General features: G+C 57.7%; 39 protein-coding genes. 15 read left to right on the top strand and 24 right to left on the bottom strand.

Annotated elements, in window-relative coordinates:
* The 3 genes from ACVWZ1_RS09460 to ACVWZ1_RS09450 form a co-directional block, all read right to left on the bottom strand.
* Positions 1 to 1,211: AI-2E family transporter (locus ACVWZ1_RS09460; protein WP_457503233.1), on the bottom strand; the 1,211-nt coding region annotated here is incomplete at its 3' end.
* Between the two features lie 168 nt (positions 1,212 to 1,379).
* On the bottom strand, positions 1,380 to 2,492 hold the full coding sequence (locus ACVWZ1_RS09455) for a hypothetical protein (RefSeq protein ID WP_457503232.1): 1,113 nt from the start codon (positions 2,490 to 2,492) through the stop codon (positions 1,380 to 1,382).
* A 119-nt stretch (positions 2,493 to 2,611) separates the two neighbouring features.
* Positions 2,612 to 3,685, bottom strand: coding sequence for an OmpA family protein (locus ACVWZ1_RS09450; protein ID WP_457466905.1), 1,074 nt, complete (start codon positions 3,683 to 3,685; stop codon positions 2,612 to 2,614).
* 353 nt (positions 3,686 to 4,038) lie between these two features.
* On the opposite strand from ACVWZ1_RS09450, the gene ACVWZ1_RS09445 reads away from it, so the two are divergent.
* Positions 4,039 to 4,353, top strand: a complete 315-nt coding sequence (locus ACVWZ1_RS09445; RefSeq protein ID WP_457466906.1) for a hypothetical protein — start codon at positions 4,039 to 4,041, stop codon at positions 4,351 to 4,353.
* Positions 4,354 to 4,456: 103 nt separating this feature from the next.
* Here the strand turns inward: ACVWZ1_RS09445 and ACVWZ1_RS09440 are convergent, their stop codons facing one another.
* The 5 genes from ACVWZ1_RS09440 to ACVWZ1_RS09420 form a co-directional block, all read right to left on the bottom strand.
* Positions 4,457 to 4,660 carry a hypothetical protein gene (locus tag ACVWZ1_RS09440; RefSeq protein WP_041436260.1) on the bottom strand — a complete coding sequence of 68 codons (204 nt, stop codon included), beginning with the start codon at positions 4,658 to 4,660 and terminating at the stop codon, positions 4,457 to 4,459.
* A 178-nt stretch (positions 4,661 to 4,838) separates the two neighbouring features.
* Positions 4,839 to 6,242 (bottom strand): 1-acyl-sn-glycerol-3-phosphate acyltransferase, encoded by a 1,404-nt coding sequence (locus ACVWZ1_RS09435; RefSeq protein ID WP_457466907.1) that lies wholly within the window; start codon positions 6,240 to 6,242, stop codon positions 4,839 to 4,841.
* Positions 6,243 to 6,382: 140 nt separating this feature from the next.
* The gene (locus tag ACVWZ1_RS09430; RefSeq protein WP_011432404.1) at positions 6,383 to 6,835 is read right to left on the bottom strand and encodes an AbrB family transcriptional regulator; all 453 of its coding nucleotides are present in this window, start codon (positions 6,833 to 6,835) and stop codon (positions 6,383 to 6,385) included.
* A gap of 376 nt (positions 6,836 to 7,211) precedes the next feature.
* Entirely contained in the window at positions 7,212 to 7,406 is a 195-nt protein-coding gene (locus ACVWZ1_RS09425) for an oxidoreductase (protein ID WP_414343797.1), read from the bottom strand.
* Positions 7,407 to 7,501: 95 nt separating this feature from the next.
* A complete protein-coding gene (locus tag ACVWZ1_RS09420; protein WP_457503230.1) occupies positions 7,502 to 10,267 on the bottom strand; it encodes a cation-translocating P-type ATPase in 2,766 nt (921 codons plus the stop codon).
* A gap of 398 nt (positions 10,268 to 10,665) precedes the next feature.
* Here ACVWZ1_RS09420 and ACVWZ1_RS09415 point away from each other — a divergent pair, with 398 nt between their 5' ends.
* The 3 genes from ACVWZ1_RS09415 (at position 10,666) to ACVWZ1_RS09405 (ending at position 13,512) form a co-directional block, all read left to right on the top strand.
* Positions 10,666 to 12,003 (top strand): NAD(P)/FAD-dependent oxidoreductase, encoded by a 1,338-nt coding sequence (locus ACVWZ1_RS09415; RefSeq protein WP_457503234.1) that lies wholly within the window; start codon positions 10,666 to 10,668, stop codon positions 12,001 to 12,003.
* A gap of 389 nt (positions 12,004 to 12,392) precedes the next feature.
* Entirely contained in the window at positions 12,393 to 13,193 is an 801-nt protein-coding gene (locus tag ACVWZ1_RS09410) for a hypothetical protein (RefSeq protein ID WP_457440885.1), read from the top strand.
* Entirely contained in the window at positions 13,171 to 13,512 is a 342-nt protein-coding gene (locus ACVWZ1_RS09405) for a hypothetical protein (protein ID WP_414331053.1), read from the top strand. The genes ACVWZ1_RS09410 and ACVWZ1_RS09405 overlap by 23 nt, the downstream gene beginning before the upstream one ends.
* Positions 13,513 to 13,547: 35 nt before the next feature.
* Here the strand turns inward: ACVWZ1_RS09405 and ACVWZ1_RS09400 are convergent, their stop codons facing one another.
* The gene (locus ACVWZ1_RS09400; protein WP_457503228.1) at positions 13,548 to 15,152 is read right to left on the bottom strand and encodes a serine/threonine-protein kinase; all 1,605 of its coding nucleotides are present in this window, start codon (positions 15,150 to 15,152) and stop codon (positions 13,548 to 13,550) included.
* 66 nt (positions 15,153 to 15,218) lie between these two features.
* Positions 15,219 to 16,460: an HhoA/HhoB/HtrA family serine endopeptidase gene (locus ACVWZ1_RS09395; protein WP_457503227.1), complete on the bottom strand. Its 1,242-nt coding sequence runs from the start codon at positions 16,458 to 16,460 to the stop codon at positions 15,219 to 15,221.
* 192 nt (positions 16,461 to 16,652) lie between these two features.
* On the opposite strand from ACVWZ1_RS09395, the gene ACVWZ1_RS09390 reads away from it, so the two are divergent.
* From ACVWZ1_RS09390 to glgP, 3 genes are all read left to right on the top strand, one after another.
* The gene (locus tag ACVWZ1_RS09390; protein WP_414417605.1) at positions 16,653 to 17,186 is read left to right on the top strand and encodes a nucleoside deaminase; all 534 of its coding nucleotides are present in this window, start codon (positions 16,653 to 16,655) and stop codon (positions 17,184 to 17,186) included.
* A 273-nt stretch (positions 17,187 to 17,459) separates the two neighbouring features.
* A complete protein-coding gene (locus ACVWZ1_RS09385; RefSeq protein ID WP_457503226.1) occupies positions 17,460 to 18,644 on the top strand; it encodes a SpoIID/LytB domain-containing protein in 1,185 nt (394 codons plus the stop codon).
* A gap of 446 nt (positions 18,645 to 19,090) precedes the next feature.
* Positions 19,091 to 21,292 carry an alpha-glucan family phosphorylase gene (gene glgP, locus ACVWZ1_RS09380; RefSeq protein WP_041436239.1) on the top strand — a complete coding sequence of 734 codons (2,202 nt, stop codon included), beginning with the start codon at positions 19,091 to 19,093 and terminating at the stop codon, positions 21,290 to 21,292.
* A 103-nt stretch (positions 21,293 to 21,395) separates the two neighbouring features.
* Here glgP and ftsH read toward each other — a convergent pair whose 3' ends face one another.
* Positions 21,396 to 23,312 carry an ATP-dependent zinc metalloprotease FtsH gene (ftsH, locus tag ACVWZ1_RS09375; RefSeq protein ID WP_457503224.1) on the bottom strand — a complete coding sequence of 639 codons (1,917 nt, stop codon included), beginning with the start codon at positions 23,310 to 23,312 and terminating at the stop codon, positions 21,396 to 21,398.
* A gap of 260 nt (positions 23,313 to 23,572) precedes the next feature.
* Here ftsH and ACVWZ1_RS09370 point away from each other — a divergent pair, with 260 nt between their 5' ends.
* Positions 23,573 to 24,046 carry a globin family protein gene (locus ACVWZ1_RS09370; RefSeq protein ID WP_011432275.1) on the top strand — a complete coding sequence of 158 codons (474 nt, stop codon included), beginning with the start codon at positions 23,573 to 23,575 and terminating at the stop codon, positions 24,044 to 24,046.
* On the opposite strand, the gene ACVWZ1_RS09365 is transcribed toward ACVWZ1_RS09370, so the two are convergent.
* Positions 24,043 to 24,303 carry a ferredoxin-thioredoxin reductase variable chain gene (locus tag ACVWZ1_RS09365; RefSeq protein ID WP_457503223.1) on the bottom strand — a complete coding sequence of 87 codons (261 nt, stop codon included), beginning with the start codon at positions 24,301 to 24,303 and terminating at the stop codon, positions 24,043 to 24,045. The genes ACVWZ1_RS09370 and ACVWZ1_RS09365 overlap by 4 nt on opposite strands.
* 658 nt (positions 24,304 to 24,961) lie before the next feature.
* On the opposite strand from ACVWZ1_RS09365, the gene ACVWZ1_RS09360 reads away from it, so the two are divergent.
* The gene (locus ACVWZ1_RS09360) at positions 24,962 to 28,132 is read left to right on the top strand and encodes a PAS domain S-box protein (RefSeq protein WP_457503222.1); all 3,171 of its coding nucleotides are present in this window, start codon (positions 24,962 to 24,964) and stop codon (positions 28,130 to 28,132) included.
* Positions 28,133 to 28,274: 142 nt separating this feature from the next.
* Here ACVWZ1_RS09360 and ACVWZ1_RS09355 read toward each other — a convergent pair whose 3' ends face one another.
* From ACVWZ1_RS09355 to ACVWZ1_RS09345, 3 genes are all read right to left on the bottom strand, one after another.
* On the bottom strand, positions 28,275 to 29,684 hold the full coding sequence (locus ACVWZ1_RS09355; protein ID WP_457503221.1) for a cytochrome c biogenesis protein: 1,410 nt from the start codon (positions 29,682 to 29,684) through the stop codon (positions 28,275 to 28,277).
* A gap of 111 nt (positions 29,685 to 29,795) precedes the next feature.
* Positions 29,796 to 30,545 (bottom strand): cytochrome c biogenesis protein CcdA, encoded by a 750-nt coding sequence (locus ACVWZ1_RS09350; protein WP_457503220.1) that lies wholly within the window; start codon positions 30,543 to 30,545, stop codon positions 29,796 to 29,798.
* A gap of 83 nt (positions 30,546 to 30,628) precedes the next feature.
* Positions 30,629 to 31,519, bottom strand: coding sequence for a prephenate/arogenate dehydrogenase (locus tag ACVWZ1_RS09345; protein ID WP_457503218.1), 891 nt, complete (start codon positions 31,517 to 31,519; stop codon positions 30,629 to 30,631).
* Positions 31,520 to 32,029: 510 nt separating this feature from the next.
* Between ACVWZ1_RS09345 and ACVWZ1_RS09340 the strand changes: the two genes are divergently transcribed.
* Positions 32,030 to 32,428, top strand: a complete 399-nt coding sequence (locus ACVWZ1_RS09340; RefSeq protein WP_414357461.1) for a hypothetical protein — start codon at positions 32,030 to 32,032, stop codon at positions 32,426 to 32,428.
* On the opposite strand, the gene ACVWZ1_RS09335 is transcribed toward ACVWZ1_RS09340, so the two are convergent.
* Positions 32,425 to 34,284, bottom strand: a complete 1,860-nt coding sequence (locus tag ACVWZ1_RS09335; protein ID WP_457466914.1) for an ABC1 kinase family protein — start codon at positions 34,282 to 34,284, stop codon at positions 32,425 to 32,427. The genes ACVWZ1_RS09340 and ACVWZ1_RS09335 overlap by 4 nt on opposite strands.
* Positions 34,285 to 34,578: 294 nt before the next feature.
* On the opposite strand from ACVWZ1_RS09335, the gene ACVWZ1_RS09330 reads away from it, so the two are divergent.
* Together ACVWZ1_RS09330 and ACVWZ1_RS09325 are read left to right on the top strand one after the other, a co-directional pair.
* Entirely contained in the window at positions 34,579 to 35,457 is an 879-nt protein-coding gene (locus ACVWZ1_RS09330) for a CPBP family intramembrane glutamic endopeptidase (protein WP_457503217.1), read from the top strand.
* Between the two features lie 262 nt (positions 35,458 to 35,719).
* On the top strand, positions 35,720 to 37,894 hold the full coding sequence (locus ACVWZ1_RS09325) for a caspase family protein (protein WP_457503216.1): 2,175 nt from the start codon (positions 35,720 to 35,722) through the stop codon (positions 37,892 to 37,894).
* Here the strand turns inward: ACVWZ1_RS09325 and ACVWZ1_RS09320 are convergent.
* The 5 genes from ACVWZ1_RS09320 to ACVWZ1_RS09300 form a co-directional block, all read right to left on the bottom strand.
* A complete protein-coding gene (locus ACVWZ1_RS09320; protein WP_457503214.1) occupies positions 37,891 to 38,562 on the bottom strand; it encodes a DUF1614 domain-containing protein in 672 nt (223 codons plus the stop codon). The genes ACVWZ1_RS09325 and ACVWZ1_RS09320 overlap by 4 nt on opposite strands.
* Before the next feature lie 134 nt (positions 38,563 to 38,696).
* Entirely contained in the window at positions 38,697 to 40,121 is a 1,425-nt protein-coding gene (locus tag ACVWZ1_RS09315; protein ID WP_414374240.1) for a coiled-coil domain-containing protein, read from the bottom strand.
* 162 nt (positions 40,122 to 40,283) lie between these two features.
* A complete protein-coding gene (locus tag ACVWZ1_RS09310; RefSeq protein WP_414358445.1) occupies positions 40,284 to 41,213 on the bottom strand; it encodes an ABC transporter permease in 930 nt (309 codons plus the stop codon).
* A gap of 50 nt (positions 41,214 to 41,263) precedes the next feature.
* Positions 41,264 to 42,226, bottom strand: a complete 963-nt coding sequence (locus ACVWZ1_RS09305) for an ABC transporter permease (RefSeq protein ID WP_457503212.1) — start codon at positions 42,224 to 42,226, stop codon at positions 41,264 to 41,266.
* A gap of 146 nt (positions 42,227 to 42,372) precedes the next feature.
* A complete protein-coding gene (locus tag ACVWZ1_RS09300; protein ID WP_457503211.1) occupies positions 42,373 to 44,112 on the bottom strand; it encodes a peptide ABC transporter substrate-binding protein in 1,740 nt (579 codons plus the stop codon).
* Between the two features lie 527 nt (positions 44,113 to 44,639).
* Here ACVWZ1_RS09300 and ACVWZ1_RS09295 point away from each other — a divergent pair.
* Both ACVWZ1_RS09295 and ACVWZ1_RS09290 read left to right on the top strand, forming a co-directional pair.
* Positions 44,640 to 45,683 carry an ABC transporter ATP-binding protein gene (locus ACVWZ1_RS09295; protein ID WP_414358329.1) on the top strand — a complete coding sequence of 348 codons (1,044 nt, stop codon included), beginning with the start codon at positions 44,640 to 44,642 and terminating at the stop codon, positions 45,681 to 45,683.
* Positions 45,676 to 46,716, top strand: coding sequence for an ABC transporter ATP-binding protein (locus tag ACVWZ1_RS09290; protein ID WP_457466920.1), 1,041 nt, complete (start codon positions 45,676 to 45,678; stop codon positions 46,714 to 46,716). Before ACVWZ1_RS09295 ends, ACVWZ1_RS09290 begins: the two co-directional genes overlap by 8 nt.
* 7 nt (positions 46,717 to 46,723) lie before the next feature.
* Here ACVWZ1_RS09290 and ACVWZ1_RS09285 read toward each other — a convergent pair whose 3' ends face one another.
* Positions 46,724 to 48,118 (bottom strand): malic enzyme-like NAD(P)-binding protein, encoded by a 1,395-nt coding sequence (locus tag ACVWZ1_RS09285; protein ID WP_457503210.1) that lies wholly within the window; start codon positions 48,116 to 48,118, stop codon positions 46,724 to 46,726.
* Positions 48,119 to 48,126: 8 nt separating this feature from the next.
* On the opposite strand from ACVWZ1_RS09285, the gene ACVWZ1_RS09280 reads away from it, so the two are divergent.
* Positions 48,127 to 48,714 (top strand): chromophore lyase CpcT/CpeT, encoded by a 588-nt coding sequence (locus tag ACVWZ1_RS09280; protein ID WP_011432259.1) that lies wholly within the window; start codon positions 48,127 to 48,129, stop codon positions 48,712 to 48,714.
* Between the two features lie 4 nt (positions 48,715 to 48,718).
* Here the strand turns inward: ACVWZ1_RS09280 and ACVWZ1_RS09275 are convergent, their stop codons facing one another.
* Together ACVWZ1_RS09275 and ACVWZ1_RS09270 are read right to left on the bottom strand one after the other, a co-directional pair.
* Entirely contained in the window at positions 48,719 to 49,021 is a 303-nt protein-coding gene (locus ACVWZ1_RS09275; protein ID WP_457503208.1) for a hypothetical protein, read from the bottom strand.
* Positions 49,022 to 49,128: 107 nt separating this feature from the next.
* A complete protein-coding gene (locus ACVWZ1_RS09270) occupies positions 49,129 to 49,740 on the bottom strand; it encodes an ATP-dependent Clp protease proteolytic subunit (protein WP_011432257.1) in 612 nt (203 codons plus the stop codon).
* Positions 49,741 to 49,868: the final 128 nt, after the last annotated feature.

Genomic DNA, 49,868 nt, shown 5'->3' with positions numbered 1-49,868 from the left:
CTTTCTTTCTGTGGCAACCCTTCCGGCTCGTTTGACGAGTCATTCGGACGAGAGGAAAAAGATGGCTCTGGGCTGCTCGCGTCGGCAGGATCCATCCCCGGCAAAGCCAAAGAACCAGCAGCCTCGGTGGCCCGAGCATACAGCCTGGCTCGAACCTCTGCCTCCTGCTTGGGCTTCAGATAGAGGTTCTCCAGCAGCACCGCCATACCCGCCACCCACGGGGGGGCGATCACCGCCCCAACAATACCCAACAACTGGGTGCCCCCCAGCACCGCCAGCAACTGATACAAGGGCTTCACCCGCACCGAGGATCCCACCAACAGAGGATCCAACACATAGGTTTCCAGGTTTTGAACGGCAACGTATAGGATCAGCACCCACAAAAAAGTCCAGCCCCCCTGAACGATTGCCACCACCAAGGCGGGCAGGGATCCCAGTACCGGCCCAATGAAGGGGATAAGGTTGGTAAACCCGGCGATCACCCCCAGCGCCAGAGCAAACTCCGACAGGCCCAGAAAGCGAAGCGAGACGGTGATCATCACACCCAAAATGGCAGAGACCAGCACCCGCCCCTGGATGTAGCCCCCCATGCGCTGAGCCATCGGGTGTACCTGCTCAGCAAGCCGCTCATTCCAGGGATAGGGAAACAACTCCACCAAGCCCCACACCAAGTCAGAGCCGCTCACCAGCATGTAGCCGGAAATGAAGAGGGTCAGCACCATGGTCAGCAGACCGCCCAGCAAACCACGGGTGAAGTCGAAAGACTGCACCAGCACCCGTTGTCCCGAGCGAACCGCCCAGCTCATCAACGACTGAGGATCGAGCAACTGGTTTAGGTAGTCCAGCGCCGCCGGATCCACCCCCGCCAGATCAGCAATCCAGGTGTCCACCAGCAGTTGTAGTCGCTCCAGATAGAAGGGCAACCTCGCTAGCAACCGCTGGGTCTGAGTCGCCACCGTTGGGCCAATGAGCAGAGCCAAGCCGGCAATCCCGGCAATTAAGCTCAAATACACCAGCACAACCCCCAGCCAGCGGGGGATGCGTAATCGCTCGGCCAGATCCACCAGGGGAGCCAGCGCCGCCGCCACCACCACCGCGATCATCACCGTCAGCACCAAGCTGCGCAGTTGCCACAGCAGCAACAACAGCATCCCTGTGGCCACCACCAGGGCTACGGAGGATACGGAGATGGTCAATTGTCTTCGGCTCATCATCTGGCTGGGTTCTCTTCAGGGGGCTAGGTAACAGACGGCTCTACCATCCTGGCTTGCCCTAGCTGGACTTGCCAAACGCTCTTGGGCAAAGACCCTAGACCCAGAACTTCCCTGCCCAGTCGGCCAGACCAAAGATCCGCAGCAAAAACCCAGCCAGAATTGCAGCTACCGCAACAGTTCCATCCGTACCGCTTCTGCATATTCCAGCAGCTCCGGGGATCCCGTGCCGGAAGCCCGCCACAACATCAAAGCGCTACCCAAATCGGAAGCGGCACCAGCCCTATCCTCTCCCTGGTAAGCGCGCGCCATACCGCGGTGGTAGTAACCCTCAGCCCGCTGGGGCTGCACCTCGATAGCCCGGCTGAAATCCTGAACGGCCAAATTGAAGTCGCAGATGCTGGCCCACATCAGGCCGCGATGGACATAGGCCTCGAAAAGATCGGCAGCATCTTGATTTTGCTTGGCCAGCTCAATCGCCAGATGCGACACATCAAATGCCGATTCCAGATGGCCTTGTTCGGCCCAAATGCGGGAGCGGATCAAGTGCAATTGCGGGTTGTGATAGGCAATCCGATCCAGGGGAGACAAGGTCGCCAGAGCCTGCTCAGGTTCTTGCAAACGCTCGTGTTGGATTTTGGCCTTGAGCAAATAGGCTTCAGCCAGGTAGGGATCCAAAGCAATGGCAATATCCAGATCCCGCAGAGCAGAGCGCATCAAGCGAGCAATGGCAGAAGCATGCTCAGGCTGCGGTAAAGCAACAGGATCTTCTTGAGACTCCCGCCAGAAGTATTGCGCCCGTTGCAGATAAAGCTGCGCATTTCCCGGCTCCTGTTGGATGGACTGGGTTAGCCGCGCCAGCTCATTGGGAAGATCCGCCGGAGCAGAGGATTGAGAGAGAGTGGGATCCTGACGCCGAGGCCGTGCCGGCACGGCAAGGCTTGGGTTGGAACGGCCAACAACCCCGGCGGGCTGGGGATCTGCCTGTTGCGCAAGCCATTGATAGACCTGCTGCTGGTGAGCGAGAGAGCGCTGCTCAAGCTGTTGTACCCGTTCTTGCAGTTGGGCTTGCCGCCTGAGCCAAGATTCAGAACCTGGTTCATCTTCAAACAAGGCCTGGGATGAGGGCAGGGAGTGCTCCCAAGCTTGTAGAGAAACCTCAGTGACAGGACTCTGGCTCTTACGAGATGAGGCCAACCAGCCACATTCGCCGATCAAAAACGGCAAGGACAGCAAACCCAACAAAGCCGAGCCGGAGAACAGAAGACTGGGCCTAAGCATGGATCCCACCCCTTGAAATAGCCTAGAAATGAAGAGTTGCCTCTAAACTAGTTCGCCGCAGCCGCAGTGTCCAGAGTTTCGGCGATGCTTGCCCTGAGCCAAAACTCAGAAACTCTCCCCTAGGGGATTCTGCCACCGGCCAGATCCACCAACTCCACGCGGCGATTTTTTGCTCGGCCCTCCTCGGTGGCGTTGCTGGCAACGGGAGCCGAAAACCCCACGCCAACCGGATAAAGGCGGCGCTGCTCGATGCCAAGCTGAACCAAGCGGTTGACCACAGCTTCAGCCCGGCGCCGCGAGAGACCTAGGTTGTAGTCGAAGCTACCGGTTGCATCGGTATGACCGACCACGAGGATGCTGAGGTCGGTGCGCTCGCGCATCAGCTTGGCGATCTCGGCAAGGGTGGGCTCGGCAGCCGCTTCAATCTGATCCGAGTCATAGGCAAAGAGAATGCCGTAGAGGGCGATCCGGCCATCGCGGCTGATGGCTTGATTGATCTCGCCGCTTGTGATGCTTTCAACCAGCTCCAGGCGTTGCTGGCGGGGCTTGACATCGACGACATCCACTCGCCCCAGAGTAATCCCGGTCGGGATCGGTCCACTGCCGCGGGTGACCTCCCAGTCATCGGTATTGACCACAAAGTAGGCGCTCACGAATCGCTCATCGCCTTCGGGGGACTTGCCACGTGCGGCTAAATAGGCAGCAGTGTTTTCTCTGGCGTTCTGAAACGGCCACTGGGCCCGTTCTTCCGGCGTGCTGTAGGTGCCCTTCATATCCAGGATCTCGTCAGCAATCTGGTTGTTGTAGCCGAGGGTCTCAATCTCCTCCCCCAACCCGGAGAAGAGGATCTCAAAGCCGGACTCTTTCAGTTCGGTTTCGTAGTTGAGCAGCGCCTCAAGAGGGGCAACCCGCTCCGGCAGTCGGTAATAGGTCGTGATGCGACGCCCTTCGACAGTTTGAGACCGGTACGGCTGCACAGCTCCCATCGCGCCACTGAAGACGATTTTTTCAAGGGCCAACTTAAAGCGGTCGTAATCGGCCCGCGATTGAAACACAATGCTGGATCCTGCGAAGCGCTTAAGCCCTGGGGGATCCGCTGTCCCTGGCAGATCGGCCCGAGCTGGCCCCGCCTGGACAAGCAGCGCTGTTAGCACAGCGAAGGCAAAACGCTGTAAATCTGCGCGAAAAGACATAGCCACTCCCTAGTTTTTCCAAAATCTTTACGGGGCCAATGCCTAGAAGCTTAGCTCAGAAATGCAAAGGGATTAAGGGCAAACCTTTCTTTTAGTGTGTTAGTTTACGAACCATTGTTAGTACTTAGGATATGAAGCACTTAAAAATTAAGAGAAAATGCTAACTCGTAGTCGAGCTGAATATTCGAGACAATGCTCTGGCGCTCCCAGCTACCAAGGCGAACTCAAAAAGCGTTCATAAGCATTCATACCCTTTGTAACAGATTGCAAGCAAACCTTCACAAACAGATCACTGCACCTGAGCCAGAGTTAGATTTTCTACAGGAGCAGAACCGGGAAGTGCCACCCTTACCTTGGTTCAGTTCGACTCCCAGGATCCCTATGAAGTCATTCACCACTTCAAGCCAATTGCCGAGGTCCCTGAGCTGACCCGCGAGACCTACGTGCCGCGAGCTTCTACTCCCTTGCTGGATGCCATGGGGCGCGGCATCATCGACCTAGAAAAGAGCCTCAGCGAACTCAGCGAGGCAGATCGCCCGGCCAAGGTTGTGATGGTTGTGGTAACCGATGGGCAAGAGAATGCCAGTCGCGAGTTCCGCAAAGAGCAAATTGAGAAGATGATCAAAGAGCAAATTGAGAAGATGATCAAGGGCAAGGAAGAAAGCTAATCCCTCTGCGGATAGGGCTTTGTGGGCAGGTTGACACGGGAAGCCCCTCGGATCCAGGGAAAGGGGAAGTATCGCAATGACCTCTGGGCCAGGGGGGATCCCTTCAGCGCCGTCGTCTGGAGCAGCGACGCAGTAACCAACTGGCGGCGGCCCGGTCGCCTTCATCCCACGCCAACCGCTCCACGGCCACCATCACCATCGAGGTGATTACAGCTTCACTTAAATGGCGAGAACGCAAGTGCTGCACGGCTGAAGTGGCGGCCTCTAGGTCGCGTCTGCGGATGGCGCGGAGCAGCTCATCAGACATAGACCAAGTCAACGAGCCTCACTTCCTTTCTGCCCCCTTTCTACCCCAAGAGCCAAAAATTTCCCTTTTCCTTCACCTGCTTGTCAGATAATGCAAAAGTTCGTCTTACTCTCACGAAATATCTCACAAAATGTCTTAGGAATTGTTATACTTTTTGCCCCTGAGCCGACCAGGCATGTTAGGCAGCAGGAAGAGCCACAGGAGAGCACGGGATCCCTTTGATAAGCCGCTCCATTTCTGCTTGTAAATCTTGGGTGAGGGCTTGTACGGCTTGTCGGCGGTTGGCCTGGTAGGCGGGCCAGCGTTCGGAAACCGAGAGGGGATCCCCAATGCTGAAACGCGCCAGGCGGGGGCCCAAGCGGGGGGGAGCAGTTCCGACGGGATTTTCTCCTTTGATCCAAGCCAGCAGACTCCAGAGGCGCAGGGCGGTTTCCGCCAACTCGTCTAGACTTAGACTGGGCTGCTCGGGCATGGGGCGCACCGCAAACACCATCAAGGTTTCCGCCAAGCGCATGTGCCAGAGGTGAAAACTGGCCTCAGCAGCCACTCGATTGGCCAGCCCCCTTTCCAAAGCCGAGAGAGCAGCAATATCGGCAATATCTTCGCGGTAGATCCAGGCCCAGCCCGCCTGTTCGATGCGGTGCCGCCGCTCGATGAAGTCTCCTTGAGGCTCTAGGCCGAAATGTTGCTCGGCCACCCGCAGGGCCAGATCTGACAAGCTTTGAAGACGCGCCAACAGATCCCCCTCTTTAACTTGGGCTCTATCTGCAGCAGGAAGGGCAGGGGCATAAAAGCGCTCATAGAAGGTCTGCATGACCTGGAGCAGGTGTTCTCCCAAGCGAAGGATACGGGCCAGCAAAAAGGCTTGACCGGCGTGAGCCGAGCGCGTGGGCGGCAGCTTGCAATCGGCCTCCATGCGGCTGAGCAATCTATTCAGAGCGGCACTGGGATCCCTCAGGTAAGAATAGCGAAGGCCCACCGGCAAGATCAGCACCTGCTCTGGCCGTCCCGCCTTGTGCAGATCCTCCACCGCCCAAAAGCTCATCTGGGCTACCCCCGGCTCCAACGGGTTGAGAAGACTGCTCATGCCGTTGATCGTCCCTTCTGGAGCTACCGCCAGCGGATATTGGCCCGATACAAACTGCTCACGAGAACTTTTTAGCCCTGCCCGATCCAGACGGCCTCGCAAAATCGGGATCCCGCCCAAGCGCGGCAAGCCCCAACGGGCAACGGATCCCAGCCACAGAGGTAGGCCGCGGTCGTAGACAAACAAAACGTGGGGCCGGCCCCGAAAGCGGATCCCCTGGCGTTGGGCCACCTGCGGCAGGAGATGGGCGAACAAGTACATCAAGCAGGGGGGATCATCCAGGGTCGGGTGTCGAAACGCCACCAACAGGCGAATCTTGCCCGCCTCAAACTGCTGATAAAGCTGAGCCAAACGCTCTCCCCCCTCCACTTCAACGCGAGGGATCCCTTTGGTCCATCGCAACCAAAGGGGCAAGCCTGCTTGAGCGAAATGAACGACCCAAGGCGTCAATCGCGGCGGCAAAAACTTGAGGGGTGGCTGAACCTTCTGTTGCATAGGGATCCTTATCTAGGGTCAGCAAGATCGGTGAACCTAGGCTTTGGATCCCATCTTAAAGAGGGCAAGGCAAGAAGAAAGCCACACAGTGACAGTTCGTCAACTGGATCCCTTCTCCTCACTCCCGGCCCGGCAGCGGCTCAAGCCCCAGCAGTTTTTTTCCGGCGACCGCGAGTCGCTTTGGGGGAAGCTTCTTTGCTTGGGGTTGACTCCTCCACCACCTGGCCGTTTAGCACTTGCTTGAGGTGAATGTGCTTGTAACCCAGCTGAATCTCAAACTCATCCCCGGGTTTGAGATTCATTTTTTCGGTGTAGGCCGACCCAATGATCAACTGCCCATTTTTGTGAACGCTGACCCGAAAGGTTGGCTCACGACCGCGCTTGTCCCGGCTGGAACTTGGGCTGAGACTTAGACCTTTTGCCGCCAGCACCGCGTCATAGAACTCATTCAAGTTGACGCGAGGCTTGTTGGTCTTGGTCATGGTTACATAGCCACATCGCTTTGCCGTTTCTCGGCGTGGAAGATGCCCCAAAGCTTCGACCTTCTGCAGCAGAGCCTTCCCGGTTAAAGGTTGTGGTGGTATATCTGACATTTTTTAATGTCCTACATCCTTCCCCTAAGATCATAGCCTTATGGTGTACCCCTGCAACCGAAAGTCGGAGGCTTTTTTGAAGACAGGTTTTTCTCCTGTTCCTTGAGCCGGCAGCTCGGAAGGAAAAGCCTCTTCTCACTCAAGAGATGTTCCCGCTCTTGCCAAAAGGTGATGGGGGCAAAAAGAACTCAAGCCCTGAAGAGTGCTGGGGCTTTTGTGGAGGGAGCTGACAAAAGATTGCCGTTGGAATAGGGGTGGTGCCGTGGCGCAGATGCAATTGACCGCCTTTGAGAGGGGAAAGCAATTGAGACTTCACCCCATGGCCGAAGGCGCGCAGGGGATAGGCATTGCTTGGAGACAACCTCATCCTCACTCGTCAGGTGCCCCGAACTCTGATCACGTCTTCTGCAACTTCCGCCAGAAAACGGGCTCGATCTTCCCAAAAACCGCCATAGAGACGGGCACGGCGATTGCCATTGCCTTGCGGAAATGGGTCGAAAAGATAGCCAGAGCGGGTGTGAAGCTGGATGCCATCACACCTGGCCCGGCGGTCACTTTCCCCTCTTGGCAAAGGCCGGTCACATCTGAGTAGTGGCTGAGGGATCCCCTCTTCGGCACTTCTTCAGATGGGAGCGCAGTGAGCGCGAGTTGCCCAAAGCAAGTTATTTATTCAGGATCCACTCGATTGGCCACCGCTGAGACAACGATGAGTGGCAAGCTCACCAGCAAACAAAAGCCCCATTGCTCCCAAGACAGGGGTGCTGTGTCGAAGATAATGTTGAACAGGCTCCACTGGCTGAAGAGGATCTGCAGCAGGATGGCTGCCCCAATGCCGATGGCAATGGCCGCTGTATCCATGAGGCGCTCATGGCGCTCCAATTGGCTGGCACGTCCACGGCCCAACAGGGTAGGAATGGCCTGGCTGAGGCTGAGCAAGTAGAAGATGCGCCCGATCACCAACGCTTGGATGGCCATGGTGCGGGCCAGGTTAAGGTTGCCGGTGGTTTGTTCGATGTATTCAAAAACCCCGAAGATCAAGATCCAGTTGAACACGGACACCAGCAGGATGCGCTGCAGCAGCCTAGGAGAGAGCAAGTTGGCCTCCGGATCCCGCGGTGGGCGAGTCATCTCTCGGCCTGTGCTCGGCTCAAAGGCAAGAGGCACCGTCATGGTGATGGAGTTGATCATGTTTAGCCACAGCACTTGAATGGCCAGAATGGGGAGCTCGCGGTTGAGGAGGACGCTGAGGAGAAGGGTCATTGACTCCCCTCCGTTCACCGGCAGAATGAAGGCGATGGCCTTGAGCAGGTTGTTGTAAACGGTGCGCCCCTCCTCAACGGCTGCCTCAATGGAGGCGAAGTTGTCATCGGTCAGGATCATGTCGGCAGCAGCTTTGGCCACTTCGGTGCCGCCTCGCCCCATGGCAATCCCCACATCTGCTTGCTTTAGGGCCGGAGCGTCGTTGACGCCATCGCCGGTCATGGCCACGATCTGCCCCCGCGCTTGCAGAGCTTCCACCAGGCGCAGTTTTTGCTCTGGCACCACCCGCGCGAAGACGGATCCCCGATTGGCAGCTTCCACAAATTCCTCCGGGCTGAGCTGCTCCAGATCTCGACCGCTGTAGGCTTGCACAGGTTTTCCACCCCCCAGGCCCATCTGCTCGGCAATGGCTTGAGCCGTGAGCACGTGGTCGCCGGTGATCATCTTCACCTGGATCCCAGCCGTTTGGCAGGAATGCACTGCCGCAATGGCCTCTGGCCGCGGCGGGTCGATCATTCCTTGCAATCCCAAGAAAACCAGATCCCCTTCCAGATCGGGGTGATCCACCCGAGTTTGGCTGCTGGGGACGGTTTTTTGGGCAAAGGCCAGAACTCGCAGCCCCTGCCGTGCCAAGGCCTCCACCTGCTGGCGAATCCGCTCCTCTTCTAGAGACTGGATCTCCCCCTGGGATCCCATCTGGCTGCGGCAGCGGGGCAGCAGGGCTTCCACCGATCCCTTGACATAGATGCAGTGCTCTTCTGGCCCCAGGCGGTGCAAGGTGGCCATGTACTGAAACTCAGATTCAAAGGGAATGCTGTCCAGGCGAGGGCGGCGGCGCTGCAGATCGTCCATATCCAAACCCGCCTTTTGGCCCGCCACAATGAGGGCAGCTTCGGTGGGATCCCCTACCACCTCCCACTGGCCGTTGTCTTTGAGTTTGAGACGGGTGTCGTTGCAGAGGCAGCCGGCCAAGAGACAAGCCTGTAACGCCAGCAGCCGCTCCACTTCCACTGGATCACCCCCCTCCTGGGCCAGGATTTGTCCCTGAGGACTGTAGCCACTGCCTGTGACTCGGTAGAGCTGGGATCCGGCGTAGATGGCCTGCACCGTCATCTGGTTTTCCGTGAGGGTGCCGGTTTTGTCAGAGCAAATTACCGTAGCGCTGCCCAGGGTCTCCACCGCCGGCAGCTTGCGGATAATGGCGTGGCGTTTTGCCATGCGGGAAACCCCAATCGCCAAGGTTACAGTGACTACCGCCGGCAAGCCTTCGGGGATAGCACTCACCGCCAGCGCCACTGCCGCCTCAAAGACACTGGCCGCCCCCTGTCCCTGAGCCAATCCCACCAAAAAGGTGAGCCCGGCCAAGCTGAGGATGATCCTGAGCAGCATGAGGCTGAACTCCTCGAACTTGCGTGTTAGGGGAGTTTGCAGGGATCCCCCCTTTTCGACCAACTCCGAGATACGGCCTGTTTGAGTCTGCTTGCCAATGGCCACCACCACCCCTGCTCCTTGGCCGAAGGTAACAAAGCTGCCGGCATAGGCCATGTTCTGGCGGTCGGCTAGGGGTGTGTCTTCCGCCAGGGATCCCAGCCGTTTTTCCACCGGCACCGACTCTCCGGTCAGGGCCGATTCATCCACCTGCAAGTTGCGCACGCTCAGCAAGCGCAGGTCGGCGGGCACCTTATCTCCCGAGCTCAAGAGCACCACATCCCCCGGCACCAGCTCCCGCGAGGGCACCCGCAGTTTTTGCCCCTCCCGGATGACAGTAACCTCCGTCACCACCGACCGGGCCAGGGCGGCGATCGCTTCCTCCGCTTTGGACTCCTGGATGTAGCCGATGAGGGCGTTGATCACCACCACCGCCCAGATCACGATGGCATTGCGCCAGGATCCCAAAAACGCCTTGACCGCCCCGGCAACCATCAAGATGTAGAGCAAGGATTGGTTGAACTGCTGCAGAAACTTCACCCAGGCCGGGGTAGCCGCCTTGGCCTTTAGCTCGTTGGGGCCATATTGCTTCTGCCGCTGGATCACCTCAGCTTGAGACAGACCCCGTTCCAGAAGCGCCGCCAGAGGCAGATCCACTGCAACAATTTGGCGGGCAACATCCTCTTCGGGCAGAGCGTGCCAGGGAGCAACCGGCAATGAGCCAGCAGGGATGGATTTTGCCATCGTGATGAAGGTCTCCAGTTGAATCGCAACAGAACTTGAAGGCCAGCCGTGAACCCAGCGGCAAATCCTTCGTACAGTCCACAGCCTAGCGGATGCTGCTCATCCTCCGAGATGCCACTGCTGCCACCAGCGTCAACAAAGCCTAAGTCCCAGGCTAAGATTTGCCTCAAATTCTCGACAGCTTGAAAAAATGGCTATATTCTTATCGGGTGTTATGATTACGCTTGTTTCCCAGCTGCAGCTCCTGAAGGCTGGCAATCTGCAGAGTCTTCTACGGATTGCCAGTTCGGGGTTGTTGGCTGTCATTTAACAGGTTCTTCCGCGTTAAACTAAACAGCTTCTTAAGCTCAAGTTCAGTTCTGTTTGAGGAAACTGCTGTGTCAACGATTACTAAGCCAATGGAACTCAAAACCCAATCCCCACCCGCCTCCACCCAAACGAACGGGCGCCCTGGCGTGGAGGGATCCACCTCCAGAACTTCGCAACCTGTCATTCACCATCAAATTGTTGTAGTGGGAGGAGGGGCTGCCGGCATCAGCGCAGCGGCCCAGTTGCTGGAGCGCAAGCGTAACCTCGACATCGCGATCATCGAGCCATCCGACAAGCACTACTACCAGCCCGGCTGGACATTGGTGGGGGGAGGTATTGCCCCCCTGGCCAAGTTTATCCGGGACGAAAAAACAGTGATCCCCAAGGGAGCCACCTGGATTCAAGCGCGAGTGGCAGAGCTGGATCCAGATCACAACCGCGTGATCACGGAGAGCGGGCAGATCATCGAATATGATTACCTCATCGTTGCCCCAGGGATCCAAATCGACTGGCACTTGATCGAGGGCTTGCCGGAGGCGCTGGGCAAAGGAGGAGTAACCAGCAACTACTCCAAGGACTACGCCCCCTACACTTGGGAGACCATCCGCAACTTCAAGGGGGGAACAGCCATCTTCACGTACCCAGCTACGCCAATCAAGTGCGGCGGCGCCCCTCAAAAAATCATGTACCTGGCCGACGACGTTTTCAAGAGCAAAAGTGGGGTTGGCGTCAACACCAAGGTTCTCTTTTGCACAGCCACTCCCACTCTCTTTGCCGTGCCGGAGTACAGTGCTGCCCTGGAGAAGGTGGTAGAGCGGCGAGGGATCCAGGTGAAATTCAAGCACAACCTCAAAGCCATCCGGCCTGAGACTCAGGAAGCCATCTTTGAAGTCACCACCGACAATGGCAAAGAAGAGGTGAGCCTGCACTACGACATGATCCACGTGGCTCCGCCCATGAGCGCCCCGGACTTTGTCAAGCGCAGCCCCCTGGCTGGCCCTGGAGGATGGGTGGACGTGGATAAAGCAACGCTGCGGCACACCCGCTACCCCAACGTGTTTTCCTTAGGGGATGCCTCCTCTCTGCCAACGTCCAAGACAGCGGCTGCCGCTCGCAAGCAAGCGCCGGTACTGGCCGAAAATCTCTTGGCTGCCATGCAGTCCAAGCCCCCGGTGGCCCAGTATGATTATGATGGCTACACCTGTTGTCCCCTGATCACAGGCTATAACTCCCTAATCATGGCGGAGTTTGCCTACGGGGGGAAACTGGCTCCCTCCTTCCCGCTGGATCCGACGCGGGAGCGCTACTCGATGTATCTGGCGAAGGTGCACGTCCTGCCCTGGCTCTACTGGAACCGCATGCTCAAGGGCAAAAAGTTTGAGGCGGACATCTTGAAGCCCATCAACAAGTTGGTGCATCGCTACTAAGGCTCTTGGATCCCTCGCCCCTGACCCCTCTCCTCTGGGAGAGGGGAGTTTTTTTAGAGGCAGGCTTTTAGCCTTTTCAGCATCGGCAGCGCCGTGCGCAGGCCGCCTGAGTATTCGCGGAACAGCCCACCGGCAGGTGATTTTTGGCCCTTCCAAGCCGGCTGTAAGCTCCCCAACCCCAGCCACTCACCCTTTTTCGCAAGCAGAACCAAGTCTGACTGCCTCTAGATTGTCCTGGGAATTACTGAGGAAGATCGCGGACAAAGCTACAAAATATTTCTTAGTATCAATGTTTTTTGAGATGTAAGGCTTTGCCGCATAACTTTCCCCTAGTCTCCGTAAAGACCGAATAGGCTAAGTGTGAAAGTCTCATCTAAGGATGTTATCATATGTCCGACGAAGAAGAGCTAGGGTATCTCATCAAGAGGCGAAATGAAATTATAGAGCAGCAGAGAAATATCCAAGCCATTATTCAGGCTCCAAGGAATTGGCGAAAACGGGATATTTTGCGTCAAGCAAAAGAGTGGGGCTGGGAAATTGTTCAGCGACGTGCCAGACATAGCACGCAGGCTGTTCGGGGTGATTTAAGAATTCCTATTCCCGGACACGGCGGCGGAGATACTTTGAAAGTAGGATTAGCTCACAAAGTCTTATCCGAACTAGCAGAGCCTGTACTCAGAGAGCTGCAGCTTCAAGAGCAAGAGTACAGCGACCTACTTATTAGCTTTCCAGCGAATAGAGGTATTAGCTTTAGGGTTGAGGCGGATTTACTAACTAAGCAGATTGAGTTTCTGGAAGAGCAGAACCAAAAACTTGAATTTAAAATAGTCGAGACTGAGGAAGCAGCTCTTAGTTTGCTCACCGAGAAAGAACTTGAGAATCAGCGGCTAGCCAACAGAATGAGAGAGCTTGTGGAAGAGCAGCTTCAAGCGCAAGAAGTTCTCGGTCATGCTATCGTAGCTCTGAAGCAGCTCAAGCATCTCTTCGACCAGCTTCAGAATGCGGTAAACCAAATTCCCATCCTATGGGTTAAGAGCTTATTGCAAAGTTACCTGAACAACATCAAGTCTGTTTTTGAAACCAACTTGCTCTCTGCCGGTTCTAGAAAGTTGCTTCAGGAGAAAGAACAGGAGTCTCATCAAGGGAAGTTGCCTCAGGAGAACAACCATGGGTCTCATCGAGAGTCTTGAAACGGCAATCGCGACCTCGCGGCGCAACTATGCTGAGCTTGTTAGCTTGACAGACCAACTCATCACCGAGCAACAGCAGCAAGGTCAACGAAATTGGCTGCGGCTGAATGCCAAGCCCTGGACCGTAGCGACTCTTAAAAAAACCTTTGCTTCCTTTGCAGCAGCTCGAGCTTACTTTGGCAAATGTTATGGCTTAAAGGCAAGAGGGTGGAAAACTTTAGCAGAGCAGGTCAATACCGTTGAGACGGCATTGATTCACTTGGGTCTAGCTATTCGCGAAAACCCACAAGAAAAGAGCATCTCCCCTTTCAAGAATTGATGGCTACCCATTTTAGTCATTTCAAGCCAGGTTTTTTAGAAACAGGCTTTTAGCTTTTTCAGCACCACTCGATCCAGCGTCAGCAGCGCCGAGCGCAAGCCACCCGAGTAGCCCCAAAAAAAGCCGACAGGCAGATGTCCTGGCGGTGCATCCAGGCTGGTTTTGAGCTCGCCGTACCCCAGCCAGCGACCTTGGATCCGCCAACCCACGGCTTCCCCCATACACTCTTCGCGGGGCAAGGCGGAGAAGGATCGCAATCTGCCTATTGAGGTTCCTCCGGGGTCGCATCCTTGCCACAGTTGCTTTTGAACGCTAAAGCCAAAGCGCCCTTGGCTGGCCCGCACCCACAGTTGGTCAATCAGCCGCAGCATGGGGCAGGGGAAGGCCTGAACATCCTTGGGATCAAAAAAGCCCACTTGCGAGCGCCCAGCAAGCTTCAGCATCAGGGCTGTCGTCCAGCGATCCGCCTCCCCCCACTGCCCCGCTCGCAGCCGATCCCACAGACCTTGCAAGGCAGGGGCTGCTTCCCCCACCCACTCTGGCCAAGAGAGAGTTCCGGGCAGGGATCCCCCCTTCCCTCTCTCCTCTGGACAGACGTCAGGAAAAATCAGGGATCCGGATCCCTCTTCTCTTCCAGCTTTTTTGGCAGTGGCAGGGGTGGGAGGTGCCACCAGTTGCTCTAGCTCTTCCGCCGAGTGCCGGGACAGGAGCTGTTCCAGCTCGTCTTGGGGTTGTGGAGGCTGGGCCAAGATCTGCTCCAGCTCCCTCAGCTCTTGGGTGCGGATGGCTGGCTCAAAAGCAACCGGCTTCCTCCCTTGTTGAGAGGCTTCTGCCGGTAACAGTGCCAGCCACTCGGCCATGGTTTGCGGGCGCTCTTCTGGGTGGAGAGCCATCCCTTTGAGAATGGCAGCCTCCACAACCTCGGGAATGTTGGGGTTAAGGCTGCGAGGGGTATCCAACTGGCGGCCTGTGGCCCGCACTGGCGCACACATAGGCACCATCCCCGTCAGCGCCGTGTAGAGGGTTGCTGCCAAGGCGTAGACATCGGTGAAGGCGCCGCGGCGGCGCAAGCTGTCGTATTGCTCTAGAGGAGCATAGCCATCGGTGCCGTAGGAGGTGTGGCGTTGGATCAGACCTTGGGTGTAGCCGCGAGCTAGGCCAAAGTCGATCAAAACTGCCTGCCCCGATCCCTCCCGCACCATGATGTTGGATGGCTTCACATCCCGATGCAGGATCCCCTGTTCGTGCAAGGCCATCAGGGCGGATCCCACCTCCTGCGTCAGGCGCAGGGCTTCCGGCAGGGGCAACGGCCCTTTTTGCCGCAGAAGCTGGTGCAGAGTCTGGCCGCGGATGTACTCCATCACAATACACCAGCGCTCCTGCTCCCAGATCACCTCTTCCACCTTCACCACATGGGGGTGGCGGCAGCGGGCCAGTTGCAGCGCCTCATTCATGAAGTTCTGCTGGAAGCGGGGATATTCGGGATCCTCACGAAGGCTGTCGTTCAAAACTTTGATAACCACCTGGTCGGCGCGAACGCTATCCCAGGCCCGGTAGGTGATGCCGAAGCCCCCCTCCCCCAAAACGGCCTCGATGCGGTAGCGTCCCCCCTGTAGTCTTTCGCCGACTGCCCAAGCCATACCTGACCCCCGCCTCTAGGGCCATTGTGTCACGGGGATCAGTAAATTGACGGCACATAAAACTGCTTAGAAGTCTACGGGCAGCACTCCCGTCTTCACCTGGAAGGTGCGTGCCTGTCCATCGCGGATGACCCGCAGCGTCAGTGTATTGCCCACCCCGGCGGCTTCCACCAACTGCTGCACCTGCTCGGCATCGCGGATGGCCTGCCCATTGATTTCAGTGATCACATCCCCCTCCCGCAAGCCAATCTCCTCAGCCGGGGATCCCGGAATCACCTGCCCGATCAAGACCCCTTCTTCCACCGTCAGCGTGGTGGGGCGAGCGGGGTCGCGGTTGAGGCGGGCCACAATGTCGGGGTTGAGGGTGATCATGCGAATGCCCAAGAAAGCGTGCTCTACCCGACCATTCCGGATCAATTGCTCGGCAATTTCCATGGCGCGGTTGATGGGGATGGCAAAGCCCACACTCTGGGCCCGCTGGAAGATGGCCGTATTCACTCCAATCACACGCCCTTCCGCATCCAGCAACGGGCCACCCGAGTTGCCGGGGTTAATGGCCGCATCCGTTTGCAGGAAAGTCACCCGCTTGTTAACAGCCCCAATTTGCCCGGAGGAGCGCCCGACGGCGCTGATGATCCCGGCAGTCACGGTATTGTCCAGGCCCAGCGGGTTGCCAATGGCGATGGCCCAATCCCCCGGTCGCACCAAGTCAGAGTTGCCCAAAGTAACCGTGGGCAGATTCTCCCCCTCAATCTTGATCACCGCGATATCGGTAACCGGGTCTGAGCCCTTCACCTCCCCTTCAAAGGTGCGCCCATCCAGCAGATGAACCCTGACTCGCTCGCTGCCTTCCACCACATGGGCGTTGGTGAGGATCAGGCCACTGGCGTCGATGATAAACCCCGATCCGGTGCCTTCTTGCCGAAACTCCTGCGGCAACTGCGGTAGTTGATCCCCAAAGAAGCGGCGAAACAGGGGCTGGTTGAACAGTTCTGGGTTGACCCCCCTCGACACGGTGCGGGTGGCATCGATGCGCACCACCGCTGGGCCGACCTTTTGGGCAACGGCGGCAATAAAATTAGAAGGCCGGACGGCATCGGCGGGAGGGGCAGAATTCGCAGCCTCAGGGCGGGGCTCAGACCAGGGCAAAAGGGATCCCACTCCCTCACTGGCCCGTCGCGTCCAAGTGACCAGGGGAGTTTGCTGTAACCACTCCTGCCCCGCTCGAGACGATAGCCAGACCCCACCTGCGACGCCTCCACCAAACAGAGCCATCGCCAAAAGTGTATGCCGTAGAATCCGCGCCATGCTCCCTCCCAAAGCTAAGCCGTATCGCCAAGACTCAAAAGGCGTGAACCCGCTCCCCCGACTTACGCCATCAAGACCCAGTTCACTCCTGGTCTATTCTATCTATTCCTACTCTTTACTTTTGGATGTTCGGGGTATGTGTACTTACCCTAGCAAATCTTGCGGACAGAGGCAGTGCTCGAAACGCCCAAAATGATCGGGGATCCGAGCGAGCTCCATTCCTCCGAGCCACAAGGGCGGGATCCGTGGCAGCGCCACCGCGCCTGGATGCAGTTGGCCTTGCGAGAAGCTAAGCAAGCAGGAGAAGCTGGAGAGGTGCCGGTGGCCGCTCTGGTGGTGGGGCCAGGGGAAAAGTTGCTGGCTTTGAGCAGCAACCGGCGGGAACGGGATCGGGATCCCACGGCCCATGCGGAGATTCTGGCCCTACGGCAGGCAGGGCAGCGCTTGGGCGATTGGCAGCTGCAGGGCTGTCGGCTGTATGTGACCCTGGAGCCCTGCCCCATGTGTGCGGGGGCAATCAGCCAATCGCGGCTGGCCCAGGTAATCTACGGCGCCGATGATCCCAAGGCCGGAGCACTGCGCAGCGTGCTCAATTTGCCAGCTTCTGCCGCCAGCTTCCATTGCCCGGAGGTCATCGGCGGAGTCTGCGAGGCCGAGTGTCGCCGCCTATTGCAGCAGTGGTTTTGCCGCCGGCGCGGGATCCCCTCTGAGCCGGCTGAATCCTGACCGAGGGACTGGGGGCGGAAAATTCTGGGTTGAAGTCGTGCATCTGCAGGATGTTTTTGATACTGTCATAACGGGTTCGGCTGGCCCTTGCCCGGGATCCCGCACCAGCCTCAAAAAAGGCTTTCCGAGTGCGGGATCTCTTGAGCCCAACGGTGGCCGCTTGGGTTGTTGAGGGTGCGTCGGCCCTATGCCTGGATTCTCAAAACCCGACTTGTCTGGGATCCCTCGCTGGCTATGCCCAGCGGCGGGTAGTCTTTCACAGAGGATTGGTGTGTGACTATTGCCCTCTCCTTTTCTCCTCTCCCATCAGCTTGGCTTAGGAGTATTGCCCTCCTGGTTTGGGCTTGGCTGTGCTTAACTTTTCCGGTGCAAGCACGGGTGCTGCTGCGGGTGGCTGTTGCCGTCAACAAGCCCCAGGTCACCGTCGGCAGCTCTACTGGAGCCCGCCTGTTGAATGCCCAGGGACAACCCCTGGCAGAGGTGCAGGCCATGCAACCGCTGCAGGCCAGCCGTTCGGGTTCAGCAGTCAGTTTGGCCGGCCAACAGGGAGAACGTCTTTACCTGCAGCCCACTGTCCCCGATGGGTTGGTGTTTATTGACCAGAATTGGTACCGCGGCTGGGTGGAGCTGATCCCTGGCGAGCGCGGGGTGATTGCCATCAACCAAGTTGGCTTGGAGGACTACGTTTCCAGCGTGGTGGGCAGCGAGATGGGACACCGTTTTCCCATGGAGGCTCTTAAAGCCCAAGCCGTGGCCTCCCGCACCTATGCCCTCTACCACCGCAGTCGCCGTTCCCAGCAGCCTTTTGACTTAGGAAACGGGATTGATTGGCAGGTTTACAAGGGAGTGGCTGCCGAATCCAGCCGTACCCAAGCGGCTGCCCGTGAGACCGCCGGGCAGGTTCTCATCTACCAGGGGCAGTTGATCAATGCGGTTTTCCACTCCTCTGCGGGGGGACATACGGATGATGCAGGCAACGTCTGGTTAGAATCGCGGCCCTACTTGCAGGGGGTGCCGGATTTCGATCACCACTCACCCGTGTTTAGCTGGACGGCCACCGTTCCTGCCCAGCAGATTCAGCAGTTGGCTGCCGGGATCGGGGCTATTCGTTCTGTGGAGGTACTGCGCAGCTCCCCGTGGGGACGGGCGATCACGGTGCGCCTGACGGGATCCCAAGGAATCAAAGATCTCAGTGCTGGCGATTTTCGTCGGGCTCTAGGGTTGCGCAGCACAAAGATTGCCATTAGTCCACGCGGAGAGGCCGCCACTACAGCCAGCTTGGCTCCTGTGGCAGGGACATTCCCAGCTTTCTTTGAGATTCATGGGCGGGGCTACGGGCACGGGGTGGGCATGAGCCAGTGGGGAGCTGCCGCCCTGGCCAGCCAAAACTACTCTTACCAACAGATCCTCAGCCACTACTACCGCAACACCAGCTTGGCAGTGGTGGAAGGACGCTAAGGCTCAACTTCAGGGAGAAGCCAACAAAATAACCGATTGGTAGCAAAAGTAGCTGCAGTTTTTAAGAGCTTATGAGAAGCAGCATTTTAATTGAACCGGAGGGGTTCCCCAAGGGTTCGTTGGGGTTCTGTAGATTTTGTTAACTTTGAGTTAACTCTAACGTTGCACCATCTCTGAAGATAGACGGGCAGCTTCTGCCGGAATCGAAAGCTGGGCTGCCTGTGAGCGCTGCTTTTGAAGGCTCCGCGCTGCTATGACAAGATCGAGAGAAGCCTGGGCAAATTTGGGTTACATCCCTGAAGATTTTGTGAAGATTTTGTAGAGATCTTGAATTCCCCTCTCGGGATCCTCAGGATCGGCTCAATAATAATTGAGATACGTTTACCAGCATCGACCTCTACCTCTTCTTTTTCGAGCCCATAACTTTAACCCCAGGTATCTGTCCTATGTCCATTGCCACCTTAGCTCCTGCTTTTCCCGAACGTTGTCCGGTGCTGCCGGAAGCGCTCACGCCCCTGTGCGAGATCGCCCGTAACTATTGGTGGACTTGGAACCCGGATCACCTCACCATTTTCCGGGAAATGGATCCCGCCCTGTGGGAAAAAACCTCCCACAACCCGGTGCGCATGCTGGAGGAGGTTTCCTACTTGCGGTTGGCAGCCTTGGCCACCGATGTGAACTACCTCAACACGTTGAACCGGATGGTGCAGTCCTATCGGCAGTACATGACGGCTGAGGATACCTGGGCCAAGCGCACCATGAAAACCTACGACTGGCAGCGTCCCATCGCCTATTTCTGTGCCGAATACGGCTTGCACGAGTCTTTGCCCACCTACTCTGGCGGGCTGGGTATGTTGGCTGCCGATCACCTCAAGTCGGCCTCGGATTTGGGAGTGCCCCTGGTGGCCATCGGGTTGCTCTACCGTCAGGGCTATTTCCAGCAGCGCCTGGACAACAATGGCTGGCAGGGGGAGCTTTACGAAGACTCTGAGTTTGAGTCTCTGCCGTTGACTCTGGTGCGCCAGCCGGATGGCAGCCCTCTGTTGGTGGAAGTGGCGATGCGGCAGCGGTTGGTGAAGGCGCGGGCCTGGCGGGCGGACGTGGGCCGGGTACCTCTTTTTCTGCTGGACACCGACCTGCCGGAGAACGACCCCATCGATCGCTGGATTACCGCCCACCTCTACGGGGGCAGCACCGATACTCGCATTGCCCAAGAGTGCATCCTGGGTATCGGTGGGGTGCGCCTGCTGCGCCAGTTGGGTTTGGATCCCATGGTTTATCACATGAATGAAGGGCACGCTGCTTTCCTAACGCTGGAGTTGCTGCGGGAGGAAGTGGCGCGGGGCACCCCCTTCGAGACGGCGGAGGCCAAGGTGCGGGAAAAATGTGTGTTTACTACCCATACACCGGTGCCGGCTGGCCACGATGCCTTTAGCCCCAATGAGATGGATGCGTTCTTTGCCTCCTTCTGGCCTCAACTGGGCCTGACGCGGGAACAATTTTTGGCCTTGGGAGCTCGGCGCACTGGGGATCCCTGGGAGCGCTTTAACATGACGGTGCTGGCTTTGCGGTACGCGCGGGCAGCCAATGGCGTAAGCAAGCTCCACGGACGGGTTTCTCGCGAAATGTGGCATGTGCTCTACCCTGAGCGATCGGTGGATGAGGTGCCCATCAGCTCCATTACCAATGGGGTTCACGCCCGTACCTGGGTTTCCCCCCTCTTCTGGAATCTCTACGACCAGTACTTGGGCCCCGATTGGCCGGAGCGGGTGTCAGACCCGGAACTGTGGGCCAAGGTGGAAGAGATCCCAGATGAAGAACTGTGGCGGCGCAAAGAGGCTCTGCGGGAGCGGCTGGTGTCTTTCACCCGTCACCGAGTGTTGCGGGCCCGGCGCAATCGCGGCGAAAGCAACGAACGCATCCAAGCGGTCAACCAGTTGTTGGATCCCAAGGTCTTGACGATTGGGTTTGCCCGCCGCTTCAGCACCTACAAGCGAGGAGATTTGATCCTGCGAAATCTGGAGCGAATTACCCGCATCTTCACCAACAAAGAGTACCCTGTGCAAATTATCTTCGCCGGCAAGGCCCATCCCCGGGATGAAGGGGGCAAGCGCCTGATCCAGCGGGTGGTGGAATGGTCCAACCGGCCTGAGGTGGCCAACCGGGTCGCCTTCATCGAAAACTACGATGCCTATGTCGGTCGCAATTTGGTGCAGGGGGTCGATGTGTGGCTGAACAACCCGCGACGCCCTCTGGAAGCCTCTGGCACCTCAGGGCAAAAGGTGGGCTTCAGTGGGGGATTGAACTTGTCGGTACTGGATGGCTGGTGGCCGGAGGGTTACAACGGTCGCAATGGCTGGGCTATTGGCCAAGAAATCGAAGGTCTGGATCCCGCTGCCCAAGACGACTTGGACGCCAACTCCCTCTACGACTTGTTGGAGTATGAAGTAATCCCCATGTTCTACGACCGGGATGAGAAAGGGATCCCACGTCGTTGGATTGCCCGCATGAAGGAGGCGATCCGCACCCTCAACCCCGTTTTCAACACCGACCGCATGGTAGCGGAGTACGTGCTGAAAATCTACGAGCCTCAGCCCCTGGAAGCAGAGGCGAGCCGGACTTTGTTGGGTTCGGCTGTTGCCGGCTAGGGTGGACTCCCCCTCTCCCAGCGCAAATCATACAAAACATTGGGATCCCTCTCTCCTCAAGAGGAAAAGCAGGGATCCCAAGTTTGAGCTTGGGGACAAGAGACTAGGCGCCAGCGTTGACGGCCATAGGAAGCGTCAGCGGTTCTGGCTCCTCTTCGGGGGGCAACATCACCACCTCAGAGTTGTCGATGATGGCCTGCAGCTCTTCCCCATCGATGGTTTCGGCCTCCACCAAACGACGGGCGATCCGATCCAAGAGGGCACGGTTTTCCCGAATCAAGTAGGTGGCCCGTTGGTAGGCCTCGTTCACCAGCCGCCGCACCTCTTCGTCGATGAGGGCTGCTGTTTCCTCCGAGAAATCCCGTTCTGCGGCGATCTCCCGGCCCAGGAAAATGTTGGCGTATTGGCGGCCCAGGGCCACATTGCCCAGTCGGTCGCTCATGCCAAAGCGGGTCACCATGTTGCGGGCGATGCGGGCCACCTGCTGCAGGTCACTGGCTGCCCCCGTGGTGATCTCCGACTCTCCGTAGACCACTTCTTCGGCCACACGCCCACCCAAGGCAACGGTCATCATGTTCTTCAGATGGGCACGGGTGGTGAGCCCCATGTCGTCATCGCTGGGCATGAACCAAGTGAGACCACCCGCCTGGCCACGGGGGATGATCGTCACTTTTTGAATGGGATCGTAGTTGGGCAAGAGGGATCCCACCAGGGCATGGCCCGCCTCGTGGTAGGCCACCAATTCCTTGCGCCGCTCGCTCATCAGCCGATCCTTCTTCTCTGGGCCGGCCAACACCCGATCCACCGCGTCGTTGATCTCGTCCATGGAGATCTCGGTGAGGTTGCGGCGGGCAGCCAGAATAGCCGCTTCGTTCAGGAGGTTGGCCAAGTCGGCGCCGGTAAACCCAGGGGTACGGCGGGCCAATTTCTCCAGATCCACATCGGCAGACAGGGTTTTGCCGCGGGCATGCACCTTGAGGATTTCTAGCCGGCCCTGAAAATCGGGGCGATCCACCGTAACTTGGCGGTCGAAGCGACCGGGCCGCAGCAGCGCCGCATCCAGCACATCCGGGCGGTTGGTGGCCGCAATGACGATGATGCCGGAGTTGCCCTCAAAACCGTCCATCTCGGTGAGCAACTGGTTCAGGGTCTGCTCCCGTTCGTCGTTGCCACCCCCCAAGCCAGCTCCCCGCTGGCGACCGACCGCATCAATTTCGTCGATGAAGACGATACAGGGAGCATTTTGCTTGGCTTGCTCGAACAGGTCCCGTACCCGCGAGGCCCCCACCCCAACAAACATCTCCACAAACTCGGAGCCGGAAATGGAGAAAAAGGGCACACCCGCCTCTCCGGCTACGGCGCGGGCCAACAGGGTCTTACCGGTGCCGGGCGGGCCCACCAGCAGCACCCCGCGGGGAATCTTGGCTCCCAAAGCGGTGAAGCGCTCTGAGTTTTTCAGGAAATCCACCACCTCTGCCAGCTCCAGCTTGGCCTGATCGATGCCGGCCACATCGTTGAAGGTAATTTGGGTTTTCGGCTCCATCTGCACCCGTGCCCTGGATTTGCCGAAGTTGAGAGCTTGGCTGCCTGGGCCATTTTGAGCCCGCCGCAGCAGGAAAAAGAGCCCCAGCAAGAGCAAAACCGGCAGGAAGAAGGTGCTGAGAATGCGCCCGAGTAGCCCCTCCTCTTGAACAGGGCGTACCGCCAGCTCCACCCCGTTGGCAACCAGGGTGTTCTCAAACTCAGGGGTAAGGGGGGGCAGATTCACCTGCACTGGGGTGGCGCGGTTGTTGATTTCTGCCTCGGCAATAGCAACTTGGCGACCATCCGGGGCCGTCTCCACCAAAACTTTGCTGACCTCGCCCCGTTCAACACGGCTGATCAGGTCGGAGTAGCTGATCTCCAAACGCTCAGCCGGGCGGGTACCCAAGAAGGTGGTGGCTAAAGAGATCAAGACGATGGCCAGTAGCGCATATAACCCCGCGCTTCTCCATTTCTTGTTTTTACCTTTCTGACTCACGGAAGTGTTTCCTCCCAAAGGGTGTTTTTGAATCGAACTCGCAGATGGCGACTTGTGGGTAACAATCTGGGGTCGAGTGGGTTCTTGCAGCAACAGACTGTTAATTAATATTAACCTGACTGAGAGGGTTGCCGGGGATCCCTGCAATTCCCCTCTTCTGGCCGGGAGTTTGGGGATAGGATTGAGGGACCAAGGCTGGACCGTCAGTCAGAACAGGTGGTGTTTTTTCCATTCTCATTCCAGCTTGCCCAGGGATCCCTATGCTGACTCAACTGCGCGAACTGAGCATCGCTGCCGACGGGCGCTATCTCAGGGATGAAGAGCTGCAGTTCATGGAGACCTATCTAGCCTCCTTTGACCTACGCCTGAGCGCCTATCGCAAGATTCAGGCGGCGGAGGCCCAGATCATCCGGGATGTGGAGATGAAAATGCGCGCGCTGGATCCCTACTTGCTCATGCGAGGGGTGGAAGACTTCAGCAACAAGTGGAAGGCTGACACCGTGCGGGTTTTGCGCCTCTCGGCTTTGGCCATGCTCCTGGACGATGAGCAACGCTACAAAGATCGATTTCTCTACTGGTTCCAGACCTTAATGCGGGCCTTCCGCACCCAACGCAGTTGCGAGGCCACCTATCGCTTCCTACAAGAAGTGATAGCCAATTACCTCACCCCCGAAGAAACCAAGTTGATCAGGCCGATTCTGGAAACCAACCGCACGCTGTTGGGCCTCAACTAGGCAGCCGTCCCGGCGGGCTCTTCAGAGTTGGCCGGCTCAACCACCTCTAGCTCATCAGCTTGGAGATGCGCACGGAACTTGTTGTCAAACTGCACCTGAAAGGGAAAGTTGGCGCTGATCGGGCGGCCATTCCAATCCCGAATCACGGCCTTCAGCTCCCCTTCCATGCCTTTGAGGTCGAAAGGTCGATTGCGATGTTCCGGGTGGTGATAGACGATCACGCTGGTACGCACCCGCACCCGATCTCCAACTTTCATGTCTTACCCTCCTAACAAGGTGGCCCACCACAGGAACCGACTGGAAACACTCTAGCTCAATCTCTAAGCAAGTCTTCAAGATATGAAGAAGTATGTGGAAACTGACACAGGAGTTTTTATTTTCTTGGGGATCCCTCTGGCGCTGGACGGAGCGAGAATCTTTCCGCAAACTCCAGCCATGAGCCTAGTTCAGGGAAGCCCCACCTCAAGCAAAGGAATCCCGCCTTGTACCACAGCCAGCCTAGAAGTGCAGTCATAGCCTGGGCCGCTTCCCAAGCTCGGAGGGTTGGAAGGGATCGCCTCAGCGGCACGGGCCGATCTCAGGCAATCTGGCAGCCGCTCAAAATCTGTCAAATCTGTCTTCAATTAAACCAACCAAAGCTTAAGTCGATGACGCGAAGATACTTGAAAAACACAGCGACAGGATGGTGATTACCCTTCATTTTTAGATGAAGGGAAAAACCTCGATAAACTGTAAGAGTCGCAACTTAGATCGAGAATTTCCGTTAACAGCAAGCTAAAAGCTTAACCTGACCCCGAAGTTTCGGTATAGCTAAATTAAATAGCAAATAGATATAAAGATTTGTGTCAAAACCCAAAACTTCTTTACTCGACGTGGTACTCTGCTTAAAAGGTTCGGTTATCGTCTGCCATCGACATGGTGCGAGATTTGCGCTCTCCATCGGGATCCCTGGAACAGTTGTTTGGCCAGATGCCGCCTCTGGTCAGGCTCGACAGCTCCGTTGTCGAGGTTCTCTCCCGGCTGGCGCAAGAGAATCGCTCCTGGCCCTACGCCTTGGTGACGGACGCAGGCCGCGTGGTGGGCATTTTGACGCCTGTGGATGTGTTGCGGTGGATGGCCAGCGACCGATCTTGGCAGGGATCCACCGTCGCCGAGGCGATGACTACCCCTGTGGTGACCTTGGCCGCCGGCGACTACCGGGATCCGCTGGCCTTGCTGGAGCTGATGCGAACCCACGGGATACACCACTTGCCGGTGGTGGACGAAGCGGGATCCCTGCTAGGGGTGGTGAACCAAGACGGGCTGTGTTGGCAGCTCACGCTGGGGTCGTTGTTCTCGTTGTCTCTGGAGACCCAGCCGTCAGAAGCCACTTCGGATCCGGCGCTTTTGAGCCGAGGGCAGTTGCCAACCCCCAGACAGGACGTTCTGCCCCTGGATCTACAAGCCACCCTGAATTTGCGCGTTGCCATCGAGCGCTCTATCCCTCTGGGCATTGCCGCCGTCGATCCGCAAGGCAAGCAGATCTACGTCAACGAGACCTTTGCCGCGATGGTGGGCTGGGCCAAGGAAGAGCTAATCGGGAAAGATCCCCCTTTTGTCTATTGGCCCCCGGAAGAGCTGGAGAAAATCGCCGCCGCCCTTGCCCAGGGGCTGCCTCAGGATCGGCCTCCCCAGGGATGGGAGTTGACCTTCATGCGCCGCAACGGCGAGCGGTTTCCGGTGCGGATTTTGGATGCCCCCTGGCAAGATGCCCACGGGAATGTCATCGGCATGATCGCCAGCGTACAGGATTTAACCCAGGAAAAAGAGTTGCAGAATCAACAGCAAAAACTTCAGCACTCTCTGCAATATCAGCAAGATCTGTTTCAAAGCCTCTTCGAGCAAGCCCCGGTGGGTATAGCGGTCACGGATGCGGCGGGGCACTTGCTGAAGGTGAACCAGAGCTTTTGCCAGCTCACCGGCTACACCGAGGCTGAGCTTTTGGGCATGAATTATGCCGATCTCACCCATCCTGAGGATCTGCGGCAAGAGGCAATCTATGTCGAAGAAGCGCGAGCGGGCCGCCGCCGAGCCTACCGGATGGAAAAACGCTACATCCGCAAAAGTGGTGAGATCCTCTGGGTTGACCTCTCGTCTTTTGTGGCGGAGACCCCTGAGAAACAGATTTATGGCATCGCCTCAATTGTCGATATCACTGAGCGCAAGCAAGCCCAGGAGCAGGTTCAATTGCAACTGCATCAAGCTCGGCTGCTCAACCGTATCGCCCAAGGGATCCGGCAATCTTTGGAGGTGGATTCCATCCTCAGTTTTACCGTAGAAGAAGTTCGCCGCTTGTTGGATGTGGAGCGGGTGGTGATCTACCGCTTTTTCCCCAATTGGGTGGGCGAGATCGTCATGCAATCGGTCAGCCGGCCAGAGTTGAGCCTGCTGGGCCGCGTTATCGAAGATCATTGCTTTGTAAGCCAGTGGCACCAAGCCTATCAGCAGGGCCGCATTTCCGCCATCGAAGATATCGACACTGCCCCCATCCAGCCCTGCCACCGGGAGCTGCTGGCCAGTCTGGGGGTGCGGGCCAACTTGGTAGTGCCTATCCTGCAGGCATCCGCCCCCGGAGGGACGAGCCCGAAAGAGGGTGAGCTGGCCCGCCTCTGGGGGCTGTTGATCGCCCACCACTGCACCGCCCCTAAAAAATGGGATCCCTGGATGCCTGACTTCTTGCGACAAATTGCCGACCAACTGGGCCTGGCGCTGCAACAGGCGGAGCTGTTTCAGCAGCTTCAAGCTGCCAACGCCGAGCTACGTTACCAGGTGGAGGTGCGCAATGCCGAGCTGGCCCAGCGGGTGAGATACGAGCAACTGTTGCGGTTAATCGGCGATAAGGTGCGCTCCAGCCTGGACGAACAGGAGATCTTGGCCACGGTGGTGCGGGAGCTCACTCAGGCCTTCCAACTGGGCGCTTGCGGCGTGGCCCTCATCAATCCGGAAACCCAGACCTACACGCTGGCCCACGAGGCGGCGGGATCCCTGCCCCCCTCAGGCCAAGTCGCTCTGCCTTTGGATCCCCTGCTCTTGGGCCAACTCCGCCAGGGCCAGACTCTCCACTTCAGCACGGATCACCCGCTGCGGGGTCGCTGCACCCTCCTTGCCTGCCCTCTACTTGTGGGACAGCAAGAAGGGCAGTTTTCCTCAAACACGGGCTCGCTGCTGGGCTTTCTCAAGCTAATTCGCCTGCCCTGGGAAGGGTTTACCGAGGCGGAGATCCACTTTGCCGAGCAGGTGGCCACTCAGTGCAGCATTGCCATTCGCCAGGCCCGCCTTTACCAAGCAACCCAGGCCCAGCTCCGGCAACTGCAGCAGCTTAACGAGCTCAAAGAAGAGTTTCTCAGCATGGTCTCCCACGAGCTGCGCACCCCCCTGACCAGCACGAAAATGGCTCTGAAAATGCTGGAGGTGCACGGCCTTTCTGAGGCACAGATCCCTTATTTCAACATCCTCAAGCAGGAGTGGCAAAAAGAGCTGGACTTGGTCAACGACCTGCTGGATCTGCAGCGGCTGGAGGCCGGCAGCCGCGCTTTGGAGATTGTCCGCTTTGAGGTGCAAGGGTGGCTAGAGAAGCTGTTGCAGACCTTTATCCTTCGCTTTCAAGAGCGCCAGCTCGCCTTTGTCCCCCACATCCCCTCTGAACCCGTCTTTTTCAGCAGCGATGTGGGGCTGCTCACGCGCATCCTAAGCGAATTGCTGACCAACGCCGCCAAATACACCCCCACCGGCCAGCAGGTTTATCTGGAAGTAGCAGTCGTTCGCGCCAGCAGTGCGGAGCACTTGGCTTCTCAGCTCCACTTGCGCGTTCTCAACACCGGCGTGGAGATTCCGCCGGAGCACCTGCCGCAGATTTTCGAGAAGTTCTATCGGGTTCCGCAACTGGATTGGGCCCACCAGGGAGGCACCGGCTTGGGCTTGCCGCTGGCGAAAAAAGCGGTGAAACTGCTGCGAGGCAATCTGCGGGTGGAAAGCCGCGAGAACCGCACTCTGTTTGAGGTCAGCCTGCCCGACCTCTCGACAGATGCCAGTTTCGGCAATTGCTGAAAACGGGTGCCAACTGGCAGGTAACCTCGCGAGGATGAGCGTTTTCAACCTCACAACCAGATCTTGTAGACGAGCGGGATCCCTATTGCGCAGAAGATAGGGCTATATCGACCGGGGCTGGTTTTACCGAAAAAAGCTGCGCCTAGCCAATCTCAGCTTCTGCCGGAATCTGGGAAAGAGAGAAGGTGATCTCTTGTTGCTCCACCAGGCGGGCGAATTCTCGCTCGAAGGTGACCAAGGCGCGGTTGGTTTTACCCCCCAAGTAGAGCCCCGTCTCCGTTTGCAAAGCCCAGATTTGGCTGTAGCTGAAGTAGCTCATCACCACCCCCACCATCAACAGGCCAAATCCGAGATACACCGCAGGGATCCCTGGATCCGATTTAATTTGCAGTCCGGTAGCGCCGATCACCTCATCCAGATGCAGAGTGAGCGGGTTGGGGAAGCGTTGGGGAGCGATTTCGTCGAGGGCCAAGCTCATGCCTTGGCGCAGGGATCCCATCCATTGCCCTTCAGTGTCGTAGAGCAGGGCTGTCCCCTGCAAATCCGGCAGCAGCAGCGTGAGTCCCTGGCTCATGTCCGGCTGGGTGGGCACAAAAGCGCCCCAGAGTTTGTTGCCTGCCTCGGTACGCACCGGCACCACCGGGATTTGAAAAGTGGGGCTGTTGTTGATGCGGATGCGGATGCTGTCGATGCTCCAATCGGCTTGGTAAAGGGTCACACCCCGGTAGGAGAGAGGATGGTTGACGGAAATGGTCTGACGTTTGACCTCCTGACCCTGATCCAAGATCGAGAGGTCGGAATAAAACTGCTTGACACGGCCATCGGGAGCGTAGTCAATCCAGAAGCGATTGGCCCGAATTTGCCAGGTAGGCAAGTGAGCACGAGCCAGATCTCCCGCTCCGGTCAAGTGTTGAATGGAAGCCACGCTGCCGCTGGGAATGAGTTCTTGGGCCTTGAAGCCGCTAATGCTGCCCCAAATCGCCCCCAGCAAGATCAGCAGCATGCTGACATGCACCAAGATGGGGCCGATCCTGCCGATTAACCCTTTGCGGGCGTAGAGGTAATGGCCCTCCTGAAACACCAGATAGCCCTGTCGGCGCAACCGCTCCGGCAGACCTTGTAAAGATTGCTGAGGCAGATACGTCCGAAACGGCAGGCGCTGAAAAGACTGCGGGCGGGTGAGATAGCTCCAACGGCGAGCCACCTTCAACATCGGCCATTGGCGCGTCAGGGAACAGGCGGCAAGGCTGCTGCCGAACAGGATCAAAATGGCCAGAAACCAAGGGGTGCGGTAGACGTGATCCAATCCCAAGTTCAGGATCACCCGCCACGTGAGAAAGCCAAACAGGGCCGGATGCTCCGGATAGTGGGCTTGATAAAAAGCCGCTGTTTCCTCTTGCTCAATTACCGTGCCGGTGGCGCTCAAGACCGCAATTGCCAACAAAAGGCCAATGGCCAGGCGCAGATCCGCCAGCAGCGGCAGCAGCTCATGACGAAAGTACCGCCGCAGCGAGGAAACCCAGCGGGCAAGCGGGAGAGAGTATATGACCATGAGAAGTTTGTCGGCTCAAGATTCAGATCGCCGTTTTTGCCAGGCAAGGCGCAGTTTTCAACAGGGTGCTGTAGGTGTAGCCCCATCTTAGCCTGCAGCAGCAGGGATCCCTTAGGCCCAAGCCGACAAGATTGTTACGCTGCCGAACCCCACCAACACCACCCCACTGGCATAAGTGAGCCAGCCCGACCAGCGCCGCAGGGCCAACAGTTGCTTCACCAACCCGGTAAACACCCCCGCCAGGAGCAGAGGAAAGGCCAATCCCAGCCCGTAAGCCAGCAGCAGCCCGCCTCCTACCCAGGGTTGCCCTGTGGTGGAAACCCAGGCCAGCAAAGCCACCAAAACCGGCGTACTGCAGGGAGAGGCCACCAGGCCAAAAGTTAACCCCAGCAACACTGCCCGACCCAGCCTGGGCCATTCTCCGGGAATCTCGAGGCGGTTAAACCAATCGGGAAAACGCAGGGGGATCACCTCTAACAAGTTCAGCCCCATCAAGATGGCAATTCCCCCCGCCACAACAGGCCCGAAGGATCCGGTTTGTCCGTAAACGCGACCCAGCAAAGCTGCCGACAAACCCAGCAGGGTCAGGGTAAAAGCCACCCCAGCCGCAAAACCCAAAGATTGAGCCCAAACTTGCCGCCGCCCTTCCCCAGCCGTTTCCTCAGAAGCGGGGGTGTAGCCGCCGATGTAGCCGATGGTCACCGGCAGCATAGACAACGTGCAGGGGGAAAGACTGGTGAGCAAGCCCGCCAGACCCACCACCAACAGACTAACGGGAGAAAGGTGCTGCAGTTGAAACTGCACCAGCTCAGTTGCCCATTGTTCTAGGTGGTAAAGCCAGAGCTGAGCCGCATTCAACATAAGCTCAATCTGTCAACATAAGCCCAAGGTAGCATGAACTCCCCCGCCCCCCTGGGATCCCCAGTCTTGGGGGAGTACGTCTACTATCCATTCCCACCGCCCAGGTTGTGGAGAATTTCGCGAGGATGGTTGACGGGGAACTGCTGCCATTCTTGTTGAGTTCGTTGCAGCACCCGGAGCAATTCGTCCCACTTTTCGCCAGCGATCAACTGCTCTATCTGTCGCAGCTGAGCTTGGTAGCTGCTCAGGGCAGTCAGCAGCGCCTGTCGGTTGTGGCGGGCCATTTCCAAACCCAATTGCGGGATCCCTCCGCCAACACGGCTGGTATCGCGGAATCCGCTGCTGGCCAAAGTGCGGGCCAATTCCAGAATCGCGGGATCCCCTTCTTGGCTAACCGCTGCGATCAAACTGGCGCTGACCATAACTGGCAAATGGCTGATCCAGGCCACCGCTCGGTCATGGCGTGCGGGATCCGTGAGGACAGCTTCTGCGCCAACAGCAGCAATCAGTTCTTTCACCGCATCGAGAGCCTGAGGTTGGGTCTCGGCGATGGGAGTGAGCACGTAGGGCCGCCCCCGAAACAAGTCAGCTTCTGCCGCTTGGATCCCTTGCAGGCTTTTGCCGGCCATGGGGTGCCCCCCCACAAACCAGGGCCACAATTCGGTTGCCGGAGCAACGATGGGCTGCTTAACCGAGCCGACATCGCTCACCACGGTTTCTGCCGACAAATAAGGCAACAGGGCGGCTAGCGTGGCCAACACCTGCTCCAGAGGGGTACAGATCAGCACCATTTGCGGATCAAAGCGAGCCAACTGGGCCAACTCGGTTCCACAGCCTTGGACAGCACCCCGTTCCAGAGCCTGTTTGCAGGTGGCCGGGTTGCGGCTTATCCCCCAGACGGGATATCCCTTTTCGGTCAGTTTGAGGGCCAGGGATCCGCCAATCAACCCCAACCCGACAATGGCAATGCGCATAGTATCTCAGTAAGCCAGTGAAACTCCTTTTTGGACACCACCAACAACCGCTTCCAGGTGTAGTAGGAGGCTGCTCCCGTAGCTCAGCGATACTCGCCACCGGCGGGCAAGCCTAGTTCCTTCCGAAGCTCCCGCCGCAGCAGCTAAATTCTCGGCCAGGGACTGTCCACTTGTCCATTTTTAAGTCAATATAGGGGTAACATCCGGGCTTGCTTGCCCTGCGGATTCGTGGTAGCCAAACTGGCCTCCGACAGGAAAAACAAGGGCAGGCCTTGGATGTATTGGCAGGAGCTCGGCCCGCTGTGGACTGCTGTTGCGCCGAAGGGATCCCAGCCTTTCGTGCCGGCTCAGCGCAGTTCTTCTTCGCTTACTCAAGACCACGTGTCACTCTTCTCAGCGATTGCTCCAGAACTGTACCCATTGAGCCACTTTCACAGCGGGCTCGGCTTTTGGCCTGCGAGTTCCCGCTTTAACCCCCGTTGGGGAGCACTCTGTCGTTTAGGAGATTCTATGCCTAGTGAACCCAAAACCCGCAAGAGCCGTGAAAGCACTAACCCGCGCCCGCGCGACCGTCGTCGTGAATCGGCCAAAGGGAGCAAAGGGGCAGTTCCAGCCACCAACCTCTCCTTGCCGAAGTTAATTCAAGAGAATGCGGTGCTCCAATCTCGCAGCCAGTTGTTGTTGATGTACAGTGACTTCCAAACCGAAATGCCCAACGATGGCAAAACCGGTGTGGGCACCTGGCTACAGTCTCGACTCAAGGAGCACGGCATGCCCAGCCTGCTGCGTTTTGGCCCCCGCTCCCGCCCCCAGGTTTTCCGCCGCGATGAATTTTCCGAGTGGATTACGCTGGCTCTGGCCTCTGTTAACCCCAACAGCGATACTGCCCCCCAAGAGCACCTGAGCTAGGCCGGAAGGGGAAGTTGAGCGGTAGAAGCAGAGGTTGCTGGCCCAGGGATCCCGCCACGCCCGTTGAGGGAAGAGGGTGAACTGGGCTTTTCTGTATCCGGCAATAGCAGGTCGCGGATGAGGCGAGCTGCCGAGCGTTGCAACCAGCGGGAGGCCAATTGACGGCCCAGTTGTTGAGCTTCCGGTTTGGCAGCCACCTTGGCAACAATCGGCAGAAGCTGCAGCGGCTGAAAGCTCGGGTTGCTGCTGAGGAGTTCCCACAGACGCTGCAAATGAGCCAAGCCATCTGAGCCACCCTGGGATCCCGAGCTGGAAAAGAGCACATCCACTAGGCGCTCCCGCAGGAAAGCGCCCCGCTCAGAAAAGATAAAATCAACGGCCTTTTCCAGGGATCCCTGCAGGTCAAAATCCTCGCTGTTGACGGCGTTGCGCAGCAGGTTCTCCAGGCGGTTCCAGCGAAATTGCCCCTGGTTAAACAGCAGCTCCCGCAGAGATACGCGCAGCTCCGGGGCCGGGTCGGTGAGCAGGCGCTGAGCCACGTAGGGATAGGCCACGCTCAACACCTTAAAGTTGGGATCCAGGCCGATGGCGATCCCTTCCAGGGTGAGCAAAGAGCGGATGATCAAGGCGTAGTAGGCGGGAACTCGAAAGGGAAAGTCGTACATCACCCCCGAGAGCCGATCGGTGATGCTCTTGAAATTCAGTTCGGAGACCGATTTGCCCATCGCTTCGGCGAAGACAGCTTCCAGAGCAGGGATGATGGGAGTCAGGTCGGTATCTGGATCCAGGAACTCCAAGTCCACGTAGTCTTGGGCCAGCCCGGCAAAGTCTCGGTTTACCAAATGCACAATCGCCTTGATCAGGCCGTAGCGCTGATGGGGCGCGATGGTGCTCATCATGCCGAAATCGATATAGGCCAGCCGCCCGTCGTACATGGCCAAGAGGTTGCCCGGGTGGGGATCGGCGTGGAAAAAGCCATTTTCCAAAAGCTGCTTGAGGGAGCAATTGACACCGATCTCGATCAAGTGCCGTCCATCCAGCCCCGCAGCAGCGATTTTGTCAACCTGAGTCAGCTTGATGCCATCAATCCACTCCATCGTCAGCACCTTGGTGCGGGTGTACTCCCAGTAAATTCTGGGGGCATAGATGGAGGGGTGACGGTACAGCGCCAGGAACCGCTCGGCATTGCGGCCCTCCTGCGTGTAGTCCATTTCTTCGTAGAGGCGCCCGGCAAACTCATCGACGATGCCCACCAGGTCGCTGCGGATGCGGCGGAAAGTGCGTTTGGCCCAGGCGGCCAGGCTGCGGACAATATACATGTCGAGAGAGATGCGCCCAATCAAGTCGGGCCGCTGCACCTTGACGGCGACTTTCTCCCCGCTGTGCAAGTAGGCCTGGTACACTTGCCCCAAGCTGGCGGCGGCAATCGGCTCGGGGCTGATTTCTCGAAAGATTTTGTCTACGGGTTTGCCGATTTCCGACTCGATGAGGGCAAAAGCGATGGCATTGTCAAAGGGGGGCAGCTCATCCTGCAGTTTGGCCAGTTCCTCCAGAAACAGGGGCGAAACCAGATCGGGACGGGTGGAGAGGGCTTGGCCGATTTTGATGGCCGTCGGCCCCAATTCCGTGAGGATCTCCCGCAGCCGGGCCGCGTGTTTGGGGCGATTCTTCAGCTCTACTCCCCGCCAGCGATCCCAAAACACCCAGGCCAACAAGCCCAAAAAAGGGGTGATCAACTGAAACAGGCGCCGCACCACCAGATCCCAGCGCCCTCGATATTGCTTGGCCAACTGTTCTGGGTCATAACGCAGGCTCAACTCCGGTGCCACTCCCAGATTTGCTGGCGGGATGGTCATAACCGGAGAGTCCGCCGCTGCGGAACCCAAGTTATGCTGCCTCGCTGCTGTTGTCACTACCGGTGTTGACGGTGTTGCGCCCATAGATGCCCCAACGGATTCCGTAACACATCTTAACTTGCTGGCTCAGCCTGGCGACTCTTGGAGGCGGCCACCGGCCTGCTCGATTGGGCTTGAAAAGGCCGGCCAAACCTTCAGAAAAGGATCTTCATCCTCTCCCGGAGAAGGTGACAGCAGCCCACCTACGGGGATCCCCGCCAAACCTAGAATGGGAAAACCGCGATCTCTGCCTTTGTGTCTGGATCCCCCCCTCTGCCGCCTGCCGAGCCGAGTTCGACCGGATTTGCAGCCCTTAAGGCGCGCCACCTGCTGTTGGCCTTCTTGGTGATCAACCTGGGCGTGGGTTTGGGAGCCGTGGCTTTGGCCCAGATGTTGCATCTCCCACCGGATGATCCACTGCTGGCCTACCTGGTCTATTGCTCCACTTTTGTCCTCACCTGTATTTGGAGCTGGCGGCGGGGGCAGCAAGCCCATCTGCAGATGAGGCGGCTGTGGGGCAACTGGCGGGCTGCTATTCCCTGGGGATCCCTGCTGCGGGTGGTGCCGGCTTTGCTGGTGCTCTCCCTGGGCACAACTTTGTTGATGCTCTACCTGGTATCCCTGCCTGCGCCGGAGCTGGCGGAGTCGATGCTGCACTCACTGGGGGAAGAGGATGGAGAAATGGCCTGGCCGCAGGTGTATCAGGGGTTGCGCTGGCTCTCGATTGGGGTGGTGGCCCCCATAACGGAGGAGTGGCTGTTTCGCGGCATCTTGCTACACCGCTGGGGCCTCAAGTGGGGCCTCTCCAGAGGGCTACTGGCTTCTTCTGTGGTGTTCGGCCTGCTGCACCCCAACCCAGTCGGGTTGACGGTGTTCGGCTTGGTGATGGGCCTGTTCTACTTGCAGACTCGCTCCCTGACCTTGCCTGTCTTGGCTCATGCCTTGAACAATCTCTTGGCCTTAGCGCTGGGATCCCTGGCAGGAGGAAGCCCAGAACCAGCCGCTCCGATTGGGGTCTTTCACCTCTACTTTGGCCTGTGCTGTCTGGCGATGGCTGGGCTCATTTTGGTTCCCTTCGTCCGCTTCCATTGGCCGGAGCGTGGGGCTCACTTGCCCTATTTTCTAAACCGCTGAGTACTGACTTCACCGGGCTTCTGCTCCCACTTTCCCCGTTGTCTGATAGAAGAGCGCTGCCGTGGGATCCCCCCTGGGAAGTAGCGGGGGTTTGCTAAGGAATGCAAAGAAAACGCCAAAAACTGTCACCCGATCTCGCGAAAAAGCTGTGTGGATGGGGATATCCTGAAATAGGCAGCAACAGATTCCAGTGCAAAGTTTAGCTGTGGCTCGCTGGCCGATGGGGTAGTCGTTGGGCCGGGGGTCAGCCCAGAGGGTCAACATGGAAAGGCGGTCTTTTCTGCAAAAACTCCTCCTGGTTGCTGCCGGTCTTGGCCTATCCCCTGGCTGGTTGAGGGGCCGGGCTGAGCGATATGGGCAAGCTTTGGCGGCCGGCTCCCGCAAGCTGGCTGTTCTCATCGGTATTAACCGCTACCTTGGCGAGGGATCCGCGCTACAAGGGTGTTTGACAGATGTGGAGTTGCAGCGGGAGCTACTCCTCTATCGCTTTGGTTTTGACCCGGCAGACATTCTCACCCTTACCGATGGGGCAGCCACGCCGGCTGGGATCCAATCGGCCTTTGCAGAGCACTTGGGGGGTCAAGGTCACACGGCTGAAACGGTAGTGGTGCAGTTTAGCGGCTATGGCCAGTGGCGGCTGGGATCCGCGCCCAACTGTTGGCAGCCGGTGCTGCTGTTGTCTGGCTCTGAGGGAGTGGCAGCAATGGAGCTAGACAGCTTTTTCCGGCTTTTGGAAGGCTTGGGCACTGCCCAGATCACCACCCTTCTGGACTGTGGCTTTACCTATGTCTCGCCGTCGGTGCGAGGCAACTTGCAACTGCGTTCCCGTCCCCCAGCCGCCATCCCAGACTCCTCGGAACCCCAGCGGGTTTGGCCGTCTCCGCCCAAGGGCTTGCTGATTTCGGCCACCACTCCCCAGGACTTGGCAGCAGAAGCTGCTTGGCCGGGATTCTATGCCGGGGTACTCACCTATCTGCTGACGCAGTACCTGTGGGAAACCACGCCTGCCACCCGTCTGCTGGTGGCCTTTAACCAAGTGGTTAGCCGGCGGGAGCTGGGCCTCTTCGCCTGCCAACGCCCCACCTTGGAAGGCAAAGACACTGCTCGACACATCCACCCCTATTTTCTCATGCCCACACCGGCAGGGGTCAGCGGGGTAGTCCAAGAAGTGAAGGGGAATCGGGCTCAGGTGTGGTTGGGCGGGATCCCGTCGGCGGCCCTGTGTGGTTTGCAGCCGGGTACTCTTTTGGTTCCCATTCCCGCCGATCCTTCCGCCTCTTCGCCGACGCCGCTGCTCATGCGTTCTCGCAGTGGGCTGTTGGCTCAGGTTCAGATGGCCAGTCCGGAAGGGCAGCTTCCCCCTGTGGGCACACCTTTGCGGGAGCAGCTGCGCGGCCTCTCCAGCACGCTCAAGCTTTTGGTTGGCCTAGAGGAGAACCTGGGCCGCATTGAAAAGGTGGATCTGACCAATGCCATTGCCGGCTATAGCTGGATGGAAACGGCCAACCCCCGCGAGCGACAGGTGGACTGTTTGTTGGGCCGCATCACCCCGGAAATGGCCGCTGCTTTTAGGACTCCGTCCCGCTGGCGCGAACGGTCGGACACCCTGCTCAAGCCTCTGGAAGTGAACAGCTACAGCCTGTTCTGGCCGGGGCGAGAATTGCTCCTGAATTCTTGTGGCCCGGCAGGAGAAGCCGCAGCAATGGCCGTCCAGCGGTTAGCTCCCCGTCTTGCCCATCTGCTGGCTGCCAAACGTTTGCGCACCACCCTCAATGCGGTTTCCTCTTCCTTGGCGGTGGTGGCGGAGTTGGCCGTCAAAGGTAAAGCTGCCAATCGCGCCAGCGGGACGGAGTCCTTAGCTCCCCCGTTGGCAGCACGCCTTGTCCAGTCTGTAGCCTCTGCTCCTGCTGAGGTGGGTATGCAACGGTTTATGCGGGGGGATCCCTTGCATCTCACCCTTTGCAACAACAGCGATCAGCATCTGTTCGGCTACCTGTTGCTGATCGACCCGACCGGACAACTGCACCTGCTGGCCCCCCTGCCTCAGGACAACTTCACCACACCTCTTCGCTTGGAAGCCAAGAGCAGTTTAACTTTGCCACCCTTGCCGGAGGTCGATGGCGAGCTGCGCTCTGCTGTGAGCTCTGACTTGCTCACCTGTCATGACCAAGGGCTGACGGAGCTGTTGTTTGTGGCCAGCACCCGCCCCCTGTCCGCCAGCTTGGAAGCCCTCAAGGCTATGGCCCGCAAACTGGGGGTAGCCCGTTCGCCGATGTTGCTCAATGGGCCGCTGGAATGGACGCAAACGCTCCTCGAGGAGTTGACTCAGCGTGCCTCCGATCGCGCCAGCGGGACGGAGTCCTTAGGGGATCCCGACTTGCGTTGGCTGGATCCCGCCCAATCCATCACCCTTTCCCTTACCTATTTGCTGGTTTAGCTCAGCAGCAGGGCAAACAGGCCGCAGAGGGCAATGCCATCGAAAACCCCGGCCCCGCCAATGCTGAGAATGCCTGAGCAATTGCGCCGCAACACCTCCGGCAAGTGCAGGAGATCCGCCCCGATAAGGGTACCCAAAACCCCGCCGGCAAAGGCCACTGCTGGCGCCTGATCCCCAGCCCAGAACAAAGCGGCCAAGGCTGCTGTAGCTGGGGCAATTAGAGGATTCATCTGAATGCCGATCCCCGGCACCACGTGGGAAGCATGGTAGCTGACCAAGGTTACCAGCGCCGTCACCGCCAGGATCAGCACGCTGTCGGCCCGCCCAAATTGATATAGGGCCAAGAGCACCGGGATCAACCCCCCGCCCACGTTCAAGGCAATTACCGTCTCCTGAGGGATTTTCGCCAAAGGGATCCCCCAGAATTGCCGCATCCACAGGCTGGCTAAGTCCTCCACCAGCGTCACCTCGCATTTCACCCGATAGAGGGGAATATTGACCGAGCTGCCCACCAGGATGGCCAGCAGCAGTAACAGCGCTCCCTCCCGCGAGAACCCCAGCTTTCCCACCGCCAGCGCCACCACATCCACTGCCAGCCCCAGCCAGAGGAAAGGCAGCAGCAACACCAGCATGAAAAACAACAGCAGCGAGACCGGCAGGTAGAACATGGCAGGGATCCCTGGCGCTCGGGTGTCAGCTCCAGCCTATCAAGACTGAGTGTGATTTTTTCGGGCAAGGTCTGTAACCAGTGGGATCTCTATCCTTTGAATGAGAAATAAGTCTGCAATCGGCTTTACTCAGTCTATAGGCCGAAGATTTTGTTGCGAATATCATGAGCGATTTCAAGACCGGCACGCCAATCTCCAGCAGTCTTAGACAGGGTAATCAAATAACGTCGATCCCCATAAAAGCAAATCTTGATGTGAGGGGATTCTGAAACAAGCTCAAAACCAAAATTCTGAAGCTCTTTTTCGGCACGATTACTCCATTTTCGGTAGTCACAAAACCAGTGGTCTACAAATTCTCTAATGCTTTGGCGGCAACTGTCGCCCTCACATGCATCGTTACTCTGGATTAAGTCTTTAAGGATATGCTGAACTCGACTTTCTTGGTGCACTTGGTTAATTGCCCTGCGTAGAATTTCCAGGATAAAGCTCTTAGCCTCTTGTGGGTAAAAGTCTCTCTCATTTTCTAGCCTTAATACTATATCACATTCTGATAAGATCTGCTCTCTGTAACGTTTATCCCCTTTGCATTGGTACTGCACAGACAGAGTCTTTTGAAAACCTTCTACACTTAAATTAAGAAAATCTCTCTCCTCTTCAAGACTCTTGATCTTTTGGTTCCGGTCTTCTAGTTCTATCTCTAATTCTTGTAGTTTTTCATCTTTCTGTTGAAGCTGGCGTCGCAGATCTGAAAGCTGCCTTTCGTAACTTTGCCGCCACTGTTCTTTCTCCTCAATTTGCTGAAAGAGATCCCTGGCTCTTTGCTCTTGGAGTTGGAGCTTCTCAATCAGGCAGTTTTGCTCAGCTACCCGAGCTTCCAGGCTTGTGACTTGCTCGTTCTTCCGCTGGAGCTGAGCTTGTAGTTCAGAGAGCTGGCTTTCGTAATTGCGTAGTTGCTGCTTCCTTTCTTCTATTTGCTGAGAGAGATCCCTGATTCTCTGCTCCTGGAGCTGAAGCTTTTCAATCGAATGAGCCTGCTGAGCCAGTTGCGCTTTCAGAGCCTGGATTTGCTCATTGCTCTGCTGAAGCCGAGCTTGTAGCTGTGCAAGTTCGTCTTGCTTACTACGCAGCAGATGCTCTTTTTCCTGAACTTGCTGAGACAAATTTGTAGCGGACTGCCGCCATTTTTGCAGATCCACTAACAGTCTTTGGATCTCTTCCTCTTTTTGTGCAGCTTGATTCCCCGGTTCCAGGTTCTCTGCCTGAGCGCTTCGTAGCTGCTCTGGTGCCTGTCTCTGGGTTTCCTCATCCTTCTGTAGAAGCTGATCCTCCGTTTCCTGAAATTGCTCAAAGGAAGGACGAGGCAGCTCTAAGACAACCTGACCTCTTTGAGCCTGGGATCCTGCCAGTGATTTGTTACGCTCTACTTTCTGAGCCGCTACACTGCCAGCTCCTGCTACAAGAGCCACCGTGAGAGCTCTCCTAAAAGCTGGCTGAGGCAGAGAGGCAATGGCGGCAGCCGCGAGAGCAGTAACGATGTGGACGTTAAAGGGCTTAGCCATGACAACAGAGAGCGTTGGGCGAGAAGGAGTTGGAACTAAGGATAACCGCTGATGCCAGAACCGTGAAAGAAATACAAAAATTTTATATGGTATAATATTTTGAGGAGGAGTCCTTTGGAGCTTTGTTAAGTTTCAAAAAATCAGAAGGAAAAACAACGAACTTCACCGTTGCCGCATTTGCGGATCCAAGGCATCTCGCAATCCATCCCCGACAAAATTGATGCTCAGCACGGTCAAAAAAATCATCAGTCCGGGGAAGAAGGCCATGTGGGGCGCTTGCTCCAGGTAATTGCGGGCATCGAAGAGCAATCTGCCCCAAGTGGGCACATCCGGCGGGAACCCCAGCCCCAAGAAGCTCAGCGTTGACTCGGTGATGATCGCCGTCCCTACTGATAGCGTCGCCGCCACAATCACAGGGCTGAGCACATTGGGGAAAATATGCACCCAGATCAGCCGACGGGCCGGAGCCCCAATGGCGCGAGCCGCCAAGACAAAATCCATTTCCCGCACGCTCAAGAAGCTGGCCCGTACCAGCCGCGCCACCGACATCCAATTCAAGCTGCCGATCACCAGCACCACCAGGATAAAAATCCCCGTTTCTGGCCCTGCCAAGCGTCGCAAGCTCTCTCGAAACAGAAAGATCACCAACAACAACAGCGGCAATTGCGGCAAGGAGAGAAACAAATCCGTAAACCGCATCAGGGCCACATCGATCCAACCCCCATAAAACCCCGATATCGCCCCGATCAAGGTGCCCATCGTAATGGCCACCAGCATTGAGGTAATGCCCACTGAAAGCGATACTCGCCCGCCGCGCAACACCCGCGCCAAGACATCTTGTCCCAGGTCGTTGGTGCCAAAGGGATGGGCCCAACTGGGGGGCAGTTGAGAACGAGAAAAGTCGATCTGGCTGGGGGAAGCTGTGTAGATCAGCGGGCCCACCACACATCCCAAGATGATGAGCAGCAAGGTGGCCGTCCCAAACAGGGCCAGCCTATCCCGACGAAAGCGCCGCCAGGCATCCCCCCACAGGGTACGCGGGGGGCGTTCCTGAACGTTGGCTTGAGGGGGAGCAGGGATCGAAGCAGACATCGGACACCTCTAGAAGTTTGAGGGTGAAAGATTGTTGAAGAGCCGGATCCCTAGCGGGTATACTGCACCCGCGGATCCAAAATGCTGTAGAGAATATCCGCCACCAAATTGAAAATCACGATCAAGATGGCGTAGATAAAGGTGATGGCCATCACCACCGGCGTATCGCCCCGGAAGATGGAATCCACCAACAAAGCGCCGATCCCAGGTACGCGAAAAATCTGCTCTGTAACCAGCGCTCCGGTAAACACGGATGGAATATCCAGGGCCAACAGCGTTACCACCGGGATCAAGGCATTGCGCAAAATGTGCCGATTCACCACCACCCATTCTTGCAAGCCTTTGGCCCTGGCCGTCCGCACGTAATCCCGGTTCATTTGCTCCAGCATTGAGGCTCGCACAAAGCGCATCAGCACCGCTGCCTGGAACAACACCAAGACTGTCACAGGCATGATCGATTGGCGCACCTGGGCCACAAAACTTGCCCAATCGGTTACCCGCAGCGTGCTGTTGTAGATGAAGGGGAACCAGCGCAGTTGCACACTGAAAATGATGATGAACAAAATACCCGTAAAAAAGGTGGGCAAGGAAAAGCCAACAAAAGCCAGCGTCGTCACCACTTGGTCGAAGAGGGTGTAGCGCTTCAGGGCAGAGATCACGCCCAAAGGCACCGCCAGCAATGCGCCGATAATATATGCAGTGCCAACTATCCAAAGAGTGGTGGGCAACCGTTGCAAAATCAAGTTCGACACGGGGCTGCGGCTGGTAAAAGAAAAGCCCATATCCCCCTGCATAAAAGCCCACAGCCACTTCACATAGCGGATGTAAATCGGCTGATCTAGCCCCAAAGAACGGCGAATGTTCTCCCGTACTTCCGCAGTGATGGCAGGATTGGTGGCAAATTCTGCCATGGGATCCCCAGGTGCCAAAGCCAAGATGGCAAACACCACGATGCTGATGGCCAGCAAGGTGGGAATGGAGATCAACAGGCGATTAATCAAGTAGCGCGTCATAAAAACAAAGAGACAAAAATGAAAGCAATGCCATCATGGTAGGGATGTTGGCAGCAAAATGTTAGGGGAAAGCCTTTCTTGCCCAGAGAGGAAAAAAAGAGGCAAGGGATCCCTCCCTCACCCCCGCCCCTCCCCGACAGGATCCCCTAGGACTTGCGAGTCCAATCTTTGATGTTCCAAGGTTCCAGATCCCAGGGGGTGAGATCGATCCCTTCCAGGCTGTTGGCCGCTGCCGCCGGGCTGGAGCGGTCGATCAAAGGAATCACCGCCACATCTTCTACTGTCAGGAAGTTGTTCATTTTCTTGATCTGCTCCTCCCGTTCTTTGGCATCGGTCATCGCCACCAGCTCGGCAAACATGGCGTCGTAGGTGGGGTTGCAATAGCGGGAGTCGTTGGACTTAGCCCAGTTGTTTTCTTTCTGGGCAATCTCCTCGCAAAGGTAACGGCGCAGGTAACTCGTCGGATCCGGGTTATCGTTGCCAGTGGTGTACATCTGTAGGTCAGCGTAGAAGTGGCCCAGGTTGTCGGGGTTGTTGGGTTCGCTGTCGAAGAAGATGCTGGCATCGATGCTCTTCAGCTCCAGGTCGATGCCGATCTTGCTGAAGTCTTGCTTGATGATCTCCTGAGTTTTCTGGCGCACCGGGTTAACAGAGGTTTGGAAAACCATGCGCATCTCTACACCACCTTTGTCCCGAATGCCGTTGTTGTTGCTATCTACCCAACCGGCTTCATCCAGCAGCGCTGCAGCTTTCTCCAGGTTGAATTCCCAGGGAGCGTTGGCCCGCAGGTTTTCGGGAGATAACACGTAGTCATTGGTGGGGGTACCGGCCACGCCGTAGATCTGATCGGCGATGGTTTGCCGATCCACAGCCAGGCTCAGGGCTTTGCGCACGTTCAAGTCCGTCAGGAACGGATGGGGCACATCCTTGTGGGAGCGTTGCCCGTCTTTCTCTACGTTGGGGTCGGAGAAATTGATAACGATCCGCTCCATGCTCGGGCCAGGCTTGGGAATGACCCGACCAATGCCTGTAGCCTCTAGCTGAGCGAGCACTGCAGCTTCTACCTGGGTGTTCCAGGCATAGTCGGCATCGCCGGTTTGCAGCACCGCCCGTGCCGCAGAGGTGGCATCTCCACCTCCCTTCAATTCCACGCGCTTGAAGAAGGGCTTGCCCTCTTCCCGAAAGCTCTTGTTGGCCACATAGACGATCACATCCCCTGGCCTCACCTCTTCGGTAATGTAGGGGCCAGTGCCAATGGGGGCCAGGTTGGCAGGGGCCTCGCGGGAGTTAGGGCCGTTGTAGTCTTTGAAGATATGTTTGGGGATGATCATGCCGTTGCTGCCGACAAAGGGCACAAACCAAGCCACCGTCGGCTTTTTGAAGGTGATTTTCACCGTGGTCGGATCCACAGCTTCCACCGAGGCAACATCGGCATAGTATTCGGAGGTAATCGCCCCCACTTCTGGGTTGGAAACGTACTCGTAGGTGAAGACCACATCTTCAGCGGTGAAGGGTTCTCCATCCGCCCAAGTGACCCCGCTCTTCAACTTCCAGGTGACAGAGGTCAGATCTTTGGCAACGCCGCCGTTTTCAATGCTGGGGATTTCTGCTGCCAAAAAAGGCACCATTTCACCACGGGCATCAAAGCTGGCCAGAGGCTCATAGACCAAGCGGCTGGCTTCAAAGTCTTTGGTTCCTGTGGAGAGGTGAGGGTTAAGCAGAGTTGGCGCTTGCCAGTACAGCAACCGCAGGGTGTCGTCGGCTTGGGCCTGGACGGGTATCCAATGCTGGTGAACCAGCAACCCTCCCACCACAAACAGGGGAATCAACCACAGCCGCAGCTTGACCAACCGCAGTCTCAGACGTTGGAAAGGATGAAAAGACATTTACACTTACCTCTTGTAAACAGACTCAGCTAGGGGACTGGCGCTATGGCCTCCAAGTCATCCCAGAGATTTTCAGCCTTTGACTGGCAAGAACCGGGTAAGGTTCCCCCCCGGCGGTCCGATTGAGGTCAACTTTGTTGGATGAGGGTTTGCCTCAATCAAGACCTCTTTTAGGTTTAGGTTTCAGCAAGGTAGCAGATGGACGGGATTTTTCTGTAATTCGTTACACAGTATTGCCAGATCCCGCTTGCAGAGCCCTAGAGGGTTGGATTGCTGGGAATGGGGTTCCCTCGTTTGGTGCAAATGGATACGCAAATGTCTGTAGAGATGAGCAAGAATGGTGGCAGGGTTTCGTCAACCCTTAGGTGCTGCTCCTCTTTAGGGTTGGACTTGAACTCGGTCGGGATTGAGCTTGAATTGGTTTGTGTCTAAATGGTTCTAAGGGATGCTGGATTTTTCTGGAAAAATTCGCCATATAAGGGGAAATCCTTTTCCTTTGCTGTAGCGGTGACAAGGATCCCAGGAGCATGGCGCGATTGTTAGAAGTATGGCGGCTGGAAACGCGGTTCTATACCCAGGATGGAGTGGTGAAGGCCGTCAACGGTTCCAGCTTTCACGTGGACGAGGGGGAAACTCTGGGCATTGTGGGGGAATCGGGATCCGGCAAAAGTGTCACCATGCTCTCGGTGATGCGGCTGATCCCAACACCGCCGGGCAAAATTGTGGGGGGCGAGGTGCTGTTTGCCGGCCAAGACCTGCTCAAGCTGAAAGAATCGGAAATGCGGCGCATCCGGGGCAACCAGATCGCCATGATCTTTCAAGACCCCATGACCTCCTTGAACCCTGTCTTGCGAGTGGGCCAACAAATTGCCGAGGCTCTGCAGTTGCACCTGGGCATGACTCCTGCCCAAGCACGGCAGCGGACTATTGAACTGTTACAAATGGTTGGGATCCCGGCAGCAGCCGAGCGGGTGGATCACTATCCCCACCAATTCTCCGGGGGGATGCGGCAGCGGGTGATGATTGCCATGGGCCTGTCCTGCCGCCCAAAGCTGTTGATTGCCGATGAGCCCACCACCGCCTTGGATGTGACGATCCAAGCCCAGATTGTGGAGTTGATCAAAGCCTTGCGCGAGGAGATCGGCATGGCGATTATCTGGATTACCCATGATTTGGCCTTTTTGGCGGGCCTGGCCGACCGGATCTTGGTTATGTACGCCGGCCAGATTGTGGAAGAAGCTCCGTTGCACCAGCTTTACAAAAATCCCCGTCATCCCTACACCATCGGCCTGCTGCAGAGCATCCCCCGCCTGGATGAGCGCCGCCGCGAAAAGCTGCAGCCCATTGAGGGCATGCCCCCGGATTTGGTCAACTATCCCAAGGGTTGTCCGTTTGCGGCCCGTTGTCGCTTCGTCATCGACCGCTGCTGGAGCGAAAATCCAGAGCTGGAGTCCGTTGGATCCCAGCATGCGGTGGCTTGCTGGGTAAAGCCGGAAGGAAAAGCCCATCTGCGGTCAGTGGCCGGTGTCGGCGGGGACGGTGAATCGCTGGAGAGGACGGCCCATGGTTGACCCCCCTTCTTTCCCGGCCAGCGCCTCTGTCGATGCTTGCCCACCTGAGACCGGCCAAGCCACCTTGGTGCGCGTCGAAAACCTAAAAGTGCATTTTCCCATTCGGCGGGGGCTAATCCTGCAACGACAGGTGGGATCCGTCAAGGCGGTGGATGGGGTGAGTTTTGCGGTGCGGCGGGGAGAAACCCTGGGGCTGGTGGGAGAATCGGGCTGTGGCAAGAGCACCCTTGGGCGAGCCATTTTGCAGTTATATCGGCCCACCGCCGGGAACGTGTATTTTGGGGGTGTCGATCTGACCCAGCTCAGCCCGGAAGAGCTGCGCCGCATGCGGCAACGCATGCAGATGGTGTTTCAGGATCCCTATGCCGCTCTGAATCCCCGCCAGACGGTGGGGGCAATTGTGGGGGAGCCCCTGACAGTCTTTAGGGTGGCCGGGGGCAAAGCGCAGCAGGAGCGGGTCAGGGAGCTGCTGGAGGTGGTCGGCCTCAATGCCAACTTTGTCAACCGCTATCCCCACGAGTTTTCGGGCGGGCAACGGCAGCGGATTGTCATTGCCCGTGCCTTGGCTTTGAAGCCGGATTTTATTGTCTGTGATGAGCCGATCTCGGCTTTGGACGTGTCGATTCAGGCCCAGGTGATTAACTTGCTGCAGTCTTTGCAAGAGCAGTTCGGCCTCACCTATCTGTTCATCGCCCATGACCTGAGCGTGGTGCGCCACATTTCCGACCGGGTGGCGGTGATGTACTTGGGCAAGGTGGTGGAGCTGGCGGATCGCGACGAGATTTACCAAAATCCTCTCCATCCCTATACCCAGGCACTGCTCTCGGCAGTTCCCATTCCCGACCCGGAAGTGGAAGCCAGGCGCAAGCGGATCATCCTCAAGGGCGATGTGCCTAGCCCGGTCAACCCGCCCAAAGGATGCAACTTCCACACCCGCTGCCCTTGGGTAACAGAGGCGTGCCGTCAAGATCCACCCCCGGCCTTTCGCGAGGTGAGCGCGGGGCATTTTGTGGCTTGTCACCGGGTGCCGTAGGCAGCCCTCAGGGGATCCCGGCCACGCCGGTTTGGCGGGCAGCCTGGATCACTGCCGCGGCCACCTGGGGAACCACCCGCCCGTCGAAGACCGAGGGGATGATCCAGTGGCGATCCAACTCTTCGGCAGGGATCAAGGCAGCAATGGCTTGAGCGGCAGCCACACACATCTCGGTGTTGATCTGCTTGGCGCGGCAGTCGAGGGCGCCGCGAAACACGCCCGGAAAGGCCAGCACGTTGTTGATTTGGTTGGGGTAGTCGCTGCGGCCCGTGGCCATCACTGCCACCCGATTGCCCACCAGCTCCGGCTGGATCTCGGGCACCGGGTTGGCCAGGGCAAAGACGATGGGATCCGGTGCCATTTTTTCTACCATCTCCACTGTCAGGGCATTGGCCACGCTCACCCCAATAAACACATCCGCTCCCACCAAGGCTTCCGCCAGGGATCCCTTCTCCTCGACGGCAATGGCCGCCTTCTCGGGGGTGAGATCGGAACGGGAGCGGCTGAGGATCCCTTGGCGGTCGCAGACCAGGATGTGGGCTGCCCCGGCCCGCCGCAGCAGTTGCGTCACGGCAATGCCGGCTGCCCCGGCCCCATTGAGGACAATGCGCACCTCGTCTAGGCTCTTTTTCACCACTTTCAGGGCATTCAGCAGCGCCGCCAGCACCACAATGGCGGTGCCGTGCTGATCGTCGTGAAACACCGGCAGGTTGAGGCGGGCCTTGAGCTGAGACTCAATGGCAAAGCAGCGAGGGGCGCTGATGTCTTCCAGGTTAAAGCCGCCAAATCCCGGCGCCAGGCGCACCACCGTCTCTACAATTTCCCCCACCTCCTGAGTGGCCAGGCACAGAGGAAAGGCATCGATATCGGCAAAGCGCTTGAACAGCGCCGCCTTCCCCTCCATCACCGGCAAAGCTGCCTCCGGGCCGACATTCCCCAAGCCCAGCACGGCACTGCCATCGGTTACAATGCCCACACTGTTGCCCTTGATGGTGTACTCATAGACCGCGGCGGGGTTGGCAGCAATTTCCAGAGAAACCCGCCCTACCCCCGGCGTGTAGGCCATGGCCAGATCGGCGGCGCTCTCCAGGGGGCTTTTGGCCACCACCTGCAGCTTTCCCCCGCGGTGCAGCTCAAAGGTGCGGTCCACCACCCGCTCCACCTTCACATTGGCCAAGGAGGCAACGGCGGCGTAAATTTGCTGAGCATGCTCGCTGCTGACGGCATCTACACAGATTTCTCGCACCGTTTCTGCTGCCGATTGGTGGATGAGATCGATCTGGCTGAGGCTGCCTCCCACTTCCGCAATGGCCTGGGTGACGCGGGCTAGGGCTCCCGGCTGGTTGAGCAGGCGAATGCGCAGGGCAATGCTATAGCTAGAGCTGGGGGTAAGTTTTGTCATAGCTCCCTATGGTAGACGAAAAATCCGCTTCCGACTTGCACACCCTGGCCAACTGGCTGGAGGGCTACTACAGCAACCGCACCCAGGCGATGGCAGAGCCGGTGTGGTTTGTGCCGGTCAGCCTTTGGTACGTGCGCCTTCCCCACCTGTTCTCGGAGGGGATCGGCTTTTTTACCGAGCAATTTAACCAGCACACGCCGGGCCAGTTTTATCGCAGCCGGGTGCTCCAGGTATTGGGGGATCCCTTGCGGATCGAGAACTACAAATTGCGGGATCAAGCAGCTTGGGCAGGTGCCTCTCAGGATCCGCAGCGCTTGGCGCAGCTCTCCTTGGCCGACCTGGAGCATTTGCCCGGTTGTCGCATTTTGGTGGAAAAGCGCCCAGACTGCTATCACGGCGAAATGCTGCCAGGTGGAGAATGTCGTCTGAACCCCGGGGATAGCACCTATATCCACATCGAGTTCGACCTCACCCCCAGCGAATTCATCACCTGGGATCGGGGCTTTGACGCCGCCACTGGCCAACAAACCTGGGGATCCCGCGCCGGACCCTACCGTTACCAAAAAGGGATCCCACCGGCTCCTCTTCAGGTCTGAACCTTCAAAACAGGAAGGGAAACAGATCTCGAAACCCTTTGCGCAGCCTGAGCAAAAAGATCAGCCGCTCCACCTCTGGAGAGACAGATCCGGTTTCGGGCCGAGCTGCCAAGGCTTCCTGGAGTTCTAGAGCTTCGTCGGCGGTGAGGGGCTGATTATCGACCGGAGAGCGAGCCCGCAAGTCGGGCTGGGCCCGCAACACCTCTTCCGGGATCTCATCGGCAGGGGGCAGTGCCCAAGCTTTCGGCCAAAGCAGCAGCAGACCCGCGCAGCAGCCCAGTCCTGCACTCCAGAGCCGTTGGCCCATCCGACCGGTTCTCCCAGCGTTGTCCACTGAACTCCACCCCTTGAAGGGATCCCTCCCAACCTTTCCCAACCCCTCGACCTGTTGCTGGGGGAAAGGGGGGGATCCCTTTAGCTGGCCATGGCTTCCGAGCGCTCTTGGATCACCCGATCCACGATGCCGTAAGCCTGAGCTTCCGTGGCCGAGAGGTAAAAGTCTCGCTCCACATCCCGCTCGATTTTCTCCAGCGGTTGGCCGGTGGTTTGCGCCAAGATCTCGTTCATGCGTCGTTTGACTCGCAGAGTTTCGCGGGCGCGAATTTCAATGTCGCTGGCTTGGCCTTGGATCGTGCCCAGCGAAGGCTGGTGCAGCATGATGCGGGAGTGGGGCAGGGCAAACCGCTTGCCCTTGGTGCCAGCAGCCAACAAAAAGGCTCCCATAGAAGCTGCTTGGCCCACGCAAACCGTAACGATATCTGGCTTGATGTGGTTCATGGTGTCGTAGATGGCCATGCCCGCCGTCACAGAGCCACCGGGAGAATTGATGTACATCACAATGTCCTTTTGCGGATCCTGCGAGTTGAGGTAGAGCATCACCCCCACGATGGTATTGGCCAAGCTATCGTCAATGGGCTCGCCGATAAACAAAATCCGCTCTTGATACAGGCGATCGTCAAGGCTAATCCACTGGCTATAGGGCTCGCCGGGCAAACGGTAAGGAACCCGAGGCACTCCAATCGGCATAAGTTTCTCCTGGCAAAGTATGAAACACAGAACGACGCGCTTGTAAGATATCTTCCGCGCTCAAATCCAGCTGGGGCAAAACCGAGGAAACAATGCGTCCAGATCCAGTTTTGACCTCGCCTTCGTAT

The organism is Thermostichus sp. MS-CIW-25 (assembly GCF_054060015.1).
This window is presented reverse-complemented; position numbering and strand designations above follow the sequence as displayed.

Bases quoted from the DNA above. Each gene is read 5' to 3' on its own strand.
- ACVWZ1_RS09455 (WP_457503232.1), bottom strand. From the start codon at position 2,492: ATGCTTAGGCCCAGTCTTCTGTTCTCCGGCTCGGCTTTGTTGGGTTTG.
- ACVWZ1_RS09450 (WP_457466905.1), bottom strand. From the start codon at position 3,685: ATGTCTTTTCGCGCAGATTTACAGCGTTTTGCCTTCGCTGTGCTAACA.
- ACVWZ1_RS09440 (WP_041436260.1), bottom strand. From the start codon at position 4,660: ATGTCTGATGAGCTGCTCCGCGCCATCCGCAGACGCGACCTAGAGGCC.
- ACVWZ1_RS09435 (WP_457466907.1), bottom strand. From the start codon at position 6,242: ATGCAACAGAAGGTTCAGCCACCCCTCAAGTTTTTGCCGCCGCGATTG.
- ACVWZ1_RS09430 (WP_011432404.1), bottom strand. From the start codon at position 6,835: ATGTCAGATATACCACCACAACCTTTAACCGGGAAGGCTCTGCTGCAG.
- ACVWZ1_RS09420 (WP_457503230.1), bottom strand. From the start codon at position 10,267: ATGGCAAAATCCATCCCTGCTGGCTCATTGCCGGTTGCTCCCTGGCAC.
- ACVWZ1_RS09415 (WP_457503234.1), top strand. From the start codon at position 10,666: ATGGAACTCAAAACCCAATCCCCACCCGCCTCCACCCAAACGAACGGG.
- ACVWZ1_RS09410 (WP_457440885.1), top strand. From the start codon at position 12,393: ATGTCCGACGAAGAAGAGCTAGGGTATCTCATCAAGAGGCGAAATGAA.
- ACVWZ1_RS09405 (WP_414331053.1), top strand. From the start codon at position 13,171: ATGGGTCTCATCGAGAGTCTTGAAACGGCAATCGCGACCTCGCGGCGC.
- ACVWZ1_RS09400 (WP_457503228.1), bottom strand. From the start codon at position 15,152: ATGGCTTGGGCAGTCGGCGAAAGACTACAGGGGGGACGCTACCGCATC.
- ACVWZ1_RS09395 (WP_457503227.1), bottom strand. From the start codon at position 16,460: ATGGCGCGGATTCTACGGCATACACTTTTGGCGATGGCTCTGTTTGGT.
- ACVWZ1_RS09390 (WP_414417605.1), top strand. From the start codon at position 16,653: ATGATCGGGGATCCGAGCGAGCTCCATTCCTCCGAGCCACAAGGGCGG.
- glgP (WP_041436239.1), top strand. From the start codon at position 19,091: ATGTCCATTGCCACCTTAGCTCCTGCTTTTCCCGAACGTTGTCCGGTG.
- ACVWZ1_RS09370 (WP_011432275.1), top strand. From the start codon at position 23,573: ATGCTGACTCAACTGCGCGAACTGAGCATCGCTGCCGACGGGCGCTAT.
- ACVWZ1_RS09365 (WP_457503223.1), bottom strand. From the start codon at position 24,303: ATGAAAGTTGGAGATCGGGTGCGGGTGCGTACCAGCGTGATCGTCTAT.
- ACVWZ1_RS09360 (WP_457503222.1), top strand. From the start codon at position 24,962: ATGGTGCGAGATTTGCGCTCTCCATCGGGATCCCTGGAACAGTTGTTT.
- ACVWZ1_RS09355 (WP_457503221.1), bottom strand. From the start codon at position 29,684: ATGGTCATATACTCTCTCCCGCTTGCCCGCTGGGTTTCCTCGCTGCGG.
- ACVWZ1_RS09350 (WP_457503220.1), bottom strand. From the start codon at position 30,545: ATGTTGAATGCGGCTCAGCTCTGGCTTTACCACCTAGAACAATGGGCA.
- ACVWZ1_RS09345 (WP_457503218.1), bottom strand. From the start codon at position 31,519: ATGCGCATTGCCATTGTCGGGTTGGGGTTGATTGGCGGATCCCTGGCC.
- ACVWZ1_RS09340 (WP_414357461.1), top strand. From the start codon at position 32,030: ATGCCTAGTGAACCCAAAACCCGCAAGAGCCGTGAAAGCACTAACCCG.
- ACVWZ1_RS09335 (WP_457466914.1), bottom strand. From the start codon at position 34,284: ATGACCATCCCGCCAGCAAATCTGGGAGTGGCACCGGAGTTGAGCCTG.
- ACVWZ1_RS09325 (WP_457503216.1), top strand. From the start codon at position 35,720: ATGGAAAGGCGGTCTTTTCTGCAAAAACTCCTCCTGGTTGCTGCCGGT.
- ACVWZ1_RS09320 (WP_457503214.1), bottom strand. From the start codon at position 38,562: ATGTTCTACCTGCCGGTCTCGCTGCTGTTGTTTTTCATGCTGGTGTTG.
- ACVWZ1_RS09315 (WP_414374240.1), bottom strand. From the start codon at position 40,121: ATGGCTAAGCCCTTTAACGTCCACATCGTTACTGCTCTCGCGGCTGCC.
- ACVWZ1_RS09310 (WP_414358445.1), bottom strand. From the start codon at position 41,213: ATGTCTGCTTCGATCCCTGCTCCCCCTCAAGCCAACGTTCAGGAACGC.
- ACVWZ1_RS09305 (WP_457503212.1), bottom strand. From the start codon at position 42,226: ATGACGCGCTACTTGATTAATCGCCTGTTGATCTCCATTCCCACCTTG.
- ACVWZ1_RS09300 (WP_457503211.1), bottom strand. From the start codon at position 44,112: ATGTCTTTTCATCCTTTCCAACGTCTGAGACTGCGGTTGGTCAAGCTG.
- ACVWZ1_RS09295 (WP_414358329.1), top strand. From the start codon at position 44,640: ATGGCGCGATTGTTAGAAGTATGGCGGCTGGAAACGCGGTTCTATACC.
- ACVWZ1_RS09290 (WP_457466920.1), top strand. From the start codon at position 45,676: ATGGTTGACCCCCCTTCTTTCCCGGCCAGCGCCTCTGTCGATGCTTGC.
- ACVWZ1_RS09285 (WP_457503210.1), bottom strand. From the start codon at position 48,118: ATGACAAAACTTACCCCCAGCTCTAGCTATAGCATTGCCCTGCGCATT.
- ACVWZ1_RS09280 (WP_011432259.1), top strand. From the start codon at position 48,127: ATGGTAGACGAAAAATCCGCTTCCGACTTGCACACCCTGGCCAACTGG.
- ACVWZ1_RS09275 (WP_457503208.1), bottom strand. From the start codon at position 49,021: ATGGGCCAACGGCTCTGGAGTGCAGGACTGGGCTGCTGCGCGGGTCTG.
- ACVWZ1_RS09270 (WP_011432257.1), bottom strand. From the start codon at position 49,740: ATGCCGATTGGAGTGCCTCGGGTTCCTTACCGTTTGCCCGGCGAGCCC.